Source organism: Actinomadura spongiicola, from assembly GCF_003432485.1.
Lineage (GTDB): Bacteria > Actinomycetota > Actinomycetes > Streptosporangiales > Streptosporangiaceae > Spirillospora > Spirillospora spongiicola.
On the sequence record NZ_QVNQ01000003.1, the window covers coordinates 1 to 55,125 of the forward strand.

Annotated in this window: 55 protein-coding genes, 1 tRNA gene and 1 pseudogene (1 of these 57 only partly in view); 29 read left to right on the plus strand and 28 right to left on the minus strand. The window is 70.7% G+C overall.

The annotated features are described in order from the left end of the window. Window positions 1–95: pseudogene (locus D0T12_RS37515) on the plus strand (IS982 family transposase); the annotation flags it as partial. A gap of 28 nt (window positions 96–123) precedes the next feature. On the opposite strand, the gene D0T12_RS08710 reads toward D0T12_RS37515, so the two are convergent. The 5 genes from D0T12_RS08710 to D0T12_RS35850 all read right to left on the minus strand — a co-directional run bounded on the left by D0T12_RS08710 (window position 124) and on the right by D0T12_RS35850 (window position 5,269). Continuing rightward, complete coding sequence (locus D0T12_RS08710) at window positions 124–915, minus strand: aminoglycoside adenylyltransferase domain-containing protein (protein WP_117399011.1); 792 nt, start codon at window positions 913–915, stop codon at window positions 124–126. Window positions 916–926: 11 nt separating this feature from the next. Continuing rightward, a complete protein-coding gene (locus tag D0T12_RS08715) occupies window positions 927–1,838 on the minus strand; it encodes an LLM class flavin-dependent oxidoreductase (RefSeq protein ID WP_117399012.1) in 912 nt (303 codons plus the stop codon). Window positions 1,839–1,922: 84 nt separating this feature from the next. Further along, the gene (locus tag D0T12_RS08720; protein WP_199487382.1) at window positions 1,923–2,399 is read right to left on the minus strand and encodes a MarR family winged helix-turn-helix transcriptional regulator; all 477 of its coding nucleotides are present in this window, start codon (window positions 2,397–2,399) and stop codon (window positions 1,923–1,925) included. 78 nt (window positions 2,400–2,477) lie between these two features. Continuing rightward, window positions 2,478–2,723, minus strand: a complete 246-nt coding sequence (locus D0T12_RS08725; protein ID WP_117399014.1) for a hypothetical protein — start codon at window positions 2,721–2,723, stop codon at window positions 2,478–2,480. Beyond that, window positions 2,723–5,269 (minus strand): MFS transporter, encoded by a 2,547-nt coding sequence (locus tag D0T12_RS35850; protein ID WP_199487383.1) that lies wholly within the window; start codon window positions 5,267–5,269, stop codon window positions 2,723–2,725. The genes D0T12_RS08725 and D0T12_RS35850 overlap by 1 nt, the downstream gene beginning before the upstream one ends. A gap of 136 nt (window positions 5,270–5,405) precedes the next feature. Between D0T12_RS35850 and D0T12_RS08735 the strand changes: the two genes are divergently transcribed. Next, window positions 5,406–5,864 carry a MerR family transcriptional regulator gene (locus tag D0T12_RS08735; RefSeq protein ID WP_233525923.1) on the plus strand — a complete coding sequence of 153 codons (459 nt, stop codon included), beginning with the start codon at window positions 5,406–5,408 and terminating at the stop codon, window positions 5,862–5,864. A gap of 38 nt (window positions 5,865–5,902) precedes the next feature. Here the strand turns inward: D0T12_RS08735 and D0T12_RS08740 are convergent, their stop codons facing one another. Then, window positions 5,903–6,400 carry a MarR family winged helix-turn-helix transcriptional regulator gene (locus tag D0T12_RS08740; RefSeq protein WP_117399015.1) on the minus strand — a complete coding sequence of 166 codons (498 nt, stop codon included), beginning with the start codon at window positions 6,398–6,400 and terminating at the stop codon, window positions 5,903–5,905. Window positions 6,401–6,509: 109 nt separating this feature from the next. Between D0T12_RS08740 and D0T12_RS08745 the strand changes: the two genes are divergently transcribed. Beyond that, window positions 6,510–6,950, plus strand: a complete 441-nt coding sequence (locus D0T12_RS08745; protein ID WP_117399702.1) for a MarR family winged helix-turn-helix transcriptional regulator — start codon at window positions 6,510–6,512, stop codon at window positions 6,948–6,950. A gap of 119 nt (window positions 6,951–7,069) precedes the next feature. Here D0T12_RS08745 and D0T12_RS08750 read toward each other — a convergent pair whose 3' ends face one another. The 3 genes from D0T12_RS08750 to D0T12_RS08760 form a co-directional block, all read right to left on the minus strand. After that, window positions 7,070–7,726 carry a GNAT family N-acetyltransferase gene (locus tag D0T12_RS08750; RefSeq protein ID WP_117399016.1) on the minus strand — a complete coding sequence of 219 codons (657 nt, stop codon included), beginning with the start codon at window positions 7,724–7,726 and terminating at the stop codon, window positions 7,070–7,072. Between the two features lie 74 nt (window positions 7,727–7,800). After that, the gene (locus D0T12_RS08755) at window positions 7,801–8,640 is read right to left on the minus strand and encodes an SAM-dependent methyltransferase (RefSeq protein ID WP_233525924.1); all 840 of its coding nucleotides are present in this window, start codon (window positions 8,638–8,640) and stop codon (window positions 7,801–7,803) included. A gap of 38 nt (window positions 8,641–8,678) precedes the next feature. After that, window positions 8,679–9,875, minus strand: a complete 1,197-nt coding sequence (locus tag D0T12_RS08760) for a metal-dependent hydrolase family protein (protein ID WP_117399017.1) — start codon at window positions 9,873–9,875, stop codon at window positions 8,679–8,681. A gap of 55 nt (window positions 9,876–9,930) precedes the next feature. Here D0T12_RS08760 and D0T12_RS08765 point away from each other — a divergent pair, with 55 nt between their 5' ends. The 4 genes from D0T12_RS08765 to D0T12_RS08780 all read left to right on the plus strand — a co-directional run bounded on the left by D0T12_RS08765 (window position 9,931) and on the right by D0T12_RS08780 (window position 16,587). Next, window positions 9,931–10,521, plus strand: coding sequence for a TetR/AcrR family transcriptional regulator (locus D0T12_RS08765; protein ID WP_117399018.1), 591 nt, complete (start codon window positions 9,931–9,933; stop codon window positions 10,519–10,521). A gap of 194 nt (window positions 10,522–10,715) precedes the next feature. Then, window positions 10,716–11,528 (plus strand): SAM-dependent methyltransferase, encoded by an 813-nt coding sequence (locus tag D0T12_RS08770; RefSeq protein WP_117399019.1) that lies wholly within the window; start codon window positions 10,716–10,718, stop codon window positions 11,526–11,528. A 10-nt stretch (window positions 11,529–11,538) separates the two neighbouring features. Beyond that, window positions 11,539–14,793, plus strand: a complete 3,255-nt coding sequence (locus tag D0T12_RS08775; RefSeq protein WP_117399020.1) for an NACHT domain-containing protein — start codon at window positions 11,539–11,541, stop codon at window positions 14,791–14,793. Window positions 14,794–15,036: 243 nt separating this feature from the next. Further along, window positions 15,037–16,587 (plus strand): DHA2 family efflux MFS transporter permease subunit, encoded by a 1,551-nt coding sequence (locus D0T12_RS08780; protein WP_233525925.1) that lies wholly within the window; start codon window positions 15,037–15,039, stop codon window positions 16,585–16,587. Between the two features lie 132 nt (window positions 16,588–16,719). Here the strand turns inward: D0T12_RS08780 and D0T12_RS08785 are convergent, their stop codons facing one another. Together D0T12_RS08785 and D0T12_RS08790 are read right to left on the minus strand one after the other, a co-directional pair. Continuing rightward, window positions 16,720–18,270, minus strand: a complete 1,551-nt coding sequence (locus D0T12_RS08785; RefSeq protein ID WP_117399021.1) for an AMP-binding protein — start codon at window positions 18,268–18,270, stop codon at window positions 16,720–16,722. A 55-nt stretch (window positions 18,271–18,325) separates the two neighbouring features. Continuing rightward, on the minus strand, window positions 18,326–18,556 hold the full coding sequence (locus D0T12_RS08790) for a DUF397 domain-containing protein (protein WP_117399022.1): 231 nt from the start codon (window positions 18,554–18,556) through the stop codon (window positions 18,326–18,328). 198 nt (window positions 18,557–18,754) lie between these two features. Here D0T12_RS08790 and D0T12_RS08795 point away from each other — a divergent pair, with 198 nt between their 5' ends. Then, entirely contained in the window at window positions 18,755–19,462 is a 708-nt protein-coding gene (locus D0T12_RS08795; protein WP_117399023.1) for an ATP-binding protein, read from the plus strand. On the opposite strand, the gene D0T12_RS08800 is transcribed toward D0T12_RS08795, so the two are convergent. Both D0T12_RS08800 and D0T12_RS08805 read right to left on the minus strand, forming a co-directional pair. Beyond that, window positions 19,386–20,801, minus strand: coding sequence for an alpha,alpha-trehalose-phosphate synthase (UDP-forming) (locus D0T12_RS08800; protein ID WP_456318661.1), 1,416 nt, complete (start codon window positions 20,799–20,801; stop codon window positions 19,386–19,388). The two genes, D0T12_RS08795 and D0T12_RS08800, sit on opposite strands and share 77 nt — an antisense overlap. 425 nt (window positions 20,802–21,226) lie before the next feature. After that, window positions 21,227–21,682 carry a DoxX family protein gene (locus D0T12_RS08805; protein ID WP_117399025.1) on the minus strand — a complete coding sequence of 152 codons (456 nt, stop codon included), beginning with the start codon at window positions 21,680–21,682 and terminating at the stop codon, window positions 21,227–21,229. 137 nt (window positions 21,683–21,819) lie between these two features. On the opposite strand from D0T12_RS08805, the gene D0T12_RS08810 reads away from it, so the two are divergent. After that, the gene (locus D0T12_RS08810; protein WP_117399026.1) at window positions 21,820–22,281 is read left to right on the plus strand and encodes a MarR family winged helix-turn-helix transcriptional regulator; all 462 of its coding nucleotides are present in this window, start codon (window positions 21,820–21,822) and stop codon (window positions 22,279–22,281) included. 37 nt (window positions 22,282–22,318) lie between these two features. Beyond that, on the plus strand, window positions 22,319–23,437 hold the full coding sequence (locus tag D0T12_RS08815) for an FAD-binding protein (RefSeq protein ID WP_147339452.1): 1,119 nt from the start codon (window positions 22,319–22,321) through the stop codon (window positions 23,435–23,437). Between the two features lie 10 nt (window positions 23,438–23,447). Here D0T12_RS08815 and D0T12_RS08820 read toward each other — a convergent pair whose 3' ends face one another. From D0T12_RS08820 to D0T12_RS08830, 3 genes are read right to left on the minus strand one after another with little or no spacing between them, the layout of a single operon-like run. Next, window positions 23,448–24,095, minus strand: a complete 648-nt coding sequence (locus D0T12_RS08820) for a response regulator (protein WP_117399028.1) — start codon at window positions 24,093–24,095, stop codon at window positions 23,448–23,450. Continuing rightward, the gene (locus D0T12_RS08825) at window positions 24,086–25,258 is read right to left on the minus strand and encodes a sensor histidine kinase (RefSeq protein ID WP_233525926.1); all 1,173 of its coding nucleotides are present in this window, start codon (window positions 25,256–25,258) and stop codon (window positions 24,086–24,088) included. Before D0T12_RS08825 ends, D0T12_RS08820 begins: the two co-directional genes overlap by 10 nt. Further along, window positions 25,242–26,030 carry a DedA family protein gene (locus D0T12_RS08830; RefSeq protein ID WP_117399029.1) on the minus strand — a complete coding sequence of 263 codons (789 nt, stop codon included), beginning with the start codon at window positions 26,028–26,030 and terminating at the stop codon, window positions 25,242–25,244. Before D0T12_RS08830 ends, D0T12_RS08825 begins: the two co-directional genes overlap by 17 nt. A gap of 420 nt (window positions 26,031–26,450) precedes the next feature. Here D0T12_RS08830 and D0T12_RS35855 point away from each other — a divergent pair, with 420 nt between their 5' ends. Both D0T12_RS35855 and D0T12_RS08840 read left to right on the plus strand, forming a co-directional pair. Continuing rightward, a complete protein-coding gene (locus tag D0T12_RS35855) occupies window positions 26,451–26,948 on the plus strand; it encodes a hypothetical protein (RefSeq protein WP_199487384.1) in 498 nt (165 codons plus the stop codon). A 137-nt stretch (window positions 26,949–27,085) separates the two neighbouring features. Then, on the plus strand, window positions 27,086–27,304 hold the full coding sequence (locus tag D0T12_RS08840) for a DUF5999 family protein (RefSeq protein ID WP_117399706.1): 219 nt from the start codon (window positions 27,086–27,088) through the stop codon (window positions 27,302–27,304). Between the two features lie 34 nt (window positions 27,305–27,338). On the opposite strand, the gene D0T12_RS08845 is transcribed toward D0T12_RS08840, so the two are convergent. Then, window positions 27,339–27,983, minus strand: a complete 645-nt coding sequence (locus tag D0T12_RS08845) for a YdcF family protein (protein ID WP_158581455.1) — start codon at window positions 27,981–27,983, stop codon at window positions 27,339–27,341. Window positions 27,984–28,121: 138 nt separating this feature from the next. On the opposite strand from D0T12_RS08845, the gene D0T12_RS08850 reads away from it, so the two are divergent. After that, window positions 28,122–28,412, plus strand: a complete 291-nt coding sequence (locus tag D0T12_RS08850) for a hypothetical protein (protein WP_117399031.1) — start codon at window positions 28,122–28,124, stop codon at window positions 28,410–28,412. 38 nt (window positions 28,413–28,450) lie between these two features. Here D0T12_RS08850 and D0T12_RS08855 read toward each other — a convergent pair whose 3' ends face one another. Continuing rightward, entirely contained in the window at window positions 28,451–29,230 is a 780-nt protein-coding gene (locus D0T12_RS08855; RefSeq protein WP_117399032.1) for an ArsR/SmtB family transcription factor, read from the minus strand. Between the two features lie 96 nt (window positions 29,231–29,326). Then, on the minus strand, window positions 29,327–29,755 hold the full coding sequence (locus D0T12_RS08860; RefSeq protein WP_117399033.1) for a PepSY domain-containing protein: 429 nt from the start codon (window positions 29,753–29,755) through the stop codon (window positions 29,327–29,329). Between the two features lie 108 nt (window positions 29,756–29,863). Here D0T12_RS08860 and D0T12_RS08865 point away from each other — a divergent pair, with 108 nt between their 5' ends. Together D0T12_RS08865 and D0T12_RS08870 are read left to right on the plus strand one after the other, a co-directional pair. Further along, entirely contained in the window at window positions 29,864–30,556 is a 693-nt protein-coding gene (locus D0T12_RS08865; RefSeq protein WP_117399034.1) for a response regulator transcription factor, read from the plus strand. Beyond that, on the plus strand, window positions 30,546–31,961 hold the full coding sequence (locus D0T12_RS08870) for a sensor histidine kinase (protein ID WP_233525927.1): 1,416 nt from the start codon (window positions 30,546–30,548) through the stop codon (window positions 31,959–31,961). Before D0T12_RS08865 ends, D0T12_RS08870 begins: the two co-directional genes overlap by 11 nt. A gap of 16 nt (window positions 31,962–31,977) precedes the next feature. Here D0T12_RS08870 and D0T12_RS08875 read toward each other — a convergent pair whose 3' ends face one another. From D0T12_RS08875 to D0T12_RS08885, 4 genes are all read right to left on the minus strand, one after another. Further along, window positions 31,978–33,144, minus strand: coding sequence for an acyl-CoA dehydrogenase family protein (locus D0T12_RS08875; protein ID WP_117399035.1), 1,167 nt, complete (start codon window positions 33,142–33,144; stop codon window positions 31,978–31,980). 192 nt (window positions 33,145–33,336) lie between these two features. Further along, window positions 33,337–33,408, minus strand: a tRNA-Gly gene (locus D0T12_RS08880). A 174-nt stretch (window positions 33,409–33,582) separates the two neighbouring features. Beyond that, complete coding sequence (locus D0T12_RS35285; RefSeq protein WP_158581456.1) at window positions 33,583–33,732, minus strand: LPFR motif small protein; 150 nt, start codon at window positions 33,730–33,732, stop codon at window positions 33,583–33,585. 54 nt (window positions 33,733–33,786) lie between these two features. After that, window positions 33,787–34,584: a putative protein N(5)-glutamine methyltransferase gene (locus tag D0T12_RS08885; protein WP_117399036.1), complete on the minus strand. Its 798-nt coding sequence runs from the start codon at window positions 34,582–34,584 to the stop codon at window positions 33,787–33,789. A 90-nt stretch (window positions 34,585–34,674) separates the two neighbouring features. Here D0T12_RS08885 and D0T12_RS35290 point away from each other — a divergent pair, with 90 nt between their 5' ends. From D0T12_RS35290 to qcrB, 3 genes are all read left to right on the plus strand, one after another. Beyond that, complete coding sequence (locus D0T12_RS35290; protein ID WP_158581457.1) at window positions 34,675–35,268, plus strand: hypothetical protein; 594 nt, start codon at window positions 34,675–34,677, stop codon at window positions 35,266–35,268. After that, window positions 35,265–36,353 carry a PrsW family intramembrane metalloprotease gene (locus D0T12_RS08890; RefSeq protein ID WP_158581458.1) on the plus strand — a complete coding sequence of 363 codons (1,089 nt, stop codon included), beginning with the start codon at window positions 35,265–35,267 and terminating at the stop codon, window positions 36,351–36,353. Before D0T12_RS35290 ends, D0T12_RS08890 begins: the two co-directional genes overlap by 4 nt. Before the next feature lie 81 nt (window positions 36,354–36,434). After that, on the plus strand, window positions 36,435–38,060 hold the full coding sequence (gene qcrB / locus D0T12_RS08895; protein WP_117399038.1) for a cytochrome bc1 complex cytochrome b subunit: 1,626 nt from the start codon (window positions 36,435–36,437) through the stop codon (window positions 38,058–38,060). On the opposite strand, the gene ctaD is transcribed toward qcrB, so the two are convergent. Next, complete coding sequence (gene ctaD, locus D0T12_RS08900; protein WP_117399039.1) at window positions 37,984–39,696, minus strand: aa3-type cytochrome oxidase subunit I; 1,713 nt, start codon at window positions 39,694–39,696, stop codon at window positions 37,984–37,986. The genes qcrB and ctaD overlap by 77 nt on opposite strands. A 158-nt stretch (window positions 39,697–39,854) precedes the next feature. Between ctaD and D0T12_RS08905 the strand changes: the two genes are divergently transcribed. From D0T12_RS08905 to D0T12_RS08915, 3 genes are all read left to right on the plus strand, one after another. Further along, window positions 39,855–40,307 (plus strand): YbhB/YbcL family Raf kinase inhibitor-like protein, encoded by a 453-nt coding sequence (locus D0T12_RS08905; protein ID WP_117399040.1) that lies wholly within the window; start codon window positions 39,855–39,857, stop codon window positions 40,305–40,307. Between the two features lie 96 nt (window positions 40,308–40,403). Continuing rightward, complete coding sequence (locus D0T12_RS08910) at window positions 40,404–41,594, plus strand: zinc-dependent alcohol dehydrogenase (RefSeq protein ID WP_117399708.1); 1,191 nt, start codon at window positions 40,404–40,406, stop codon at window positions 41,592–41,594. A 111-nt stretch (window positions 41,595–41,705) separates the two neighbouring features. Beyond that, window positions 41,706–42,092 carry a nuclear transport factor 2 family protein gene (locus D0T12_RS08915; RefSeq protein ID WP_117399041.1) on the plus strand — a complete coding sequence of 129 codons (387 nt, stop codon included), beginning with the start codon at window positions 41,706–41,708 and terminating at the stop codon, window positions 42,090–42,092. A gap of 49 nt (window positions 42,093–42,141) precedes the next feature. Here the strand turns inward: D0T12_RS08915 and D0T12_RS08920 are convergent, their stop codons facing one another. Beyond that, on the minus strand, window positions 42,142–44,241 hold the full coding sequence (locus D0T12_RS08920; protein WP_117399042.1) for a catalase: 2,100 nt from the start codon (window positions 44,239–44,241) through the stop codon (window positions 42,142–42,144). A gap of 378 nt (window positions 44,242–44,619) precedes the next feature. Between D0T12_RS08920 and D0T12_RS08925 the strand changes: the two genes are divergently transcribed. Next, window positions 44,620–44,976: a histone-like nucleoid-structuring protein Lsr2 gene (locus D0T12_RS08925; protein WP_117399043.1), complete on the plus strand. Its 357-nt coding sequence runs from the start codon at window positions 44,620–44,622 to the stop codon at window positions 44,974–44,976. 16 nt (window positions 44,977–44,992) lie between these two features. Beyond that, entirely contained in the window at window positions 44,993–45,322 is a 330-nt protein-coding gene (locus D0T12_RS08930) for a histone-like nucleoid-structuring protein Lsr2 (protein WP_117399044.1), read from the plus strand. A 288-nt stretch (window positions 45,323–45,610) separates the two neighbouring features. On the opposite strand, the gene D0T12_RS08935 is transcribed toward D0T12_RS08930, so the two are convergent. Further along, window positions 45,611–46,570 carry an MBL fold metallo-hydrolase gene (locus D0T12_RS08935; RefSeq protein WP_117399045.1) on the minus strand — a complete coding sequence of 320 codons (960 nt, stop codon included), beginning with the start codon at window positions 46,568–46,570 and terminating at the stop codon, window positions 45,611–45,613. 165 nt (window positions 46,571–46,735) lie between these two features. On the opposite strand from D0T12_RS08935, the gene D0T12_RS08940 reads away from it, so the two are divergent. The 6 genes from D0T12_RS08940 (at window position 46,736) to sigJ (ending at window position 52,362) form a co-directional block, all read left to right on the plus strand. Continuing rightward, window positions 46,736–48,073, plus strand: a complete 1,338-nt coding sequence (locus tag D0T12_RS08940) for a hemolysin family protein (RefSeq protein WP_117399046.1) — start codon at window positions 46,736–46,738, stop codon at window positions 48,071–48,073. Further along, complete coding sequence (locus D0T12_RS08945) at window positions 48,070–49,083, plus strand: hemolysin family protein (RefSeq protein ID WP_117399047.1); 1,014 nt, start codon at window positions 48,070–48,072, stop codon at window positions 49,081–49,083. Before D0T12_RS08940 ends, D0T12_RS08945 begins: the two co-directional genes overlap by 4 nt. A 60-nt stretch (window positions 49,084–49,143) precedes the next feature. Further along, a complete protein-coding gene (locus tag D0T12_RS08950) occupies window positions 49,144–49,377 on the plus strand; it encodes a helix-turn-helix domain-containing protein (RefSeq protein WP_117399048.1) in 234 nt (77 codons plus the stop codon). Between the two features lie 4 nt (window positions 49,378–49,381). Further along, window positions 49,382–49,927, plus strand: a complete 546-nt coding sequence (locus tag D0T12_RS08955) for a Clp protease N-terminal domain-containing protein (protein ID WP_117399049.1) — start codon at window positions 49,382–49,384, stop codon at window positions 49,925–49,927. Between the two features lie 26 nt (window positions 49,928–49,953). Continuing rightward, window positions 49,954–51,333, plus strand: coding sequence for an FAD-binding oxidoreductase (locus D0T12_RS08960; protein ID WP_199487385.1), 1,380 nt, complete (start codon window positions 49,954–49,956; stop codon window positions 51,331–51,333). Window positions 51,334–51,420: 87 nt separating this feature from the next. Next, window positions 51,421–52,362, plus strand: a complete 942-nt coding sequence (gene sigJ, locus D0T12_RS08965; protein ID WP_117399051.1) for an RNA polymerase sigma factor SigJ — start codon at window positions 51,421–51,423, stop codon at window positions 52,360–52,362. A gap of 9 nt (window positions 52,363–52,371) precedes the next feature. Here sigJ and D0T12_RS08970 read toward each other — a convergent pair whose 3' ends face one another. Both D0T12_RS08970 and D0T12_RS08975 read right to left on the minus strand, forming a co-directional pair. Then, window positions 52,372–53,172, minus strand: coding sequence for a carbon-nitrogen hydrolase family protein (locus tag D0T12_RS08970; RefSeq protein WP_117399052.1), 801 nt, complete (start codon window positions 53,170–53,172; stop codon window positions 52,372–52,374). A 21-nt stretch (window positions 53,173–53,193) separates the two neighbouring features. Further along, window positions 53,194–55,125: the 3' portion of a DEAD/DEAH box helicase gene (locus D0T12_RS08975; RefSeq protein WP_117399053.1), read on the minus strand. Its footprint extends 576 nt past the window's final position; the window shows 1,932 of its 2,508 coding nt (coding positions 577–2,508); its start codon lies off the right edge, out of view — the gene reads right to left on this strand; the stop codon is at window positions 53,194–53,196.

Below are 55,125 nucleotides of genomic sequence, written 5' to 3' on the forward strand. Positions count from 1 at the left end.
TGTGCCAGCGCATCTGCGCGCTCAACGCCGCAATCTGGCACAACTGGCTGATCGACGCCCCGGTCAAACGGTCACTGATCCCCTACGACCACTGACAAGAACCCAACAACTCCCATCAACGATCTAGCCGACGTCGTCGATCACTTCGAGCATGAACTCCCCGGCCGATCGCGGGGAGACGGCGGGAACGGGGTCCCCGCGCCGGTGGGCGAGGGCGTCGCGGACGAGGGCGTGCCAGCGCGGCGCGAAGACGTCCAGGGCGTACTCGCCCGCCGCCTCCTTACTGATGATCTCCCCCGTCGCGACGGTACGGTGCAGGCGGGGCGGTCCGAGCAGGCTCGCGAGAACCACGCGTTCCGGCGGCTGGAGCCGCTTGCGCGGCGGGCGCGGCGACAGGGTGCGGTCGGCGAAGCTCCGCCAGTGGCCCCGCAGTTGCTCCCGCGTCCAGGCGCGCAGCCGTTCCGGCTCGGGATCCAGCGGGAGTTCTCCGGGCGCCGGGCCGCGGAGCGTGACGGCCCCTTCCCGGAGCAGTTTCCATGTCACCGGGTTCACGTCGAAGGCGCGGCCCCAGTGGAAGGACGGGCCGCTGTGCGAGGCCAGCGGGCGGATCGCCGTGACCGGCTCGCCGAGGTCGTCGGCGGCGACGAAGACGCCGTTCATCGTCCCGGGGACGGCGGGCCGGGCCCGCAGCACCGCCCGGCCGAGGGCCTCGGCGTTGCCCACGACGTGCAGCGCCCGTAGGCGGCGCACGTCGCCGTCCGTGAGGCGGCCGGCCACCACGGCGACGAAGTCGATGTCGCTGCGTCCCGGCCGCCATGACCCCAGCGCGGCGGAGCCGACCAGGTGGAAGCCGCTGATCCTGCCGGGCAGCAGCCGGTCGGCGACCCCGAGGTATCGCCGTGCGGTGCGTTCCATCGTCCCGTTGTTCAGCGGGCCTCCTTCGCGATCGCTTCGCGGACGGCGGGGGCGATCTCCGCGCCCCAGCGGCCGAGGGTGACATCGTCCGGGGCGCCGTCGGCGGAGAACAGGGTGAAGCCGGAGGCGCCGTGGTTCAGGACGGCCCAGGTGAGTTCGTCGACCCACTGGTCGACGGAGCCGCCGATCCAGCGTCCGGCGCGGTCACGCGTGGTGGCGAGGGGCCGGTCGGTGACACGGCCCGGCAGGTTGAAGATCGTGCGGATCTCTCGGGGGTCGCGTCCCGCGGCCGTCGCGGCCTCGTCGATGATCGGCCGGGACGTCACGTACCGGTCGCTGAGCCAGTCGGCGGCGTGGCCGGGGATCCAGCCGTCCGCGACCCGCCCGGTCACGGCCAGCGACCGCGGCCCGACCGATCCGGTCCACACGGGCGGCGCGGCGACGGGTGCGGGCTCGATCTCGTCCACCCGGTAGTGGCGGCCGTGGTGGGTGACCGGCGGGCCGCCGCCCGACAGCTTCCTGACCAGCACGATCGCCTCCTCCAACGCGTTCACGGCCTCGCCCGGCGTGAGGCGCGGCACGCCCATGTCGGTGATGCGGTCCCAGAGTCCGCCCGCGCCCATGCCGAGCACGATACGACCCTCGGACAGGGCCGACAGGGATGTGACCGTCCGGGCCAGCATGGGAGCCGGTCGGGTCGGCAGGTTGGTGACGTTGGCGATGCCCGCGATGGTCCGCGTCCGTCCGAGGACGAACCCGATGGCGGCGTAGGCGTCGAGGTGCCCACCGAGGTAGGGATGGTCCGAGAGCGAGAAGTGATCGAGACCGTCACGGTCCGCCCGCCGCGCGAGACGCAGCAGCTCGGGCGTCTCGTCGACGCCGCCGTGGGCACCGAACCCGAAGACGACTTCGTGTGTCCGCATAGGTCGCACTCCCAAGGATTGAAGTTCGTGACACGAACCATATTAGTTCGTGTCACGAACTTCAATTCCTGGCTCACGTGGGGGTCAGTGTTCGGAGAACGCCCCCTCGCCCGGTTCCATGAAGACGACGGGGACCTCGTTGTCGACCACGATGCGGCCGAGCGCGCCCGAGAGCGCGTCGCGTTCCGCGCGGCTGAGCCCCGCGGCCAGCCTCTCGACCCGCCGACAGGTCTCGGCATAGAAGTCGTCGATGAGCGCGCGGCCCTCCGGAGTCAACGCGACCCGCACCGCCCGCTGGTCATGCGGGTCGGGCTCGCGGCGGACCAGGCCGTTGCGCTCGGTGCGGTCCACCAGGCCGGTGAGGCTCGACTTGGCCAGGCCCAACATCGCCCCGAGCTCGCTCATCCCCCGAGGCCGCGCCATCAGCACGCACAGGAGCACGCCCTGCTGCGACGTGAGCCCGTGTTCCCGGGCCGATTCGGCGTAGACGGCGTTCACCAGGAACGCGCCCTGCACCAGCGCGCCGACGACGCCCAACCGCGTTTCATCCTGCTCACCCACACGTCCAGGCTACAGCGACGACCACCAAAAGTTCGCACAACGAACTAACGCCGCGCCCGGACCGTCGACGGTCGGTCGTCAGTCTGTTCTCCGGGCGCGGAGAGCGCGGAGGATGCGGAGCGGGAAGAGGCCGACGAGCGGGGCGCGCCGTCCGAGGTCCTCGCGATCCTTCCGGTCGAAGGCGCGGGCGTAGCGTTGGGCGTCGGACGGGGTCGGGTAGTCCTTCGCGCCTCCGGCCCCGCACTCCCGCGCGCACCGCCAGCGCATCGTGGTGCCTTCCGCCGAGAAGCGCATGTCATGTCCGAGGAGGCGGCAACGCAGCATCACTGTTCCGTGTCGGTAGGTCTGGACGGCGGCGCGTACCTGTTGCGCGCCTGGGGCTGGGCCACCCCTTCGTGGACGGCCTCGCGGAGCGCGGCCCGGAACCGTCCGGGGCCCCAGTAGCGTGCGCCGACCAGTTCGGCGAGCCGGCGGCGGCTGGTCGGGCCGTGTTCGTCGAGGACCCGCGCGATGGCGCTGACCTCGCGGTCCAGGGCGACGTCGACCTCGGACGACCAGCGACTCGCCGTCCCGAGCATCCCCGGGGAGTAGAACGTCTGACCGGGGCCCGGCAGCACGCGGCGCCACCCGGTGGGTCTCAGGCGCTCGCGGCGCAGGACGCGTTCACGGATGCGTTCGTCGCGTTCCCGGTCCACCTGCCGTGTCCGCGCGGGCTCGCCCGCCTCCTCCGCGAGCGACGCGGCGGCGGAACGGTGCTGCGCGGCCTCCATCCGGTCGGCCGCGGTCTCCGCGCGCAGCCGGTGGGCGGCGGCCTCCCGGTCGTGCCGGCCGGCCTCGTCCTCGTCGCGGGCGGCCCGCGCCGCGTACGCCAACGCCAGTTCGGCGTGCATCTTCTCCCATTCGTCGAAGGTCTCGGCCTGGCGGCGGGCGACCTCCGCCTCCGCGCCCTCGGACTCCGCCGCCCTCGCCCTGGCCTCCGCGGCCATCACGCTCTGTTCCCGGGCCCGCGCCCGTTCCGCCGCCGCCGACGCGAGGGCCGCGTGCGTGTCCGCGTCCTGCTCGTTCGTGGCGGTGAGGGCCGCCGTCCGCTCCCGCAACGCGCGGGCGCGCTCGTCCGCCGCGGCGGCGCTTTCCAGGGCGTTGCGGCGTTCGTCGTCGGATGCGGCGCGTTCGGCGGCGGCCCGCTCGTCATGGGCGGTCGCCTCCTCCATCAACCGCTCGGCGTCCCACTCGGCGGCCTGCGCGAGAACCTCCTCCACCCGCAGCCGTTCGGCCGCGTCGCGGTCGCCCTCGTCCGCCCGCGGTCTCAGTTCGTGGACGGCGGCGCGGTGCTCGGCCGCGTGCGCGCGCCGCTCCTCGGCGTGGCGCCGCGCCTCCAACGCGTCCCGGCGTCCCGCACCGACCGCGGCCGGCTCCTCCTCCTCGGCCTCCGCCGCGGTGAGCGGCTTGGCGATGTTCTCCAGCGACTCCTTCTCGGCCCGGACGCCGAAGAACAACTCGGCGATGCCGCCGAGCGCCATGATCGCGGCGCCGACGAAGAACCCGATCGCGACGAGGTTCGCCTCCCCGCTGTCGATCAGCCGGCCGAACAGGAGCGGGCCGGTGATGCCGCCGACGGCCGTGCCGATCGCGTAGAAGAACGCGATGGCCAGCGCCCGCGTCTCCATCGGGAAGATCTCGCTGACCGTCAGGTAGGCCGAGCTCGCGCCCGCCGAGGCGAAGAAGAACGTGACGCCGATCAGCACCATGAACGTCCACCGCGTCAGGCCGTCGCCCATCAGCAGGACGCCGAGCAGGACGGTGAAGGCCGACGCGGCCAGGTACGTGCCGGCGATCATCGGCTTGCGGCCCACCGTGTCGAACAGCCGTCCGAGCAGGAGGGGGCCGAGAAAGTTGCCGAGCGCGAACATGGCGAAGAAGTACGGCACCGTTCCGGACGCCACCGCGAAGTACTCGCTCAGGATGGTGCCGAGGTCGAACGTCACGGCGTTGTACAGGAACGCCTGGCCCACGAACAACGCGAGCCCGAGGACCGCTCTCGTCGTGTAGTGCTTGAACGCGACGCTGCCGATCTCCCGGAACGAGATCGTCTTGCGCTGCCGGACGGTGATGCTCTCGCCCGGCTCCTCCAGTGACTGGTGGGTCTCCTCGCGGATCTCGCGTTCGATCCCGTCGACGATCCGTTCGGCCTCCTCGTCCCGCCCGTGGATGAACAGCCATCGTGGACTTTCCGGGACGTGCCGCCGCACGAACATGATCACGAGGCCGAGCACCCCGCCCGCGCCGAACGCCAGCCGCCATCCGAAGTCGGCCGGGAAGATCCCCTCGTTCAGGAGCACCACGGCGGCGAGGGCGCCGAGCGCGGCCCCCACCCAGTAGCTGCCGTTGATGATGATGTCGACCCGGCCACGGGCGCGGGCCGGGATCAGCTCGTCGATCGCGGAGTTGATCGCCGCGTACTCGCCGCCGATGCCCATACCGGTGACGAACCGGCAGATGAAGAAGTACCACGGCGCGAACGCGAACGCGGTCGCCACCGTCGCCACCACATAGACGGCCAACGTGAGGATGAACAGTTTCTTACGGCCGAACCGGTCGGTGAGCTGGCCGAACAGCAGGGCGCCGGTACACGCTCCCGCGACGTAGATCGCCGCCGCGTACCCGATGTCGGCGGGCGACAGGTTGATGCCGCTGCCGTCCTCGGTGAGCCGCGCGGCGACCGACCCGACGATCGTCACCTCAAGGCCGTCGAGGATCCAGACCGTTCCGAGCCCGATGACGACCATCCAATGAAACCGCGACCACGGCAACCGGTCCATGCGCGCGGGAATCCGCGTCGTCACCGTCCCCAGGCGCAGGCCGTCGCTCATGACAGGCAGTCCCCCATGGTCACCAGTGGATCACCGTGCTTCGCTATTACCCCTGGCCCGCGAATCACACATGCCGCTGTCCTCGCGGGATTACCGTCGAAGTGTCGGCCGTTGGACAGAAGCCGGGCGAGGCGCGATGACCGAGCCCGAGGACGCGGATCTGATGGGATGCGGGCTGGCTCCGATGAACGGTGGATACGAGGGGTTGCGGTCCGGTCAGGTCGCCGAGGCCGCAGGGGTCAACCCGCAGACCTTGCGGTACTACGAGCGGCGCGGCCTCCTCACCGAACCGGAACGCACGCTGGGCGGCCATCGGCTCTATCCGGCCGACACGGTCACCGTGGTGAGAGCGATCAAGACCGCGCAGGGGCTCGGGTTCACCTTGGACGAGATCGCCGACCTCCTGGCAGCCGCCCGGCCCGGCCACGGGAACGCCGGACTCCGGGACCGGGCGCGGGAGAAACTGGTGGAGGTCGAGCAGCGCATCACCGACCTTCAGACCATCCGCTCCACCCTGCACGAGGCGATCGGCACCGGATGCGACGACCTGCTGGCGTGCGCGCGACAACCGTCCTGCCCGCTGCCGTTCATCTAAGTCGCCCGCTCCGAACCCCCGCGAGCATCCCGGCCGAGTCAGGGGGCCGGGCGCGCCTGGTGCGTGTGGTGGTCCAGGAGGCGGGTGAGCAGGCGCACGAATTGGTCGCGTTCGGCGGGAAGCAGTGGCGCGAGCAGTTCGTCGTGCAGGTCGTCCAGGATCTTGTCGAGGCGGCGCAGTAGTCGACGGCCCTGCGCGGTGATCGTGATGACGTTGCGGCGGCGGTCGCCTGGGTCGGGTGCCCGCTCGACGAGACCGCGCCCCGCCAGTTCGTTGAGGACGCCGACCATGTCGCTGCGGTAGATGCCGGTGCGTCGGCTCAGCGTCGCCTGGCTGCCTGGGCCGTACTCCTCCAACGAGGCGAGCACGGCGTAGTGCCACCGGTGGGCGTCGACCCGGGCCAGCCCCTCGGTCACCAGCCGGTCCGACTTCGCGGACATGTGCGACAGCAGGCGGCTGGCTCTTCGACGCAGTCTGTCCGGCGTCTTCAGCTCGCCGTCCTCGGGCATGTCCACGGCCCCGGGTGTGCTGGTCATGACGCCGATCCTATCCCGTTGCGTTAGTCGAACTAACGATGTACATTCGTTCACGATACTAACGTTATAAGCACTAACGTTAGTGAAGAAAACGAACTCGGAGGACATCGTGACGATCACAGCCCAGACCTTCGGTACCGCGCTCATCGGCCAGACCGAGAAGGCGCTCAACGCGATCCTGGAACGGCGGCTCGCCGGAACCGGCATCACCGAACCCCAGTGGGTGACCCTCACGCTGACCGTGGTCAATGGCGGGACCGCCGACCGAGCCGAACTCGTCCGCCGGGTCAGCGGTGCCACACAGTTCAGCCGGGCCTCGGTGGCCGAACGCATCGCCGAACTGACCGCGGCGGGGCTTCTGCGCGAGGCAGATGACGGCCGCGTCCAGGTCACCGACGAAGGGCAGGAACGCTGGACACAGGTCCGCGCCGCCCTCGACCCGATCACTCGGGAACTGTGGGGCGACCAGCCGACCGAGGATCTCGCCATCGCGGGCCGCGTCCTCAGCATCGTCCTGGACCGGGCCCACACGATCCTGGCCGACCGGTAACCTCTAAAAGCCGACTCGTGCCGGGGCGACGAGGACATCGTTCCGGCTGTCACGTGGCGACACGGTGGAAACCGGGTGGACGTGTGCTGCGCTCCCCCGTCATCGGCCGGGGAGTGACGTCAGTTCTCGGGGACGCCGAGCAGCGGCAGGCACGGCGCGAGTCCGTGCACGGTGACGGGCGTGGCGCGGTGGCGCTCCCAGTCCGCGCGGCCGAGACGGAGGCGGCTGTCGGTGACCCGGCCACCGCGAACGACGCGACGGTGGAGGCCGTCGGACCGGTAGCCGAGTTTGCGGGAGACCGCCTGGGACGCGAGGTTCTCCTCGAACGCGGCGGAGGTCGCGTCTTCGGCTCCCAGGCCGGTGAACGCCAGGTGCAGCACCGCGGCCCGCATCTCGGTTCCGATGCCCCGGCCCTGGTGGCGTCGTCCGAGCCATGAGCCGGTGCCGACCTCCCGGGTGATCGCCAGGTCACGCGCGTTGACGCTCTGCACCCCGACCGGGACACCGTCGTGGAACACCGTGAGGTTGAGCGTCCAGTCTCGGGGGTCCCAGGTGCCCAGCTGGAACCAGTGGTGCTGGACGACGCTCCGCGCGACGTCGGCGGAAGGCTGGTCGGTCCACGGGACCGCGAACGGCATCGTCCCGGGATCGTGGATGCCCTCGGCCGCCAGTTCCGCCAGGGCGGCCAGTTCGTCCGGCGACGGCAACCGCAGTTCGAGCCTCGGGGTGTTCAGCCTCAATCCGAGGAGCGGGAAGTGGTCGACAAGTCGGCCCATGCCCCGCAGTATCATCGGGCGGCCGTCGGCCTTCCAACCGATTTTCTCGTCACGCTCGGGCCGGGGAGTTCGGGTCAGGGCTTGCGGGCCACAGCGCCGTAGCCGTCTACGTGAGCGGGTTCGCCGCCCTGGGTTCGGTCCGGGCGCCATTGTGAGATGGACACCAATCCCGGGTCGACCTTCTCCAGGCCGTCGAAAAGCGCGTCCAGTTGTTCGACGCTGCGGAGAATGTAGGGAAGCGTCCCCGACTCGGCGTATTTGTCCGTGCTATTTCTGGCCAGCTCTGAGGTGTCGGTGCAGTCCCAGAGGACCAGGTGGCTACCCGAGGGGACGCCGACCATGGTGTCGGACACGATCCGCTTGGCGGTCTGATACTCCTGGCAGAATCCCATGACGCCCATGAACATCACCGCGATCGGCTCGTCGAAATTCAGGACGTTCGCCGCCTCCGCGAGAATCCGTTGGGGGTCGTGATAGTCGGCGTCGAGAAAGGCGGTGGTGCCTTCCTGGGTGGTTCCGCGCATCAGGACGCGCGCTTGCGCGAGCACCATGGGGTCGTTGTCGACGTAGAGTACGCGGGCGTCGGGGCCGACCCGCTGCGCGACCTCATGGGTATTGGACTCGGCGGGAAGTCCCGCACCGATATCGAGGAAATTGCGGATTCCGGCCTCTGCGGCCAGATAGGTCACGACGCGGTTCAGGAACCCGCGGGACTTCCGCGCGAGCGGGATCAAGTCCGGGTTGAGTGCGGCGATGGCGTCACCGACCTCACGGTCGATCTCGTAGTTGTCCTTGCCGCCCAGCCAGTAGTTCCATGTTCGTGCCGGTGACGGAATGTCCGTGCGCAGCCCTGTCGGGACGTTCTCCGCGGGCTTCCCGGATGCGTCGGGAGTGGCGCCGGAGGGGGGCATCATCAGCTCCTTGGAATGGTCTCGACCGTTGCGGAGGGATCCTAGGTTTTTGCCGGCGAGTGTGTGGCGCGCCCCCGGGAGACGACGACGCGGACATTGCGGACGGCGGTGATGTCGGTGGTCGGGTCGCCGTCGACGAGGAGCAGGTCGGCGTCGAGGCCGGGGCGGAGGCGGCCCGTCCGGTCCGCCAGGCCGCAGGCCTGGGCGGCGAGGCCGGTCGCCGACGCGAGGGCGGTCGTCGGGGGGACACCGGAGGTGACGAGGTCGATGACCGCCTGGGGAAGGTTGCCGTGCGGTTTGATCGGGTTGATGCCGGAGTCGACGCCGCTGACCAGCGTCACGCCGCCCCGGTACAGGTCCGCGACCTGGGCGTGCCTGGCCTCGACGGAGATACCGATCCGCTTGATCAGCGCCGCCAGGGCCGGGGGCGGCTCGGTGAGACGGCTCTGGTCGTGGCCGAGGGTCGGGCAGACCATGATCCCCGCCGCGGCGATCGCCTCCGCGAGTTCCGGCGGCGTGTGGATGCCGTCCTCGGTGATGCAGCTGCAGTGTTCGATGCCGTCCACGCCCGCGGCGACGCAGTTCTCCACTCCGGTGAGGGCGTGCGCGTGCGCCGTGACGGGCAACCCGAGCCGGTGCGCCTCCTCGACGACGGCCCTGAGTTCCGCGATCTCGAACTGGCAGGCGCGGATGTCGGTGGCGGGCGTCATCACCCCGCCGGTCGCCATGATCTTGATGAGGTCGGCACCGCGGTCGGCGCGTTCCCGGACGGCCCGGCGCAGTTCCTCGATTCCGCGCGCCTCCCCGCCCATGGAGGCGCAGTGGCCGCCCACGCTCGTGATCGGCGGACCGGACGCGACCACGGTCGGGCCGTCCGGCCGTTCGTGATGCCGGTCCACGACCCGCCACCGGTGGTCGCCGACGTCACGGACCGCCGTGACCCCGGCGGCGAGTTGCGCGGCGAGCGCCGCGTCGACGGCCGCGTCGAGCTCGTCCTCGGAGAGGCCGGGCAGCCGGTCGAGCGCGTCGGGTTCGCTGTTGCCGCACAGGTGGCTGTGGGCGTCGATGAGGCCGGGAAGCAGCGTGGTCCCCGGAATGTGGATCACTTCGCAGCCGTCCGGGGCGGGTGCTCCGGCCGATTCGACTCCGACGATGGCGCCGTCCTCGACCAAGACGAGGGCGCCGCCCGGGAGCGGCCCGTGGCCGTCGAACGCGATGTCAGCGCGATAGGCCTGCATGAAGCGAGGTTACAACGTTTGTAGTTTTGGGCACTACGCTTGTAGTTTTGCGGGTGTGTCGAAACGACGTGAACAGCTGCTCGACGCGGCGATCGCCGTGCTCGGCGAGCGAGGGACGCGGGAACTCACCCATCGCGCCGTCGACGCCGCCGCCGGGCTGCCGGTCGGTTCCGCCTCCAACCATTTCCGCACCCGGGACGCGCTGCTCAGCGCCGTCGTCGAGCGGTTCGCGGCCCGGGAGCGGGCTCACTGGGACGACGTCGCCGCGCGCATCGCGCCGAGTACGCCACGGGAATTGGCGCACGCTTTGACCGTTCTCGCGCGGGAGGCGACCGGTCCGCATCGGACCGCGACCATGGCGCGGTACGCCATCCTCGTCGAGGCGGGCCTGCACCCGTCGCTGCGGGCGCGGCTGACCGAAACCGGCGCCCGCGTCAACGCCTGGTTCACCAACTGGCTGCGGGTCGCCGGATCGACCGACCCCGAACGCGACGCGCCGATCATCATGAACCACTGGACGGGTGTCGTCCTGCACCAGCTCGCCGACCCGGATCCGGCGTTCGACCCGTTCGGGCAGTTCTCGGCGCTCGTCGTGAGCGCCGTCGGTCCGCGTGCGCGGCAGCCGTCGTCGCTGGCCGGATCCTGACACTGAAACCGACGCCGCCGCTCCGCTCGGCCCGCGAGACGGCCGGATTCCGGCTGGCCGTCCCGCTGTCGGTGTGCGTGGACGGCCGCGTCGCGCTCCTCTGATCGTCTCATCCCGAAGCGATTGGCCACACGACTAGCCTCCGATTGGTGAATGATTGACGCATTCGTCCACTGGAGAAGGGGAATCCGCCCATGCCGAACGAGCCGCGACCGGTCCCCGACATCGACACGAGCGTGCCGCACTCGGCCCGAGTCTGGGATTACTGGCTGGGCGGCAAGGACAACTACCCCGTGGACCGCGAGGCCGGTGACGCGGTACTGCGACTCCTCCCCGGCATCGCCGCGTCCGCCAAACACGACCGCGCCTTTCTGGGGCGCGCGGTGCGTTTCCTCGTCTCGAACGGGATACGGCAGTTCCTCGACCTCGGAACCGGACTCCCCACCGTCGACAACACCCACGAGGTCGCGCAGCGGGTGGCGCCGTCGTCCCGCATCGTCTACGTCGACAACGACCCGCTGGTGCTCGCGCACGCGCGGGCCCTGCTGACCAGCACCGCCGAAGGCGCGTGCGACTACATCGAAGCGGACATTCGCGATACGGGACCGGTCCTGACCGGCGCCGCGCGGACTCTCGACTTCCAGCAGCCGGTCGGGCTGATGTTGCTGGGCGTGTTGAACCACATCCTGGACGACGAGGAGGCGCAGAGCATCGTCACGGAACTGCTGGAAGCGCTGGCCCCCGGCAGCTACCTCGTCATCTCCCACACGTGCGACGCCACCACCGATGAACTGGACGGCGAAGCCATGCGGCAGGCCGTACGGGAGGTGATGGAACGCGGCGGCACACCCATCTGCGCCCGGTCCCCCGAACAGATCGAGCGGCTCCTGTCCGGAACGCGACTGCTGGAGCCCGGGGTCGTGTCGTGCTCTCGGTGGCGTCCCGATCCTTCACCGTGGCAGGAGCCAGAGGTTCCGCATTTCTGTGGCGTCGGCGCCCTCGACTGAGAGGGGAGCCGTGTCGGTCGAGGTCGCGGCTCTACGAGTCGGCGGATCGGTGGCGCAGTTGGCCGTGGGGCGGTGGCTCGCCGGACACACCACCAGGGACGCCGCCGGGAAGGACCTCATCGAGCTGATCAAGACCGGCTTGCCGGACGAGATCAGACGGCGGCGCGTCCAGCGGCAACTCGACGTCATGGCCGAGTCGGTCGCCGAACGGATCCTCACCTTCGCCGGGCACGAGTTCCGGGGACTCGACGACGGCGACAGAGAGGCCGCGCTTCACGAGGTCACCCGGACACTTGAGGGCGCCGACCTCTCGGACGAGGCGCTGTTCGCCGTCGACGTCGACCCGGTGAAGCTGGCGCGGGGGCTCCGGTCGCGGATGCCGGGCCGCCGGGCCGAGTTCGAGTTGGGTGAGGCGGGAGCGCGGCTCTACGAGGTGACGCTGGACGAGTGCTGCGACTGCCTCGCCCGCATCATCGTCCACCTGCCGCAGTTCGGGGCGCGGGCGTCGGTCGAGACGCTGGGACGGCTGAGCGGCCTGTCCGACCAGGTCGCCGCCGTGCTGGCGCGTCTGCCGGCGCGGACGCTCGACGCGCCGGAGGGAGAGTCGGAGGACGACGAGTTCACCCGCCGCTACCTGGCTTCGATCAGCGAGTCGCTCGACACGCTCGAACTGTTCGGCGTCCGGTTCGAGCGATTCACCCGTCCGCAGACGACGTTGAGCGTGGCGTACATCAGCCTGAACGTCTCCGAAGAGGTCAGGCGCGGCAGTCGTCCCAAGGCCGTCCAGGCAGTACCCATCAACGAGTGGCGGGACGAGAGGGCGCCGAGCACCGTGCGGGTGGAGGCGGCGCTCGCCGACAAGCGCCTGATGTTGCTGCGCGGCGAAGCGGGCGGCGGCAAGAGCACACTCCTGCGGTGGCTCGCGATCACGGCGGCGCGCGGCTCGTTCAGTGGGTCATTGGACGACTGGAACGGCTGTGTTCCCTTCCTCATCAAGCTGCGCAGCCACGCGGGCGGCTCCTTGCCGCGTCCCGAGGAGTTCATCGACGACGTCGCGGGCAACCTCGCCGGGATCATGCCGCGTGGCTGGGCGCACCGGCGCCTGGCGTCCGGGCGGGCGCTGTTGCTCGTGGACGGCGTGGACGAGGTCACGACCGCCCAACGGCAGGCGGTGAGATCCTGGCTCAAGGATCTCGTCGCCCAGTTCCGTGACATCCGGATCGTCGTCACCTCGCGCCCGGCGGCCGCCGGATATGACTGGCTGAGGGCCGAAGGGTTCGGCACGGCCTTCCTCGAACAGCTCGGCCCGGCGGACGTGCGGAAACTCGTGCGGCACTGGCACAACGCCGTCCGTGACTGCCCTGATCTGCCCTGCCCTCCGGAGCGTCTCCCGTCCTACGAGGCACGACTGCTGGCACGGCTTGAGGCGGCTCCGGCCCTGCGGACCCTGGCGTCGAGTCCGCTGCTCGCCGCGATGCTGTGCGCGCTCAACCTCGACCGCGAGGCGCTGCCGCGCAACCGCATGGGCCTCTACGGCGCGGCGCTCGACATGCTCCTGGAGACGCGCGACGTCAAGCGCGGCATCCCGAGCACCCTCGAACGCGACCAGAAGATCCGCATCTTGCAGGACATCGCCTGGCACCTCTCGACGAGCGCCCGCGTCGAGCTGCCGAAGGCGATGGTGGAACGGCTCGTCGCCGACCGGCTGGCCGCGATGCCGCAGGTCCGTGTACCACCGGGCACGGTTCTGGACGAACTGCTCCAGCGCAGTGGCGTCCTCCGCGAGCCGGTACCGGGACGCATCGACTTCGTGCACCGCACCGTCCAGGAGTACCTCACCGCCAAACAGGCCGCCGACCTCGGCGACATGGACCTGCTCGTCCGGTACGCGCACCGCGATACATGGCGCGAGACCGTCATCATGGCCGCCGGTCACGCCAACGAACCACTGAGGCGCGAACTCCTCACGGGCATTCTGGATCGTGCCCGCGCCGAGAAGCGGCGCGCCCGCATCCTGAAACTGGTGGCCGTCGCCTGCCTGGAGACGCTCCCGGCCGTACCGGACGACCTTCGCGCCGACCTCGACCAGTGCCTGGACGAACTCCTCCCGCCCCGCGACGACGCCTCGGCCCGCTCCCTCGCCACAGCGGGCGAACCCGTGCTCGCCCGACTACCCGAAACCCTGAACGGGCTCAGCTGGGCCGCCGCCTCGGCGACGATCCAGACGGCCTGCCTGATCAACGGCCCGGGTGCCCTGGAGGTGCTGGCGCGCTATGCGTCGGATTCCAATCCCCGGAGGCGGCAGCGTCTGGCCAAAGCATGGAGCTACTTCGATCTCAACGACTTCGCCGAACGCGTCATCGCACGTTACCCTCCGGGCGCAGAGCTCCGCATAGATCGCACCCCGCGGCAGTTGAGATCACTCGGCAAGATCTCACCGCTCTCCTACCTCATCGTCGAACTAGGGACCATCGATGACTTCGAGTGTCTCTCCACTCACGCAGAGACACTCCTAGGTCTCGGGCTTCTCGCGCGGACGTTTCCGGCTCTGACACTTCTGCCGCCCCTTCCAGCGCTGCGAGACCTCCACCTCGAATTGCACGGTCTGAGCGATCTCGATCTCCTCGATGGCCTGCCACGGTTGGACCGGGTCTACATCGCCGACTGTGGACGGATCACCGACTACTCCCCCCTGGCACGCCAGACCGAACTGACCACACTATGGCTGACCGTTCCGAGCGGACTGGGCACAATTGCCTCGCTCCCTCCCCTGGGAGCGGTCGAGAGCCTCGGGCTCACAGACGCGCACATCGCCGAGGGCTTGGAGGAGATCAGGTCGGCGGCCCCCAAGCTGCACAACCTGTACGTAAGTGCCGGCGAATGGGTGGGGAGCCTGCGCCCTCTCAGCGGCCTTCCACTGATCGAGCTCTATGTCGCGTACTGCCCGAACGTCACCGACTTCGACGTCCTCGCCACCCTGCCGACCCTTGACACACTGAACCTGTCGGGGACCGGCGTCGACGACCTCGCACCACTGCGGTCCCTCACCAAGCTGAGAAGGCTGTACCTCCAGTCCTGCACTCACATCACGGATCTCCGGCCTCTCGCGTCCCTACCGAACCTCAAGGCGCTCCACCTCCGTGGCGCGACACCAGGGTTGGACCTCTCACCGCTGGCGGACAACCGCGGACTCGACATCTACATCGATCCGGGCCAGGGGGTCCGTGGGGCGGAGAGGTTCGGGCGGCGGCTGAAGTTCGCCTAGCCGGGCCTTCCGACTGTCTGGTCGGTCACACTCCGTTGACCTCGACCGTGGTCGAGGTCTGAACCTGGAGGTCAGTGACCTGGGGAGATTTGTCGGACCCAGCCGGAATACTCCCAGAACCCTCGGAGTTAAACCGTTCGCGAAAGTGTCAGTCGCTGCACTATTTTGCGGCGGTAACCCCCTGAACCTGCTCATCGGCCCCCCGCGTGCCCGCGTGCCCGGGCCCTGACGATTGGATGAGAGTTGACCGCTTCCGCGTCTGCCAAGACAGCGGACGGCCCCGTCAAGGAACCCGACGCCGCGGGAGGACTCGATCGCGGCGTGCTCGTCATGGCCGGGGTCGTCGTCCTCGGCGCCGTCATGGCGATCCTGGACGTGACCGTCGTCAACGTGGCCATCAACGACCTGGCCAGGGAGTTCAACACGTCGCTGGCGACGATCCAGTGGGTCGCGACCGGCTACACGCTCGCGCTGGCCACGGTGATCCCGCTCACGGGCTGGGCCTCGGCGAGGTTCGGCACCAAACGCCTCTACATGATCTCGATCGGGCTGTTCGTGGTCGGCTCGACGCTCGCCGGGCTCGCCTGGTCGGCGGAGTCCCTCATCGTGTTCCGGGTCCTGCAGGGCCTCGGCGGCGGCATGATCATGCCCGCCGCGATGACGATCCTGTCGCAGGCGGCGGGGCCGCAGCGGGTGGGCCAGGTGATGAGCATCGTCGGTGTCCCGATGCTGCTCGGGCCCATCCTCGGGCCGATCCTCGGCGGCTACCTCGTCGACGACGTCTCCTGGCGGTGGATCTTCTTCATCAACCTGCCGATCGGGATCGTCGCGCTGGTGCTGGCGGCTCGGGTCCTCAAGAAGGACGAGCCCAAGCCGGCCGAGCGGCTCGACTTCATCGGTCTGATCCTGCTGTCGCCCGGACTCGCGTCGCTGATCTACGGCGTGGCCAAGGGCGCGGAGGTGAAGGACTTCCTGAAGACGGAGCCGCTGGTCTTCACCGTCGTCGGCGCGGTGCTGGTCCTCGGGTTCGTGGTCCGGGCGTTGACCGCCCGGAACCCGCTGATCGACCTGCGGCTGCTGCGGCGGCGGCCGGTGGTGGCGGCGTCCCTCACGATGATGCTGTTCATGGTCGCGTTCATGGGCGCGATGCTGCTGCTGCCGCTCTACTTCCAGACGGTGCGCGGTGAGGGCGCCACGACCGCGGGACTGCTGCTGGCCCCGCAGGGGCTCGGCGCGATGGTGACGATGCCGATCGGCGGCAAGCTCACCGACCGGATCGGGCCCGGACGGGTCGTGCTGGTCGGCGTGACCGTGGTGGTGGCGGCGGTGGGGAGCTTCGCCGCGATCCTGGAGGCGGACTCCAGCTACTGGACGCTCGCCGGAGTCCTGTTCGTGATGGGCCTCGGCATGGGCATGACGATGATGCCGACGATGGCCGCGGCCATCCAGACGCTCGTGCACGACGAGGTTCCGCGCGCCAGCACGATGCTGAACATCATCCAGCAGGTGTCGGCCTCCATCGGCACCGCGATGATCTCGGTGCTGCTGGCGAACCGGATCACGTCCGAGCTGTCGGAGGCGGGCCTCGCGACCGGGGGCGGCGGCGAGATCGGCAGTACGGAGGAGGTGCCGCCGGCGGTCCTGGAGAGGATCGCGCCGCCGATGGCGGACGCGTTCCAGCACACCTACTGGTACGCGGTCGGGCTGCTCGCGCTGGCGTTCCTGCCCGCGCTGCTCCTGCCGCGCAGGAAGCCGGAGACGGGCCCGACCGACGCGCCGATGCCGATGCACTGACGGCTCTAATGCACTGACGGCACGAAGCACCGGGGCGCCGCTGAAGCGACGACAGACCCGGCCGGGTGTCCCCGGCCGGGTCTGTGCTCGTTCGGTCCCTTCTCGGGCCGTCAGGGGCCGTCTGGGAGGCTGTCAGGCCGTCGTGGGTCGCTCGTGGGACCAGTACTCGTCCTTCAGGAGCCGCTTGTAGAGCTTGCCGGTCGGGTGACGGGGAAGCTCGGCCCGGAAGTCGACCGTGCGCGGGCATTTGTAGCCCGCGAGTTCGCCCTGGCAGTACTCGATCAGCTCGGTCTCCAGTTCGGGGCCGGCGTCGTCCATGGTCATGGGCTGGACGACGGCCTTGACGGCCTCGCCCATCTCGGGGTCCGGAACGCCGAACACGGCGACGTCGGCGACCTTCGGATGGACGGCGAGGACGTTCTCGGCCTCCTGCGGGTAGACGTTCACCCCGCCACTGATGATCACGTAGTCGCGGCGGTCGGTGAGGTAGATGAAACCTTCCTCGTCCACGTACCCGATGTCGCCGACGGTCGTCCATCCATGGCCCCACGGGTCGCGGGACTCGGCGGTCTTCGCCTCGTCGCGGTGGTACTCGAAGATGGGCGCGCCGCCGAAGTACAGCGTCCCGGGGGTGCCGGGCGGCAGTTCCCGGCCCTTCTCGTCACAGACGTGGACCTCCCCTAAGAGCGGGCGGCCGACGGTTCCGCGGTGGGCGAGCCAGTCCTCGGAGTTGGTGTAGACGAAGCAGTTGGCCTCGGTGGCGGCGTAGTACTCGTGCAGCACCGGCCCCCACCACTCGATCATCTGCTCCTTCACGGGAACGGGACAGGGCGCCGCGGCGTGCACGGCGGCGCGCAGGCTCGACAGGTCGTAGCGGGCGCGGGTCTCCGCCGGGAGTTTGAGCATCCGGATGAACATGGTCGGCACCCACTGGCTGTGCGTGACGCGGTACTTCTCGATCGCGGCGAGTGCCTGTTCGGGGTCGAACCTCTCCATCACCACGACGGTCGCGCCGAAGCGGTGCATGGTGACGCAGTAGCGCAGCGGCGCGGCGTGGTAGAGCGGCGCCGGGGACAGGTACACCGAGTCGGCGTCGGGCTGGAACAGCAGCGACAGGAGTCCGTGGAGGATCTTCTGGCTGCCCATGGGCCCCTCGGGCAGGGGCAGCTTGACGCCCTTGGGGCGTCCCGTCGTCCCGGACGAGTAGAGCATGTCGTGGCCCTCGCGCTCGTCCTCGATCGGCGTCGCCGGGTGGCGGGCGACACGCTCCTCGTAGGAGTCGTAACCGGGGACCGTGCCGCCGAGCATGAGGCGCAGCGGCACGTCCGGCATCGGCACGCTCGACACCGGCCATTCGCCGGTCTCCATCGCCGCGCTCGTGATGAAGGCCTTCGCCCCGCAGTTGTCCACGATGTAGGCGAGCTCGTCGGGCCGGAGCCGTGTGCTGACGGCCGTGTAGTAGAGCCCGGACCGCTGTGCCGCCCACGCGATCGCCAGGAAGAGCGGGTGGTTCTCCAGCATGAACGCGATGTGGTCCCCCGGACGCAGCCCCTCCGCGCGGAGCAGCTGCGCGAGCCGGTTGGACTCCTCGTTCAGTTCCCGGTAGGTGAGGACCTTCCCGGAGCCCGCCATGACGACGGCGGGCTTGTCGGGCGTCTGTGCGGCGATCTGCCCAAGATGCATGCCCCCGCACGCTACCGGCCGGAAGACCGGCGTGAGGACCCGTCTGTACGGCGGGTCAGACGAGCATGTGGTCGAAGTCGCCGTCCTTGGCTCCCCCGACGAAGGCCTCCACCTCCTCGCGCGTGTAGACGAGCACGGCTCCCTCGGGATCACGGGAGTTGCGAACGGCGATCTCCCCGCTGGGGAGTTCGGCCATCTCGACGCAGTTGCCGGACGGATTGCTCCGCCGACTCTTCTGCCAGACGAGTTCGCCGCGCCAGACGTCCAGCATCTGTTGGCCGTCCATCGTTGTGCCCCCTCCAGGCGTCTCCAGCCCCCGCGAACGGAGGCCGCGATCTCGCCCCACCCCACACCATGGTACGAGATGCACGTGCATTCGTTCTTGCATTCGTTCATGCAGACGGTCTTGCATCTGCACGACTTGAGGAGCAAGATAGCGAACGCTCGCCGGTGACCACCCCGCACGCCTCTGAGGTTGCTGACCATGACCGTTGACCAGGCACACGACGTCGCTACTCCCGCCGCCATGGGGAGCGGCCGGTCGCGGCACGCTCCGGCCCTTCACCCCTGGCCCGACGCGCCCCCGGCGCGGCTCGGTCCCAACGTGCCGTCGAACGGCGCCGCGGGCGGCCCGGCCGCCGGGTCCGCGAGCGGCCCGGCCGTCGTGCCGGGCCTGGCCGGGCTGTGGCCCGCGCCGCACGCCGGCATGCCGCGCACGGCGCGGCGCGTGTTCCCCGCCGAGATCACCGCGCCGCGGTCGGCGCGCGAGTTCACCCACGCCACGCTGGACGGCTGGGGCCTCGCGAGCGCCGCCGGGGACGTCGTCATCGCGGTGTCCGAGCTGGTGACCAACGCGTTGCGGCACGGCATGGAGGGGCTCCCCCAGCCGTTGCCGCTGTGCCCCATCCAGCTCGTGCTGATCGGGCACCCGAGGCGCCTGGTCATCTCGGTCACCGACCCGGGCGGACGCGCGCCCGAGCCGGTGCCGAGCGACCCCGCCGGTTTCGTCGAGGGCGGCCGCGGCCTGCTGGTCGTCGGCGCGATCAGCGACGCGTGGGGGTGGGCGCGGCTCGCCACCGGCGGGAAGGCCGTCTGGGCGGCCTTCGACCTGCGGTTCACCCCTCCAGCGCCACCGGAAGCGGCTCAGACTCGTCCCGCCCCGGCCGGGCCGCAGGATTCTCCAGCTCACTGAGGAAGGCGTGGGCCCAGCGGTCCACATCGTTCTCGATCACGCGACGGCGCATCGTGCGCATCCGCCGGGCCTGCTCGGCGGGCTCGGCCTCCAGCGCGTCCATCAGCGTGCTCTTCAGACCGTCGATGTCGTACGGGTTGACCTGGAACGCGCCCCGCTTCAGCTCGGCGGCGGCGCCGGTGAACTCGCTGAGCACGAGCGTCCCCCGCAGGTCCTTGCGGCACGCCACGTACTCCTTCGCGACGAGGTTCATGCCGTCGCGCAGCGGAGTGACGACCATCACGTCCGCGGCCAGGTACAACGCGGTCAGCTCCGCGCGGTCATAGGAGCTGTGCAGATAATGGACGACCGGAAACCCGATCTCGCCGTACTCGCCGTTGATGCGGCCGACCTGCTGCTCGATCTCCTCCCGTAGCAGCTGGTACTGCTCGACGCGCTCCCGGCTCGGCGTCGCGATCTGCACGAACACGGCCTGGCCCGGCTTGAGGCGGCCGTCGTCGAACAGCTCACCGAACGCCTGAAGCCGCTGCGTGATGCCCTTGGTGTAGTCGAGCCTGTCCACGCCGAGCAGGACGGTCGCGTCGCCCAGGTCCGCCCGGATCTCCTGCACCCGCTCCTGGACGTCCGAACGTCCCACGAGGTCGTTGAGCTCGCCCACGTCCACGGAGATGGGGAACGCCCGCGCCCGGACGACCCGGTCGTCCCAGAAGACGTCCTGCTTGACGTAGCGGGCCTCCAGCAGCCTGCGGCAGAGCCGCACGAAGTTGGCCGCCGCGCCCGGGAGCTGGAAGCCGACCAGGTCGGCGCCGAGCAGGCCCTCCAGGATCTGCCGCCGCCACGGAAGCTGCCAGAACAGCTCCAGCGGCGGGAACGGGATGTGCAGGAAGAAGCCGATGCGCAGGTCGGGACGCAGCTCGCGCAGCATCCGTGGGACGAGTTGGAGCTGGTAGTCCTGCACCCAGACGAGCCCGTCCCGCGCCGCGACCTTCGCCGCCGCCTCCGCGAACCGCCGATTCACGCGGACGTAGGCGTCCCACATCGAGCGGTCGTAGACGGGCGGCGCGACGACGTCGTGGTAGAGCGGCCACAGCGTGGCGTTCGAGAAGCCCTCGTAGTAGAGCTCGACCTCCCGCGCGGACTGCGCGATGGGGTACAGCTCCATGCCGTCCTCCTCGAACGGCTCCAGTTCCTCGTCCGGCGCTCCGGTCCAGCCGATCCAGGTCCCCTTCCTGCGCCGCATCACCGGCGCGATGGCGCTGACCAGACCTCCCGGACTGCGTCGCCACCGCGGAACGCCGTCCGCTCCGACCGTCCGGTCGACCGGAAGTCGGTTGGCCACCACAACGAACTCACTACCGCGTGACACCTAAGACCCGCCTCTCCAGGAACTCTCAGTGATCACTCATGCCCAGAAACGGTCATAAGGAACATCTTGTCACTTCGACGTTAAGGAGAGATGTCCTGAAAAGGCGCCTGTCAGGGCGGCGGGCGTCCATCTGGAGGGATTGGAGCGGGCCATATTGCTGTCCAGGCTGGTGACAGTTGTTTACCTGACGGTCATGTGGCTCACGCGCCGGAGGTGAGTCCGACAGGGGAAGTGACCTTCATCACATTTCAGATTCAGGGAACGGCCGGGCGAGTCGGCGCTCCGCGTGGCCCTGGGCCGCGCTTTCTCCCCGAACGGCCGACGGCCCGTCCACGCTGTTCAGCGTGGACGGGCCGGGCGTGTTGGGTCGATCGGGACGACCGGGTTCGTCGAGCCGGTCAGGCGGCGACGGACTCACGGTCTGGAGCGTTCTCGCGACGCCCCCACAGAAGGGCGTCGAGCGAGAAGCGGCCCGCGCCCGTGGCGGCGAACAGCAGCGCGGCGGCGCCGAGCACCATCACGTACTCGAAGCCGCCCTCGTCGAGGAACAGGCCCTGTCCACGGTGGGCGTACCAGAACGCGCCCGCCATGTTCACGGCGATCAGGACGCCCGCGACCGGGACCAGGAGGCCCACGATGAGCGCGATGCCGCCGATCAGCTCGACGTAGGAGCAGAACACGGCGGCGACGTCCGGGAGCGGAATGCCGAGCTTGTCGAACCCGGCGGCCACTCCGGAGTGGCCGGTGTCGGCGACCTTCTGCCAGCCGTGCGCGACGAAGATGACACCGACCGCCAGCCGGCCGATGAGGAGTCCGGCGTCGGGGAGTGCGGGGGGACGGCGGAGCGGGAGCATGCCTCGGTCTCCTCTGGTTGAAGGTTCAAATATGAACGGTTTCGACGCTAGCAGATGGTGATTCAAATCCGGACCACTTAGAAAATTCAAGGAGCTTACAAACCAACTAGAATCACCAGGCCACGTAGAATCACCGCATGAACGACGCGGGGGACGCCCTCGAACCACGGGAGATGCGGGCCTGGATCGCCTTCCTGGCCGCCGGGCACCTGATCGACTACGAGATCGAACGGCAGCTCAAACGTGACGGCGGGCTGTCCCACCCCGAGTTCGAGGTGCTGGTCGGGCTGAGCATGGCCGAGGACAACCGGCTGCGCATGTCCGACCTGGCACGGCTGGTGATGGTGTCCAAGAGCCGCCTCACCTACCAGGTCACCCGGCTCGAACGCGCGGGGCTCGTGCGCCGGACAGGCAACGAGACGGACCGGCGGTCGGTGTGGGCGGAGCTGACCGACAAGGGCGCCGAGATCCTGGCCCGGGTCCGGCCCGGGCATCGCCGCGTCGTCCGCGAGACGCTGATCGAGGTGCTCGATCCGGAGGAGATCGAGCTGCTCGGCGACGCCCTCGGCCGTGTCGCCGAGCGGCTGCGACGGCGGTGACCCGCGGTGGGCGGCGACCGCGGGGAAGGCCGGGCGCATGCGTGACTTCGGCGGGATCGTGGAGCGTTCGCCCGTCCGCGTCGTCCGGCCGGGATCGGCCCGAGAGGTGGCCCGCGCCGTCCGCGAGGCCGCCGCTCAGGGCCTGGACGTCGTACCGCGCGGCCTCGGGCACTCCACCTACGGCCAGTCGCTCACCGCGGGTGTCTCGCTGGACCTGCGGGAGCTCACCGGCGTCGAGGTCCGCGCCCGGGACGCGGTCGTCGCCGCCGGGACGACCTGGCGCGAGCTGCTCGCGGCGACGCTGCCGCACGGCCTGACCCCGCCGGTCCTGACCGACCACCTCGACCTGACCGTCGGCGGGACGATCTCCGCGGGCGGCGTCGGCGGAACGTCCCACCTCCATGGGACGCAGGCTGACAAGGTGCGCGCGCTGGCCGTCGTCTCGAACGTCACCGGGGACGGCGAGCCGGTGCGCTGCTCCCGCGACGTCCGGCCCGAGCTGTTCGACGCCGTCCGCGCCGGGCTCGGACGGCACGGCGTCATCACCGAGGCGACGATCCCGCTCGTCCCCGCGCCGGAACGGGTGCTGTCGTGCACCATCCCGTGCCGGGACGTCGAGGACGTGCTCCGCGTCCAACGCGACGTCCGGGCCGACCACATCTCCGCGCAGGTGAAAACGTCGCTGCACGGGTGGGTGTACGAGGTCAAGGCCGTCCTCTACGGCGACGGCCCCGATCTGGCGGTGGCGCCCCCGCCCGGGGCCGTCGACGTCGAGGAACTGCCCTACCTCGACTTCTGCGACCGGATGCGCCCCGACGTCGCGGAGCTGATCGTGTTGGGCGAGTGGGCGCGCCCGCATCCCTGGGGGATGGTGTTCCTGCCCGCCGCCCGCGCCGCGTCCGTGATCGAGGCGACGCTGGCGGAGCTGACACCGTCGGGGCTCGGGCTCAGCGGCGTCGTCCTGGTCAAGGCGCTGCGGGTCGGCCACGTGCCGATGCTGGACGTGCCGGACGACCCCGTCCTGTTCAGCGTCCTGCGCACCGCGTCGCCGGGCTGCGCGTCGGTCGCGGAGATGCTCGCCGCCAACCGGGTCCTCCTCGACCGGGCCCGCGCCGCGGGCGGCACCCGCTACGCCGTCGACTCCGTACCCGCCTGAGCGGTCGAGTTCAGGTTCCCAGGTAGCGGAGGACGGCGAGGACGCGGCGGCTGTAACCGGTCGTGCGCGACAGGTCGAGCTTGTCGAAGATCGCGTTGACGTGCTTCTCCACCGCGCTCTGCGAGATGTGCAGGATCTTGCCGATCGAGGCGTTGGTATGGCCCTGCGCCATGTGGTCGAGGACGTCCCGTTCCCTCGGGGTCAGGCGGGACAGCGGGTCGGCACGCGGCCCGTGCGCGGCGAGGAGCCGGCGCACCACCTCGGGGTCGAACGCGGCGCCGCCCGCGCCGACCCGGTCGAGGGCGTCGAGGAACTCGTCGACCTGTGCCACGCGGTCTTTGAGCAGGTAGCCGACACCGGTGGTGTCCGAGGTGATCAGCTCGGTGGCGTAGCGCCTCTCCACGTACTGCGACAGGACGAGGACGCCGACGTCCGGCCAGCGCTCCCGGATCCGCAGCGCGGCGCGCAACCCCTCGTCGGTGTGGGTGGGCGGCATCCGGACGTCCACGACCACGACGTCCGGCGGACCGGCCGCCACCGCCGCGATCAGCGCGTCCCCGTCGCCGACCGCCGCCTCCACCACGTGCCCCTCCTCGGCGAGCAGCCGGACCAGGCCCTCGCGGAGCAGCGTCGAGTCCTCGGCCAGCATCACCCGCACGGCAGCTCCGCGGTGATCACCGTCGGGCCGCCGGGCGGGCTGTCGACGTCGAACGTCCCGTCCAGGGCGGCGACCCTGCGGGCCAGCCCGGCGAGCCCGCCGCCGCCCGGGTCGGCTCCGCCGCCGCCGTCGTCCTCGATGCGCACGCCCACCAGTGTCGCCGATGCCGTGACCTCCACCCGCACGCGGAGGGCGCCGGAATGCTTGGCCGCGTTGGTGACGGCCTCGCAGACGACGAAGTACGCGGCGGTCTCCACCGCGTGCGGGACCCGTCCGGGCACGTCGTAGTCGATCGTCACCGGCAGCGCGGACCGTTCCGCCACCGTCTCCAGCGCCGCCCGCAGCCCCTCGCGGTCCAGCGCGGTCGGGTAGACGCGCCAGGTGACCTCTCGCAGGTCCTCCAGGGCTCGCTGTGACTCCTCGTGCGCCTGGCGCAGCAGTTCCGCCGACCTCTCGGCGTCCCCGGCGCGGCGGGCGCGGCCGATCAGCATGCCGAGCGCGACGAGGCGCTGCTGGACGCCGTCGTGCAGGTCCCGTTCGATGCGGCGGCGCTCGTCGTCCACCGCGTCCACGACCTCCGCGCGGGTGACCGACAGCTGCGCGATGCGACGCTCGTACGCCTCCAGGGGGCTCGGGCCCAGGCAGCGCCGCGCCACCGTCCTCTCCAGCGCCACGACCCCGACCAGGCCCTGCACCGCCAGGAACAGCAGGACGCTCCCGAGGAGCACCGTGTAGATGACGATCAAGGGGCTCGGGGGGATGCCGTCCATGTAGTCGCCCGTGATCCACCAGCTCACGGCCAGCGCGGTCCCGATCACCGCGCCGTAGACCACCATGATCAGGATCACGCCGCCGAGAAGCCCTACCGGCACGCGCAGGACGAGGTACGCCAGCGCCTTCAACGGCCCGTACCGGACGGCCCGGTCCTCGCCGTGGAACCTCCGGAGCCGCCGCCGTTCCAGCTCGGTCGCGGCCCGCGCGGCGTCCGCGACGACCGTCGGGACGGTGCGTTGCCCGCGCGAGAACGCCAGCGAGTAGGCCATCAGGAGCGCCGCCACCGCGAGCAGGGCCATCTCCACGACGGCCGTGACCGCGCCGAGCGTCAGCCCGACCGCGGCGCGGACGAGGCGACGCGGGCCCCACGCGTCAGTGGAGGCGGTCACGCCGGAATTCTGCCGTCTCCGCGAGACGACCGTCCGCCCGCCGCCCCTGTTGCGCCCACTGCTGCCCGTGCCACTCCCGCTGGTCCCCCTGCCGCTCGTCCCGTTGCCGCTCGTCGCCTTGCCGCTTCTCACGGCGGGCCTTCACGATACGTACGGCGACGAACACCGCGGCGGCGAGGGCGGCGATCGCGAGGACTCCCTTGGAGTACATGCCCACGTACTCCTCGACCGTCCGCCAACTGTCGCCGAGCTTGTAACCGGCGAGCACGAACGCCGCGTTCCACAGCAGACTGCCCAGCGCCGTGTAAAGCAGGAACGTCGTCAGCCGCATCCGCTCCACCCCGGCCGGGACGGAGATCAGGCTGCGGAAGATCGGGATCATGCGGCCGAAGAACACCGCCTTGGCGCCGTGCCGCGCGAACCACGCCTCCGTCCGGTCCAGGTCGGACAGCTTGATCAGGGGGAGCCTGGCCACGAGCGCGCGGATCCGGTCGCGTCCGATCAGCGCGCCGATCCCGTAGAGGGCGAGCGCTCCGACGACGCTGCCGACCGTCGTCCACACGAGGGCCGCGACGAGACTCATCCGTCCCTGCGCCGCCGTGAACCCGGCCAGGGGGAGGATCACCTCGCTCGGCAGCGGCGGGAAGAGGTTCTCCAGCGCGATCGCCAGTCCCGCGCCTGGAGCGCCCAGCTTGTCCATCAGGTCGGTCGCCCACCCCGCGATGCCGCCGACGGGCTCGCTCCCGGACGCCGTGAGTGCTTTTTCGATCATGTTGATGACGCTAGAAACCCGTCCTCCCCACCACCATGGAGTACACCGCCTACCCGTCCGGCCGCATCCCACACCTCCGACCCTGCGGAGAACCGCACCCCGGGAGGTCGTCGCCCGGAGCGGCACCCGGTGGACGAAGACCGCGCCCGAACGCAAGGGCTTGCGGCGGATTCAGCGGAGAGTGAAACCCGTGGGCGCTCCAGGCGTCGTCGCGGGGTGCTCCGGACGTCGGTTCCCGCAGGCTGACCCCGTTCTGGACCGTGCCACGCCGTGGTTTCGGACACCCCGACCGTCATGATCCCTGTAAGGAATCATTTTGATCGACTTTTCAGTAAAGAACCTTTCTTGTAGCGTTCGCAGGGTTTTCCGAAGTGAATTCATGATCGGGATCTCCCGCCGCACGATCACAAGGACGCCGCGATGCCCCTGGCGACAGGCCTGGCCGCGGCCGCGCTCCTCGGCCTGCTGACGCTCCTGGCCACGGCGCGGCACGGCAGGCGCCCCCACCGCTCGGACACCGAGCATCCCGAGTCCCTGACGGCCGTCCTCGGCCCGGGCGAGGAGGAGTACCTCGCGTGGCTGGCCGACCACCACTGGCCGGGCGACGAGTACCTCGATCTCGAGAGCGAGTGGCTCGGCGAGACGGAGACCGCGGAGCCGGGCGGGCCCTACGAGTCACCGCTGTGCCCGCGCTGTGACCTGCGGTGCGAGGACGTCTGGCCGTGTCCCACCTGCGGACGGGTCCTGCACTCGTCCTGCGGTCACGGGATGCGGCGCCGGAGGGTGGAGCGCCCGTACCGCACGCACGGCACGAACCCGGAGGCGGTCATCGCCGAGTGGATCTGCACGGGCTGCGCCTCCGTCGTCGGCCTGGACGTGGACCACGGCGACGAACCCGGCGAGGGCCTCCTGCGGTGAGTCACGCCGGGCTGCCCGACTTGTCCGGCTTTACACGCATTGAACAGTAAAGAATCGCCCATCCACTTGCATATTTCGGTCGGCCCACGGCAGGCTGAATCTATGTCCTTAATCACGAGGACACCGTGGAGGACCCCGTGACCGCTCAACACCCGACCTGCTGCCCGCACCAGCCGACCTGCCCGACTCCGGACGACCTCGACCGCGAGGCCGCGCGCACCGTCGCCCGTCACCCGGAGCAGGGGTGGAGCCTGCTCTGCAACGGCGTCGTCGTCTTCGAGGACACGGGAGAACTGCTGCCCGACGGGCGGGTCATCGCCCCGCACCGTCCCATCACCGCCGCCCAGGCCCGGTGAGCAGGCCCGGTGAGCGGGCCTCGGCCCCGGCCGGTCACCTGATCACGTGCCGGTCGTAGCCGAGCCGCACCAGCTGCTCGTACGCCGCCCACGCCACGTCCGGTACTGGCATCGGCACCTGAAAGCCGCGCTCCGCGTAGACGACCATACGCTGCAGGTCCCCCACCATCAGTTCGATGAACTGGCGCTCGTCCTCGTCGAACGCGTCGAAGCCCACCTCGGGCGCGGACGCCGCCCACTCCACTTCCGGCCACTGGCACCGCGCCGTGGCGAGCGCCCGGCGCGTCATGTAGGGCTTCGCGACCAGGATCCCGCGGTCGACCACGACGCCCCTCTCCGCCAACAGTCGCCTCGAAGCGGTGATGTTCTCCCCCGTGTTGGTCGCCGTCTCCTCCAGGAGGAGCGCGGCGTCCGGTACCCCGTGCTCGCGCGCCACCCGTCCGAACACGCTCGCCTCGGTGCGCGTCCAGTCCGAGGTGACCTTCCCGCGCCCGCCCGACATGACCACCAGCGGCGCCCGGCCCTCATGCCACAGCCGCGCGGCGTGCACCGCGACCCGCGTGTCGTGACTTCCCAGCGCGAGGATCACGTCGGCCCTGGTCAGGGGATCGGACTGGACGAGGTGATCCCAGACGACCCGGGCCAGTTCACGCGCATGAGCGTCCACGGAAGGTTGCACGAAGTCAATTGTCCTTCACATGTCCTCCGCGCGGTCAGCATGTCGGACTCCCATCCCGACGGCCGTCCAGGTAGCGTTCAACTGTTTCGCTCCTTACATAGGAATCGTGCGGACTCGACCGCGGAAGGACGGTGTGGTGTGACCACGGTCCTGGTCCTCGTGTCACTGGCGGCCCTGTTCGGCTTCTGCCTGCCGAGACTGCTTCGCCCCATGTCGCACGTCCCGTCCCGCGCCCCGAGCCCCGACCCGCCGCCGGACGATCCGCTCGCCGTCCATCCGGAGTCGATGACGGCCGAGCTCGACCCCGCCGACGAGGAGTACCTCGCCTTTCTCGCCGACAACCTCTGGCCGGACGACGAGTACCTCGAACCGGAGCACTCCACCGACGGCGAGGAGGAGTCGGGCGGCAGCAGCGGGCTGCGCCGCTGACCCGGACGGCCCCGGCCAGGGTCGACCGGCGCGGCGGGTCAACCGACGGGCAGTTGCTCGCCGGTCTCCAGGAGGGTCTTGAGGCCGGACACGACCTGCGGCCAGCCGTGACGCGACATGCCGAGGACGACGTCGCCCCCCTCGTGGACGACCGTGAGCTTGACCGTCTCCCCGGCCGGTTCGATCTCGAACGTCACCTTGGACCGCGGCTCGGTCAGCAGTTCGGCGCGCTTCTCCTCGTCCACGCCGACGGCCTTCGCCCACTCCGGAGTGAACGTGTGCCAGGTGTAGGAGAGGCGGCGGGGCCGGTCCGCTTCGAGGACGACCTGCTCCGGGTCGGCCATCGTCGCGTTCTCCTCGTGCCAGACGATCGGGGAGCCGGGCGCCCAGTCGGTCTCGAAGGCGATGCCCCAGTAGCGGCGGGTGAAGGCCGGATCGGTCAGCGCCTGCCACAGCCGTTCCGGCGTGGTCTTGATGTACGTCGTGTAAACGAACTCGCTTGCGGCCATCTCCTCATGCTCCAATGCGGTCTTGAGGTCGGCGAGCGCACTCGCCCGGTCCCGGTCGTACCGGCTCATCCAGCGGTCGGCGATCGCGTTGATCGGGGCGGCGTTGAGGTAGTGGAACTTCTCCCGTCCACGGCGCCTCGTCGTCACCAGGTCCGCGGCCTCCAGCACCGCCAGGTGCTTGCTGACGGACTGCCGGGCCATGTCCAGCCCGGCGCACAGTTCCCGCAGGGTCTGCCCGTTGCGGGCGTTCAGGCTGTCCAGCAGGCGTCGGCGGCTCGGATCGGCGAGCGCCTTGAAGACCGTGTCCATGTACCGTCCCAAAAATGCAGCCATCCAGCTGCCTAAAAAGATAGGTAGCCGGATGGCTGCATGTCAAGGGCGTCGCTTCGCGCGGCCCGGGTGCCCTCAGTCGTCGTCGCGGACGTCCCGGTCGTCGTGATCGTCGTTCTTGGGGGCCTCCTGGACCTTGGCGGTCGCGGCGTCCACGACAAGCTCGCGCTCGGCCCCGTTCCGGTCGGTGACGTCGACCTCCCAAAGGGTCCTGCCGTTCTCGTCGTCCAGTTCGACCGCCGTCACCGTGCCCCCCGGGACCGACTTCAAGGCCGCCTGCGCCGCGTCCACCACCGTGACCGACGTCTTCGGAGCGTTAGAGGAAGGTGTGCCGGGAGGGGTGGTGGGTGGAGTGGAAGGCGCCGTGGGCGCGGTCGTGCGGGGGCTGCCGTCGGGGTCGGCGGCGAACGCGCTGGCCGCTCCCCCGCCCGCCAGGACGCCCGCGGCGACCACCGCCACCAGCAGGCCGCGTCCCGAGACCGGGCGCCGTGCGTCGAACCTCATGACATCCTCCAGTTCGTCGTGTTCTGGTCTCGACGATGCCGGGGTTTCCTGTGCTCTTCCTGAAACGACCTGAAGCCGCCTTCAGGAACGGTTTGGCACGCTGTGGGCATGCGCCTGCTGCTCGTAGAGGACGAGAAACGCCTGGCCGCGTCCCTCGCTCGGGGTCTGGCGGCCGAGGGGTTCGTGGTCGAGACCGTCCATGACGGCGCCGTGGGACTCGACCGGGCGCTCAGCGGCGAGTTCGACCTGATCGTCCTCGACATCATGCTTCCCGGGATGAACGGCTACCGGGTGTGCGCGGCGCTGCGGGCCGCGGGCGAGGAGATCCCGATCCTGATGCTGACCGCCAAGGACGGCGAGTACGACGAGGCGGAGGGCCTCGACACGGGCGCCGACGACTATCTCACCAAGCCGTTCTCGTACATGGTGCTGGTCGCCCGGATCCGCGCGTTGCTGCGCCGCCGGACGCGGGGCGCGGCGCCGACCATCGTGCTGGGCGACCTCACCGTGGACCCGGCGGCGCGCAGCGTGTTCCGGGGCGAGGTGGAGGTGGAGCTGACCGCCAAGGAGTTCGCCGTGCTGGAGCACCTGGCGGCGAACGCGGGCCGGGTGGTGTCGAAGACGCAGATCATGGAGGCGGTCTGGGACTTCGCCTATGACGGCGATCCCAACATCGTCGAGGTGTACGTGAGCGCCCTGCGCCGCAAGCTCGACGTCCCGTTCGGGCGCCGGTCCATCGTCACGGTGCGCGGGGCGGGATACCGGCTGGCCAGGGACGGGGGCGTGCCGCGTGATCCGTGACAGGGTGCGGCGCCCGTCGTCGGTCCGGGCGCGGACGACCCTCGGCGCGACCGCCGTGGTCGCGGTCGCGCTGGTGGCGGCCGGGACGGCGGTGGTGCTGCTGCTGCGCGCCAACCTCGGCGGCCAGACCGATCTGGAGGCGGAGGTGGCGGCGCGGGAGGTCGCGTCGCAGCTCGCGGCGGGCGTCCCGTACCGCGCGCTCGACCTGCCGGACGGCGACGATCATCCGGTGCGGGTGGTGGACGGGAGCGGGCGCGTGCGCGCGGTCAACGAGGACCTGGAGTCCGTCGAGGGGACGCCGTCTCCGGGCGACGACCGTGATGTCGGCGACTCCGGGGACGCGGACGACGGTCCCGGGCGGGGCGAGGTGTCGGACGACGGCCCGCGCCTCTTCACCGGCACGGCGACCGTGGACGGACGCACCGCGCAGTACCGGTTCGCGGCGGTCGAGGTGACGACGCCCGAGGACGAGACCGTCACCGTGTACGCGGGCGCTGACCTGGCCGCGGCGCGGGACGCGGTCGGTACCGTCTCCCGTGCGCTGCTCGTGGGCCTGCCGCTGCTGCTGGCCGTGGTCGCGGGCGTGACGTGGCTGGTCACCCGGCGGGCGCTGCGTCCGGTGGAGGCCGTCCGGGCGGAGCTGGCCGAGATCACCGCGGCGGGCGATCTGGCCCGGCGGGTGCCGGTGCCCGACTCGGGGGACGAGATCGCCCGGCTTGCGGTCACGACGAACGAGACGCTCGCCGCGCTGGAGGGCTCGGTGGCGCGGCAGCGCGCGTTCGTGGCGGACGCCTCGCACGAGCTGCGCAGCCCGATCGCGTCGCTGCGCACGCAGTTGGAGGTCGCGGCGGCGCATCCCGGGCCTCTGGACGTGGACGGTCTGACCGAGGACGTCGTGCGCCTTCAGGACCTCGCCGCCGACCTGCTGCTCCTCGCGCGCATCGACGCCGGGGACCGTCCACCGGAGCGGCGCGTCGCGTTGGGCCGCCTCGTCCGGGAGGTTCTCGACCGGCGCGCGGCGGGCGACCGGATCCCCGTCCGGGCGTCCATCGAGGACGACCCGACCGTCATGGGCGTGCCGGGGCGGCTCGCGCGGATCGTCGGCAACCTCCTCGACAACGCCGAACGGCACGCCGGCTCGGCCGTGCGGCTCTCGCTGCACGGGGAGTCGGGGGCGGCGGTCCTGCGGGTCGCCGACGACGGGCCGGGGGTGCCGCCCGCCGACCGGGAACGGATCTTCGAGCGGTTCGTCCGGCTGGACGACGCGCGCAGCCGGGACGAGGGTGGCGCGGGACTCGGCCTGCCCCTCGCCCGGGAGCTGGCGCGGGCGCACGGCGGTGTCCTCACGGTCGGCGAGGCCCCCGAGGGCGGCGCGCTGTTCGAGCTGCGCCTGCCGACCGCGTGACGTCACCCCGTGTCGATCACTTGAGGAGTTGGCGGGCCATGACCATGCGCTGGATCTGGTTCGTGCCCTCGTAGATCTGGGTGATCTTGGCGTCGCGCATCATCCGCTCCACCGGGAACTCCCGGGTGTACCCGTATCCGCCGAGCAGCTGGACGGCGTCGGTGGTCACGTCCATCGCCACGTCCGAGGCCAGGGTCTTGCACGCCGACGACACGAAGGTCAGGTCGGGGATCCGCTCCCCCTCCATCGCCCGCTCGGACTTGATCGCCGCGTGGTAGGTGAGCTGCCGGGCGCCTTCGAGCCGCATCGCCATGTCGGCCAGCATGAACTGCACGCCCTGGAAGTCGGCGATGGGCTTGCCGAACTGGCGGCGTTCCCTGACGTAGCCGAGCGCGAAGTCGAGCGCGCCCTGCGCGATGCCCAGGGCCTGGGCGGCGATGGTGATGCGCGTGTGGTCGAGGGTGGCCAGCGCCGTCTTGAAGCCGGTGCCCTCCGCGCCGATGATCCGGTCGCCGGGGATGCGGACGTCCTGCAGGATCACCTGCCGGGTCGGAGAGCCCTTGATGCCGAGTTTGCGCTCCTTCGGCCCGAACGACACGCCCGGGTCGCTCTTCTCCACCACGAACGCCGAGATGCCCCGGGCTCCGGCGGACGGGTCGGTGACCGCCATCACGGTGTAGAACTCCGATTCCCCCGCGTTGGTGATCCACATCTTGGTGCCGTCGAGCACCCAGGCGTCACCGTCGCGCACGGCCCGGGTCTTCATGCCCGCGGCGTCGGAGCCCGCGTCGGCCTCCGACAGCGCGTAGGAGAACGTGGCCTCGCCGCGTGCGACCGGCCCCAGGTATCGGCGTTTCAGCTCCTCCGAGCCCGAGAGCAGCAGCGGGACGGTGCCGAGCTTGTTCACCGCCGGGATCAGCGACGCGGAGGCGCACGCGCGGGCGACCTCCTCGATCACGATCACCGTGGCCAGCGCGTCCGCGCCCGCGCCGCCGTACGGTTCGGGCACGTGGACCGCGTGCAGGTCGGCCGCGACCAGCGCGTCCAGGGCCTCGCGGGGGAACCGTGACTCCTCGTCCACGTCCGCCGCGAAAGGAGCGATCTTGTCGTCGGCCAGCTCGCGCACCGTGCGCCGCAGCAGCTCGTGCTCCTCGGACGGGGCGTAGGCGGGATAGTCGCTCATCGTTCCTCCGCGCGGCCGCCTCGACGGCCATTACTTTGACGGCCAATATTTGAACGCCAAAATAAGCGAGACGACAAGACCGAGTCAAGTCCGGGGCATGGCGATGGGTGCCCCGCGGCGGGCGGTGGCGTCCGCCCGCCTGGGCACGAGGCGGACCGGCCGGGCGTCGTTACTCCCGCCGGTCCAGTCCAGAGCCGCACTCGAGAGTCGAACTCGATTCTCCCGGGTGGAAGCCGGGTGCCTCACCAATTCGGCCTGTGCGGCATGAGAAGAGCCGTCAGAGAATCCCGACGGCCCTGGCGCGGCCATTCCGCGTTTCGGCCGTGCCGCTCGTCAGTCATAGAGTGCGGGATGGGGTGGGCACGCGCAATTGCTTTTCCCGGCCCGGACCGCACCGGGACCCTACCCAGCGTTCGGTCCCGGTGCGGCGTCGGCAGGTCAGACCGTCCTGCGGCGGGAACGCATCGAGCGGCGGCGCGACGGGGTGAACAGTCGCTGGAGCACCCGGAACGGCAGCGTCACGATGCTGATGACCACGCCCGCGATCGTGCTGACGATGGCGCTGAGCGCTGCTGTGATGCGGCGCATGATAATTCACTCCTTCGTGTCGTCCTAGAGCACCATCTACCCAAATAACGGCTTTTACACAGGCTTGGTCCCCGTAACAACAGTGGCGTGGAACTCATCGGACACGGCCACCGTCGCGGTGAGGCCGCCCCGCTCGACGGCGGCGACCGCGGCCGGGACCTGCCGGTCGCCGGTCTCGAACAGCAGTCGCCCGCCCGGCGCCAGCCACGCCGCCGCCTCGGCGGTCACGCGGCGCAGGACGTCGAGGCCGTCCGCGCCGCCGTCGAGCGCCACGCGCGGCTCGTGCAGCCGCGCCTCCGAGGGCAGGAGCGCGACCTCGGCGGCCGGGACGTAAGGCACGTTCGCGAGCAGGACGTCGACGGCGCCGCGCAACGCGTCCGGCAGCGGCCCGAACAGGTCGCCCTCGTGGACGTGCCCGCCGAGCGGGACGACGTTGCGGCGCGCGCACCGCACGGCCGCGGGATCGACGTCGGCGGCGTGCAGGGTGAACCCGTCCCCGCCGTGGACGGGCGGGCCGGAGACGAGCGCGGCTCCCAGCGCGCCTGACCCGCAGCACAGGTCGACCACGACGGGGCGCGGCGGGACGAGCGCGGCGGCCTGCCGGACGAGGAACTCGGTGCGGCGGCGGGGCACGAACACGCCGGGGTCCACGGCGACGCGGAGGCCGCAGAACTCGGCCCAGCCGATGACGTGCTCCAGGGGCAGCCCCGCGACGCGCCGCTCCACCATGGCCGACACGTCGTCCGCCGTGGCGGCCGCGGCGAGGATCAGCCGGGCCTCGTCCTCGGCGAACACGCAGCCCGCGGCGCGCAGCCGGGAGGCGATGACCGGAGGGGTCAGAGATGCTGTCATGGGTCGGCCCACCTTACCCGTGCCCGCCCGGCGCCGTTTAGGGCCGTTGTCAAGGGGCATTTCCGCAAGACGGGTCATCGGGGGGTCTGCGTGGCGCGCGTGAAATGGTGGGGTACGGGGCTCGTGGCGCTGACGCTGTCGGTGCTGTGCGCGGGGTTGCCCTTACTGAACGAGGTCCTCGGAGACGGCGCCAGGCCGCTCGCACCCGGGACGGTCGTGTCGATCGGCGCGGAACGCGACGGCGCCCGCCCGGTGACGATCACGGTCCGGCACGACGGTTGGTTCCTCGACGAGGAGGACTCCTTACTCAGCGGCTATGCCCAGTTGACCCGCGCGGACGTCGTGTTCAACCTGAGCGTGGTCGTCCCGCTGGCCCCGTTCGACGCCCGCGACATGTGGCAGGGGCTCGGCCGCCTCGTCGCGATGGGCGGGCACATGCGGCTCGGGGCGCGGCCCGAACCGATCGAGACGACGGGCGGCCTCACCGGGCTCACCGGAACGATCATCGGTCCGGACCGTGTGGGCACGGCGACCGTCTACGCCACCGACACGCTGGGTGCGACGGTGACGGCGGCCGGACCGCCGCCCTCCTTCCGAAGCGTGGCCGCGCAGGTCCAGGCGATGGCGCGAACCGTGACGATCGCGGCCCCCCTGACCTCCGGATCCTCGGACTCCGAGCCGTGACCCGCCGTCCGGCGTTCTGGCTGTGGGCGGCGACGTGCCTGATCGGGGCGTGGATCGCCGTGCGCACGATGGACGCCGCGGTCCGGGAGTTCCCTCTCGGCGTGATCACCGGGGTCGTGCTGCTGACACCGGCGACGGTCGTGGGCGTCTGGGCCCTGCGGCGGCTGCACCCGGTCCGGACCCGCCCGATCGGGTACACGCTGATCGCGGTGGCGTGGGGCGCGTTCGCCGCGTTCGGCCTGGCCCTGCCGACGAACGCGGCGTTCCAGGCGGTGCTCGGCAAGACCGCCGGGCCGGTCTTCAACAGCACCTGGGGCGCGGCCATCGCCGCCCCCGTGGACGAGGAGATCCTGAAACTGCTCGGGGTGGTGACGCTGGCGCTGATGGCGCCGTCCGCGGTCCGCGGCCCGCTGGACGGGTGGGGCTACGGCGCGCTCACCGGTCTCGGGTTCCAGATCGCCGAGAACTTCCTCTACGTCCTGAACACGATCATCCTGACGGGCGGGACGCAGGACGTGAACGCGGCGCTCTTCTCGTTCGCCGGCCGGGTCGTCGGCGGCGCCTGGTGGAGCCACTGGGCGATGACGGCGATCGGCGGCGCGGGCCTCGGCTGCCTGCTCGGCCGCACGTCCCGGACGAGCGTGACCGTGGCCGCCGGGGCGTTCGTCGTCGCGATGGCCCTGCACTCCTGGTGGGACGCGCCGGTCATGCCCGGGGTGCTGCTGCTGCCGTTCAAGGGCGCCCCGATCCTCCTGACGGCGATCATCGCGTACCGGCTCGCGAGGCGACGCTACCTGTCGCACTTCCGGCGGACGGCGCACGCCGAGACCGCCGCCGGGGTGCTGGTGCCGGGCGAGAGCCATGTCCTCGCGCACCGCAAGTGGCGCCGCAAGGAGCGCTGGGACGTGCCCGCCGGGGAGCCGCGGCGCCGGCTCGCGCGGCTCCGCGCCATCGAACTCGACCTGATCGAGGACGGTCTCGGCGGCCTGGAACGCGACCCCCGGAACGCCGACCGGCTCCGCGCCGACATCCGCGAGCTGCGCCGCGAACTCACCGCCTCCCCCACGCCCCCGCGCGTCGCCTGACGGCCCGACCTGCGCGTTTGCCGGGGGTGGTCAGGGGTACCGGGGCTGCGGGTTCCATGTGCTCGGCCGGGGGGATGGGCGATGGCGGGACGGAAGGGCGGCGCGAAGGCCGAGCGGCTCGAAAGGTTGGCGTGGGGCGTCAACGACCGTCTCGGCTCCACCGCCTTCCTCCAGGCGAACCTCCGCAAGGCCTTCCCCAAGCACTGGTCGTTCCTGCTCGGCGAGATCGCGCTGTACTCGTTCGTCATCCTGCTGATCACCGGCGTGTACCTGACGCTGTTCTTCAAGCCGAGCGGCGCCGTCCTGATCTACGACGGCTCGTACGCGCCGCTGAACGGCGTGCGGATGAGCGAGGCGTACGCGTCCACGCTGCACCTCACGTTCGACGTGCGGGGCGGGCTGCTGATGCGGCAGATCCACCACTGGGCGGCGATCGTCTTCCTCGCGGCGATCACGATCCATCTGCTGCGGATCTTCTTCACCGGCGCGTTCCGCAAGCCGCGGGAGATCAACTGGCTGATCGGCACCACGCTGTTCGCGCTGGCGCTCGCCGAGGGGTTCGCGGGTTACTCGCTGCCCGACGACCTGCTGTCCGGCACCGGTCTGCGGATCTTCGAGGGCATCCTGCTGTCCATGCCCGTCGTCGGGACGTATCTGGCGCTGTGGGCCTTCGGCGGCCAGTTCCCGTCGAGCGAGGACTTCATTCCCCGTCTGTTCACCGTCCACATCCTGCTCGTCCCGGGCCTGCTCCTCGCGCTCATCACCGCGCACCTGATGATCCTGTGGCACCAGACGCACACCCAGTGGCCGGGCAGGGGCAGGCGGGAACGGGCGGTGCACGGCGAGCCGACGTTCCCGCACTTCGCCGCGCAGAGCGCCTCCTACTTCCTGTTCACGTTCGGCGTCCTCGCCGGGCTGGCCGCGTTCGCGCAGGTCAACCCGGTCTGGCTCTACGGGCCCTACGAGCCGGACGAGGTGTCGTTCGGCTCCCAGCCCGACTGGTACGTCGGGTTCCTCGAAGGGTCCCTGCGCATCATGCCGAGGCTGGAGACGAACCTGTTCGGCCACACGATCATGTGGAACGTGCTGGTGCCCGCCGTCGTCCTGCCCGGGGTCTTCTTCACGCTCATCGCGCTGTACCCGTTCGTGGAACGCTGGGCGACGGGCGACGAACGCGTCCACCATCTGCTCGACCGGCCCCGGAACGCCGCGACGAGGACCGCGATCGGCGCCGCCGTCATCGCCTGGTACGGGAACCTGTGGGCGGCGGGCGGCAACGACGTCATCGCGTGGGCGTTCGACATCCCGCTGTTCTGGACGACGTGGTTCTTCCGCGCCGGGTTCTTCGTCGCGCCGCTCCTGGCGTTCACGATCACCCGGCGGGTCTGCCTCAGCCTGCAACGACGCGACCTCCGGCAGCGCGAGGAGGGCGTGGAGAGCGGCCTGATCTCGCTGAGCCCGGAGGGCGGGTTCCACGAGCGGCACGAGCGGCCGTCGGACGAGCGGGAGGCCCTGCTGCGGACCCGGCGGCCGGAGGAACTCGTCGCCCCCTATCCGCGCCACCTCATCCCGCTGCCGACGCCGGACCGCGCCCGCGCCCAGGTCCGGACCCGCGTCAACCGCTTCTACCTCAACTACCAGAGCGAGTCGCACGGTGGCGGCCAGGGCGACCTCCGCCGCGACTCTCGACGGCACGACGACCGGTGACGTCAGGCGGGTAGTGCAGGTCGAACGCGGGACGGATCGACCGGATCCGCGGCATGGACGTGAAGTTGTGGCGCGGCGGCGGGCACGAGGTCGCCCACTCCAGCGAGCCGCCCGCGCCCCACGGGTCGTCCACGCCGACGTCCTCGCCACGCCGCCAGGTGCGCAGCACGTTCCACAGGAACGCGAACGTGGACGCGCCGAGGACGAACGAGCCGACCGACGACACGAGGTTCAGCGTGGCGAACTCGTCGGGGTAGTCGGCGTAGCGGCGCGGCATCCCCGCCGAGCCGAGCCAGTGCTGGACGAGGAACGTCGTGTGGAACCCGACGAACAGCGACCAGAAGTGGATCTTGCCCCAGGTCTCGTCCAGCCTCCTGCCGGTCATCTTCGGCCACCAGAAGTAGAACCCGCCGAACATGGCGAACACGACGGTGCCGAACAGGACGTAGTGCAGGTGGCCGACGACGAAGAACGAGTCGGTGAGATGGAAGTCCATGGCCGGTGACCCGAGGATCACGCCGGTCAGCCCGCCGAACAGGAACGTCGTGAGGAACCCGAGCGCGAACAGCATCGGGGCCTCGAACGTCAGGTGCCCCTTCCACAGCGTCCCCACCCAGTTGAAGAACTTGATGCCGGTCGGCACGGCGATCATGAAGGTCGTGATCGAGAAGAACGGCAGCAGGACCCGGCCGGTGGCGAACATGTGGTGCGCCCAGACCGTCATGGACAGCCCGGCGATCGCGATGGTCGCCCCGACCATGCCGAGGTAGCCGAACAGGGGCTTGCGCGCGAACACCGGGATGATCTCGGTGACGATGCCGAAGAACGGCAGCGCCACGATGTAGACCTCGGGATGGCCGAAGAACCAGAACAGGTGCTGCCAGATCATCGCGCCGCCGTGCGCCGGGTCGTAGATGTGGGCGCCGAGCCTGCGGTCGGCCTCCAGCGCGAACAGCGCCGCGGTCAGCACCGGAAACGCGATGATCACCATCAGGCTGGTCAGGATCACGTTCCAGCAGAAGATCGGGAGCCGGAACATCACCATGCCCGGGGCGCGCATCGTGATGATCGTGGTGATCATGTTGACGGCGGTCAGCGTGGTGCCCACCCCCGCCACGATCAGTCCCATGATCCACAGGTCCTTGCCGGCGCCGGGCGAGAACGTCTCCAAGGTCAGCGGGGCGTAGGCGAACCATCCGAACGCCGCCGCCCCGTCCGGGGTGACGAACCCGGCCAGGACGAGCAGCGACCCGAACAGGAACAGGTAGTAGGTGAGCGTGTTCAGGCGCGGGAACGCCACGTCCGGCGCGCCGATCTGCAACGGGACGATCACGTTGGCGAACCCCGCGAACAGCGGGGTCGCGAACAGCAGCATCATGATCGTGCCGTGGATCGTGAACAGCTGGTTGTACTGGAGCTCGTCCATCACCTGGAGGCCCGGCTCCAGCAGTTCGGCCCGCATCAGCATCGCCATCAGCCCGGCGATGAGGAACATGGTGAACGAGGTCCCGAGGTACAGGTAGCCGACCACCTTGTGGTCGGTGGTCGCCAGGACGTCGCCGATCCTCGTCCCCTTGCGGTGCAGCGCGAGGGCGTCGGCGACGCTGGTGTCGTCCCTGCCCCGTACCGCCGACATCCGGCTTCTCCCTCGTCCCGCCTCTCCCGAGCCCACCGAGGCACTTGCCTGGCTGACCCGTTTCAAACGCCACGGCGGCGCGGCATCGATCGCCGGGCACGCGGCATCGATCGCCGGGCACGCGGCATCGATCGCCGGGCACCGGGCACCACGGCACCATGGAGGAGTTGACGCTGAGCAGTCCCGCCTTCGCCGACCACGCGCCGATACCGCCGATGTACTCGCACCGGTCGGGCGACCTCTCCCCCGCGCTGAGGTGGTCGGGCATTCCTGCCGCGTGTCTGGAACTCGTCCTCACCTGCGTGGACCCGGACGCGCCCGGCGGCGCGTTCGTCCACTGGATGCTGGGCGGCATCCCGCCGGAGCGCGACGGGCTCGCCGCGGGCGAGGAACGCCCCCGCATCGCCCGGGGCCGCAACGACTTCGGCGAGCTCGGCTACGGCGGGCCGCACCCGCCGGTCGGCGACCCGCCGCACCGTTACGTCTTCACGCTGTACGCGCTGCGCAGGCCGTCCGGCCTGACGTCCGGCTTCTCGGCGGACGACCTGCGCGCGTGCCTCAAGGACGACGTGCTCGCCTCCGCCGCCCTCGTCGGCACGTACTCCCGGTGAGGTGTCCGCCGGACCCCGGACGTGACGTTTCGGGTCGGCCGACCGGGTAGGGCGGCTCAGAACCGAAGTCCGCAGGGGTTCATGGAGGAGATCACGATGAAGGCGGTCACCTGGCACGGCAAGCGGGACGTCCGGGTCGAGAACGTGCCCGACCCGGAGATCAAGGAGCCGGACGACGCGATCATCAGGGTGACCTCGTCCGGCATCTGCGGATCGGACCTGCACCTGTACGAGGTGCTCGGAACGTTCCTGAGCGCGGGTGACATCCTCGGCCACGAACCCATGGGGATCGTCGAGGAGACCGGGCCGGACGTCACCCACGTCAAACCCGGCGACCGGGTGGTCATCCCATTCAACATCTCGTGCGGCCACTGCCACATGTGCGAGATGCAACTGTTCGCGCAGTGCGAGACGACGCAGGTGCGCGAGGAGGGCATGGGCGCCGCGCTGTTCGGCTACACCCGGCTGTACGGCCAGGTTCCGGGCGCGCAGGCCGAGTACCTGCGGGTGCCGCAGGCGCACTTCGGCCCGATCAAGGTGCCGGAGGGCCCGCCGGACGAGCGGTTCGTGTACCTGTCGGACGTGCTGCCGACCGCGCGGCAGGCCGTCGACTGGGCCGCGATCCCGGCGGGCGGATCGGTCACCGTCCTCGGCCTCGGGCCGATCGGGCAGATGGCCGCCCGCATCGCCCGGCACCTCGGCCACCGGGTGATCGCCGTGGACCTCGTGCCCGAGCGGCTGGAGATGGCGCGGCGGCACGGCGTCGAGGTGATCGACTCCGATGACGCCGACGACGTTCCGGACGCGGTCCGGCAGCTGACCGGGGGGCGCGGCACCGACTCGGTGATCGACGCGGTGGGGATGGAGGCGCACGGGTCGCCGGGCGCCAAGTTCGCGCAGACCCTCGCCGGGCTGCTGCCGGGCAACTCGGCCGCGCCGCTGATGTCGCGCGTCGGCGTGGACCGGCTCGCCGCGTTCGGCACCGCGGTCGAGATCGTCCGGCGCGGCGGGACGATCTCCGTCGTCGGCGTGTACGGAGGCATGACGGACCCGCTGCCGATGCTGCGGATGTTCGACAAGGGCATCGGGCTCCGCATGGGCCAGGCCCACGTCAAACGCTGGATCGACGAGCTGATGCCGCTCGTGACGGACGACTCCGACCCGCTCGGCGTGATGGACCTCGCGACGCACCGCTGGCCGCTGGAGAAGGCGCCGCACGCCTACGAGATCTTCCAGAAGAAGCGGGACGGCGCGATCAAGGTGCTGTTGCAGCCCGCCGCCGCCTGACCGCCGCCGCCTGACCGTGGTCGCGGTGATCGCGGGCGGGGCCGGCGGGCTCTAGGCTTTCCAGCGTCGCTTCCGGGCGAGCCGGGAAGCCGAGCATGGAGGTGGGCCCCGATGCACCCGTTCCGCGCGGCCGTCGAGAAGGGCGACGTCGCGGCCCTCCCGGCGCTGCTGGCCGAGAACGTCACGTTCCTCAGCCCGGTCGCGTACGCGCCCTGCGAGGGGCGGGAGGCGGTCGCGGCGATCCTGCGCGCGGTGACCCGGGTGTTCGCGGACTTCCGCTACGTCCGCGAGATCGGCGACGGCCGCGACCACGCGCTGATCTTCAAGGCCAGGGTCGGGGACCGCGAGGTCCACGGCTGCGACCTCCTGCACCATGACGACGACGGGTTCATCGACGAGTTCTGCGTCATGGTGCGGCCGCTGTCGGGTGTTCGCGCCCTCTCCGACGCGATGGCGGTCGAGCTGGAGGCCGTCCGGCGCGAGATGGGCCTTGCCTGAGGCGCTCCCCCGAGCTCCCCTGGCGGGCCCACGCCTCGGCGTGAGGCCGTCAGGCCGGGACGTGGGCCTTGCGGCGCGTCCAGTGCCGGTGCGCCTTCACCGCGTCGATCAGCCGGGCGGAGAAGTCGCCGCCCGGCCCCTCGCCGGTGACGACACCGGTGTCGCTGACCGTCCCGCCGTTCGAGGCGAACTCCACGCCGGTGATCCCGGCCCGCTCCAGCAGCCCGATGCCCGCGTCGAGCGCGCCGATCGCCTTGCAGTGCACGAACGCCTCGGCGACGAAGTGCACGGCGTCGCCGTCCCCCGCGAGCGCCCGCACGCTCTGCTCCCCGCCCGGCACGAGGACGGCGTCGTACAGGACGGACGCGACGGTCGGCATCGCCCGGGTCACCTCGACCTGCCCGCCGTTGGCCGCCTGCACGAACCCGGCGTGCGCGGCGAGGATCTCGCAGACCGCGCCCGCCTCCATGAGCGCGTCGCCGACCGCCGCGACGGCCGCCGAGTCGACGCCGTCCGCCGCCAGGATCGCGATCTTGCGGCCCCGGACGGAGTCGGTGGCCGAGTTCGCCTGGCTCAAGGCGGGTGACCCGCGCCCGTGGTTCGGGGTCGCGGGGGCCGCCGGCGCCTCCACCCCGACACCTGCGGCAACCTGGACGGCGAGGTCGTGGTCCACGTGGTTGAGGTGCCCGACGACGCCCTCCCTGATGTGCCGGTGCTCGCACTTGCCGAGTTCGAACCGGAACGCGCCGACGATGTGCTCCTTCTCCCAGTCGGCCATGCTGTTCCAGAACAGCGTGGCCTGCGAGTAGTGGTCGGCGAAGCTCTCGCTCCGCTTGCGGATCTTGTGGCCGTCCACCCGCTCCTGGTAGTGGGTGAAGGACCCCTCGCCGCCGACCGCCGGGCAGCCGCCCGACAGCGAGTTCTTGTGGTAACTCGCCCGGCCTTCGTGGAGGTCCATCTGGTGGTAGCCGTCGCGGTGGTGGTTGCGGACCTCGACCACCGGACGGTTGACGGGGATCTGCGGGAAGTTCGGCCCGCCGAGCCGGATCAGCTGCGTGTCCAGGTAGGAGAACAGCCGCGCCTGGAGCAACGGGTCGTTGGTGAAGTCGATGCCGGGGACGACGTTGCCTAGGTGGAACGCGACCTGCTCGGTCTCGGCGAAGAAGTTGGTGGGGTTGCGGTCCAGGGTCAGCGTGCCGACCGGCCGCGCCGGAACCTCCTCCTCCGGGATGATCTTCGTGGGGTCGAGCAGGTCGAAGTCGAACCGGTGCTCGTCCTCGACGGGGACGAGCTGCACGCAGAGGTCGTACTCGGGAAAGTCGCCGGCGTCGATGCGGTCCCACAGATCTCGGCGGTTGAAGTCCGGGTCCTTACCGGCGATCTTCTGGGTCTCGTCCCAGGCGAGCGAATGGGTGCCGAGCCGCGGCTTCCAGTGGAACTTCACGAACGTGGCACGCCCCTCCGCATTGACGAACCGGAAGGTGTGGACGCCGAACCCCTGCATCATCGCGTAGCTGCGCGGAAGCGCCCGGTCCGACATCAACCACATCATCATGTGCATGGTCTCGGGTTGGAGCTGCACGAAGTCCCAGAGCGTGTCGTGCGCGGACGACGCCTGCGGGATCTCGTTCGGCGGTTCGGGCTTGACCGCGTGCACGAAGTCGGGGAACTTGATGCCGTCCTGGATGAAGAAGACCGGCATATTGTTGCCGACGAGGTCGAAGTTGCCCTGCCGCGTGTAGAACTTCGTCGCGAAGCCGCGAACATCCCGTACAGTGTCGGCCGAGCCGCGCGATCCGGCGACGGTGGAGAACCGCACGAACACCGGTGTCGTCCGCGCCGTGTCGCACAGGAAGTCGGCGGTGGTGTACTCGGCGAGGGAGTCGTGCAGCCGGAAATGGCCGTAGGCGCCCGCGCCGCGTGCGTGCACCACCCGCTCCGGTATCCGCTCGTGGTCGAAATGGGTGATTTTCTCGCGGAGGTGGAAGTCGTCCATCAGGGACGGGCCGCGTTCACCCGCGGACAGCGAGTTGTCGGTGTCGTCGACACGGATTCCCTGATCGGTGGTGAGCCGCGTGTCGTCCGGGCGTACACGCCGACGCTCGAGTTGCTCCTGCTTGCGGTCCGCACGGTCGGCGGGGTTGACCATCTTTCGGCTCCCTCATGGCGAATTGGGCAGTGGTGTTGGCCGCTACCCTTCGAACCGGGGGACATGCGCGCTTTGACCGTAACTTGATTTCCGTCCGGCGCCGTCGGCGATCCCGGTCGGCGCCCGGCGCGTCCGCCCGGTGGGACACCGGCCGCGGCGCCCTGGAGGGGGTCGCGGGGGGCCGCGAGGGGGGCGTGACCGGGTGACCCGGGACGTGACCTGCGATATGACCGGTGGGTTGACCTGGGAGATGACGTGGGCGCGACCGAGGCGGGGGCGCCTTCCCGCTCACCCGCGCGTCCCGGTGCCGTGCGGGGCGCCGGAATCCGCTACGGTCAAGGTCGCCGCGCAGGCGAGGGGAAGGAACACGGAGTACACATGGCCGAGAAGGTCATTCGGGTGGACGACATCGACGGCTCCGAAGGAGCCGATGTCGCAAAGCGGGACTTCGAAGTCCTGGGCCGGACGTTCACGATCGACTTGAGCGACGACAACTTCAAGCGTCTGAACGAGATGCTGGACGCGCTCGCGCCCTTCATCGAGAACGCCGCCGAGGTGAAGCCCGCCCGGAAGGGCCGCAAGTCCGGCGCCGCGAAGATCAAGGGCTACACGAACGGTGATGTCCGCGCGTGGGCATTGCGCAGTAACATTGAAGTCTCTGAACGTGGCAAGATATCGGATGAGGTCTATGCTGCATTCATCAAGGCACATCCGGACGCGAAGCCGGACGCATAGTTAGGGGAGTCCCCGCATGGCACAGAAGGTCGAAGTCCTTCTCGTGGATGACATCGACGGTGGTGAGGCCGACGAGACCGTCAGCTTTTCCCTCGATGGCACGTCCTACGAGATCGACCTGAGCAAGAAGAACGCGAGCAAGCTGCGCAACGGTCTGGAGCCGTTCGTGGCCAGCGCCCGCAAGGCGCGCAAGCCCACCGGTCGCGGCGGTCGCGCCGCACGGACGGCGGGCAGCCGCGAGCGCTCCGCCGAGATTCGCGAGTGGGCGAAGAGCCGCGGCATCAAGGTCAATGAGCGGGGTCGTATCCCCGCCAATGTGATCGAGCAGTACGAGGCCGCGCACTAGCGGTCGCCGCGCCGCCGGAGGAGTTCCGGCACGGACGCCAGGGGCCGGGGGCGGATTTGTCCGCACCCCGGCCCTTACGCGCGCATCGGGCATATCGTCTTTCTGTACGGCATTGGCCGGGGTTACGGTTCCCGAAGAACCGCCCGCCGTCGCGACCGTGCGTCACGGCCGTCCGCACCCGGGAACGATGGGGAATGTCCGGAATGACGCGGACACGCAATATATAACAGCCGTGGGCGTCGTGCGGCGGGTCCCCGCGCCGCCCCGCTCCCCCGGCGGGAGCCTCGGCTAGCGCTGGAGTTCGGCCCAGACCGCGCGGTCGCGTTCGGCCGTCCAGATGAGCGGGCGCTCGACCCCGTCGAGCTCGTCCCAGAGACGGGAGACGTCGAACGGCAGGCAGTGCTCGAAGATCGGCCAGCGCCCGTAGGTGGGCGCGAGCACGGCGTGGACGGCGTCGAACGCGTCCTTGAGGGTGCCGCCGTCCGCCCGGACCCGGCGGGTCTCGCGGATCATCGCGTTCAGGAAGTCGCGGGTCTGGCCGACGGCGGCGTCCGCGGCGTCCCTGCCGTGCGCGACGACGCCGCGCCCGCCGACCAGCGTCCGCGCGTCGAACGAGGAGACGTGGTCGAGCGTCCCGGTCGCCCATTCGCGGTGGAACGCGTCGCCGGTGTACAGCGCGGCCTGCGTCTCCACGAGGTCCCCGGCGAACAGGATCCGGTGCCGGGGCAGCCACGCCACGAGATCGCCCTCGGTGTGCCCGCGCCCGCAGTACACCAGGTCGAGGTCGCCGCGGTCGCCGCCGAGGTCGATGGTGAGCGTGCGGGAGAACGTCACGGTCGGCCAGGTGAGGCCGGGAATGCCGTCCGGGTCCTTGAACAGCCGGGGCATCCGCCCGAACTCCGACTCCCAGTCCTGCTTTCCGCGCTCGGCGATCAGCGCGCGGGTCCGGTCGTGCGCGATGATCACCGGCGCGTGGAACGCGCTGGCCCCGAGGGTCCGGACGGCGTGGTAGTGCGACAGGACCAGGTACCGGATCGGCTTGTCGGTGTGCTCGCGCAGGACGGCGAGCCAGTCGCGGGCCGCCGCCGGAGTCGCGAGGGCCTCGAAGCAGACGAGGAAGTCCTCCCCCTCGACGGCCCCGACGTTCGGGTCGCCCTCCGCGGTGAGCGCGTAGACGCCGTCCGCCAGGACCTCCAGCGTCTGCGTCTTGTCGCCCAGATCTGCGGACGACGCGAACGGTCTGGGCATGGGCGTCCCCTCGAAGATCGTTGCCGCGGCTCTGCTCGTCCAGGGATCATTCCACGCCGTGCGGGTGATAACCGCCTGGAAGCGGTCAAACGCCCGGTGGGGCGAAACGCACCGGGCGGGTAAGAGGACCCGCGTGTGCCGCGCAGCGGCGGGAGGGAGGGCCGGGTGAACGCCGTGCTCGGGCTGCTGGCCGTCCTCGTGTTGACGGCCGCGACCGGCTACTTCGTGGCGCAGGAGTTCGCGTTCGTCACCGCGGACCGTCCCCTCCTCCAGCAGCGGGCCGCGGACGGCGACCGGGCGTCGGCGCGGGCGTTGCGGGTGATGGGACGGCTGTCGTTCATGCTGTCCGGCGCGCAGCTCGGCATCACGGTCACCGCGCTGGTCGTCGGGTTCATCGCCAAGCCCGCCCTGGCCGACCTCATCGACCCGGCGCTGCGTGCCGCGGGGGTGCCGGACGCGGCGTCCGGCGGGGTGGCGGTGGCGCTCGGGTTCGGTCTCGCCACCGTGGTGCAGATGATCCTCGGCGAGCTGTTCCCGAAGAACCTGGCGCTGGTCAGGGCGGAGCCGATGGCGCGGGTGCTCGCCGCGTCCACCCTCGTCTACCTGGTGGTGGCGGGCCCGCTGATCAGGCTGTTCGACGCGTCCGCGAACCGGCTCGTCCGGGCCGCCGGGATCGAGCCTGCGGAGGAGCTGCACCACGGGGCGACGTTGCAGGAGCTCGCGCACATCATCGACGAGTCCGGCGAGAAGCTCCAGGCGGGTCACGCGGACCTGCTGGAGCGGGCGCTGGTCTTCTCCGAACGCGACGCCGAGGAGGTCATGATCCCGCGTGTCGACGCGGTGACCGTGCCCGCGGCGGCGCCGGTGACCGAGCTGAGCGAGGTGATCTCCGCGACGGGTCACTCCCGCTATCCCGTCGTCGGCGACAGCGTCGACGACCTCGTCGGCGTCGTCGGCCTGGAGGAACTGGTCCGGCTCGCCCCGGACGAGGCGGACCGCACCGCCGTCCGCGACATCGCGCGGTCGCCGCTGCTGCTGCCGTCGTCGCTGCCGCTGCCCGACGTGCTGCAACGGCTGCGGACGGCCGGGGAGTCGATGGCCTGCGTGGTGGACGAGTACGGCGGTTTCGCGGGCCTGCTCACCTGGGAGGACGTCGCCGAGGAGCTGGTCGGGGAGATCGCCGATGAGAACGAGCCCGGCGAGGACCTCGCGATCCGCACCGGCGGGTGGTGGACGACCGACGCCGCGCTGCGCACCGACGAGGTCGCCCACGAGACCGGTATCGAGCTGCCCGAGGGCGATTACGAGACCGTCGCGGGCCTGCTGCTGAAGCGGCTCGGCCGGGTGGCGCGGCCCGGGGACGTCGTCGTTGTGGACCTGACGCCGACCCGCCTGGACCGGCCGGCCCGGAGCGCGATCATCGAGGTCCTGACCGTGCACCGGCACGTGCCGGAGTTGATCCGCGTGCGCGCGGTGCCCGACGAGGAGGGCGAGGACCGGTGAACCTGTCGCTCGGCGTGCCCGTCACCCTCGCGCTGCTGGCCGGGAACGGCTTCTTCGTCGCCACCGAGTTCGCGCTGGTGGCGGCGCGGCGGCCGCGCCTGGAACGGGCCGCCGCGCGGGGCGGGCGGGCCGCGTCCGCCGCGGTCGCCGGGATCGACGAACTGTCCCTGACCCTCGCGGGGGCGCAGCTCGGCATCACGATGTGCTCACTCGGCCTCGGCCTGGTCTCCGAGCCGGTGATCGCCGGCACGCTGGCGCCGCCGATCCACGCCGCGGGCCTGCCGGACGGCGCGGCGCACGCGGTCGCGTTCGTCCTCGCCCTGGCGCTGGTCACGTTCCTGCACATGGTCGTCGGCGAGATGGCGCCGAAGTCGTGGGCGATCACCGATCCGGAGCGTTCGGCGACGCTGCTCGGGTTGCCGTTCCGCGCGTTCGCCACCGTCGTCCGTCCGCTGCTGGCCGCCCTGAACGGCACGACGAACCTGCTGCTGCGGATGGTGGGCGTCGAGCCCGCCGACTCGCGGGAGGTGTCGCGGACCCCGGAGCAGCTGCGCAGCATCGCGCAGGACTCGCGGCGCCTCGGGCTGATCGAGGACACCGAGCTGTCGCTGCTCACCGCCGCGCTGGACGCGCCGCGCACCCCGCTGGCGGGTCTGGTCGTGCCGGTCTCCCGGATCGTGTCGGTCCCGGCCGAGGCGACGCCGCAGGAGGTCATCGACATCGCGGCCCGCACCGGCAGCCTCCGGATCATGCTGCGCGACGGGGGCCGCGAGCCTCGCATGGTGCACGTCCGCGACGCGTATCTGGCCCGGGCGCGCGGCCGGGCGACACCGGCCCGGGAGCTGGCGCACCCGGTGCCCACGGTGCCGGTCGGCACTCCGGTCGGAGAGGCCGTCGCCGTCCTCAAGGGCCGGCACAGCCATCTCGGCCTCGCGATGGCGCCGGACGGACGCGTCGCCGGGCTCATCAACCTCGACGATCTGCTGACGACCCTCCTCCCCGTCCGCTGAGCACCCGACGAGCTGTCAACGTTGGTTGACAGCTGCCGATTGTCAACCTACATTGACGCCATGAGCGATGGAGTGACGCTCGCCCAGGAGGCGAGCAGCCGCGATCCCGCGGTCGGCCTGCGGGCCGTGCGGGCGCTGCGTGAACTGTCCGAACGGCTGGAGGCCCTCCAGGTCGCCAGCGCCCGCGAACAGGGCTGGTCCTGGCAGGAGATCGCGGTCTGCCTCGGCGTCAGCAGGCAGGCCGTCCACAAGAAGCACGGCGGCAAGCGCCGCATTCTCAAGAAGGAGGACTAGCGCGATGTTCGAGCGTTTCACCGACGGCGCGCGAAGGATCGTCGTCGACGCCCAGGCGGAGGCGCGGGAGCTGTGGCACCACCACATCGGCACCGAGCATCTGCTGCTCTCCCTGCTGAACGACGACGGCCCGATCTCCCGGACGGCCGCCGAGCACGGGTTGGACAGGGCGGCCGTCCGGGCCCGGCTCGCCCGCACGAGCGAGGACCCGCTCGACCCGGAGGCGCTCAGCACGCTCGGCATCGATCTGGACGCCGTCCGGGCGGCGACCGAGCGGACCTTCGGGCCGGGTGCCCTGGATCATGCCGCGGGCGGGCGCCGGGGCCCGAGGGGCCATCTGCCGTTCACCCCGTCCGCCAAGAAGGCCCTGGAGCTGAGCCTGCGGCACGCGATTCGGCTCAAGCAGAAGGAGATCCACGAAGGGCACATCCTGCTCGGCGTCCTGCACGACGACGCGTTCCTGTCGGTGCGGATCGCGACCGAGGCCGGTGTGGACGTCGGCGCGATCCGCGGCCATGTCGACCGACTGCTGACCTCCAGGGCGGCCTGACCCACGGCGTGTGATTGTTTAGCACCATGCCGGAAATTGTGGACATGCTTCGGACCCTGGTCTCCCCCGACCGAATCGTCACCGACCCGGACGTGATCTCCTCCTACGCGCACGACGAGGCGGCGTGGGCGCCCTACGGGACGGCCGCGGTCCTCGTCCGCGCCGGATCCACCGACGACGTGCGGAACGTCGTGGCGGCCTGCGCCGAGCGGGGCGTGCCGATCGTGCCGCGCGGCGCGGGCACCGGGGTGGTCGGCGGCGCGAACGCGCTCGACGGGTGCGTGCTGCTGTCCCTGGAGGCGATGGACGACATCATCGAGATCAACACCGAGGAGCGGCTCGCCGTCGTCCAGCCGGGCGTCGTCAACGACACGCTCCGGCTGGCCTGCGCCGAACGCGGCCTCTGGTATCCGCCCGACCCGTCCAGCGCGCCCTGGTCGACGATCGGCGGGAACGTCGCCACCAACGCGGGCGGGCTGTGCTGCGTGAAGTACGGGGTGACCCGCGACTACGTCCTGGCCGTCGAGGCCGTGGTGGGCCGCGGCGAGGTGGTGCGGCTCGGCCGCCGCACCGCCAAGGGCGTCGCCGGATACGACCTGTGCGGGCTCATGGTCGGCTCCGAGGGAACGCTCGGCGTGATCACCGAGGTGACGGTGCGGCTGCGCGGCGCCCGCTCCCCCGAGCGCACCGTCGTCGGGTACTTCGACACCCTCCGGGACGCGGGCGCGGCGGTCAGCGGGGTCACCGCCGCCGGGATAGTGCCGAGCGCGCTGGAACTGATGGACCGGCACGTCCTGGAGGCCGTCGACGCGTGGCGGAACATGGGCCTGTCGGCGGACGCGAACGTCCTGCTCCTCGGCCGCACCGACCTGCCGGGCGAGGCCGGGGAGGCGGAGGCCGACGCGATGGTGCGGCTGTTCGAGGAGGCGGGCGCGACGTGGGCGGCCCGGTCGTCCGACGAGGCCGAGGCGGAATCGCTGTTCTCCGCCCGCAAGCTCAGCCACCCCGCGCTGGAACGCCTCGGCGACCTTCTGACGGAGGACGTGTGCGTCCCCCGCGGCCTCCTCCCGGAGATGCTGACGCGTGTCGAGGCCGCCGCCGCGCGGCACGACGTCCACATCGCGAACGTCGCGCACGCGGGCGACGGGAACCTGCACCCCGTCATCATCACCCCGAAGGGCGACGACGACGCCCGGGGCCGGGCCGAACGCGCCTTCGACCAGATCATCGCGGACGCCATCGCGCTCGGCGGCACCGTCGCCGGTGAACACGGCATCGGGCTCATCAAACGCCGCGGCCTGCGCGACGAACTCGACCCGGCCGTCATGGCCATGCACCACGCGGTCAAGAACGCGCTTGACCCGGCGGGCATCTTCAACCCGGGAAAGGTCGTCGGCACGCCGTGACGCCGCTTCGCGGGCGGACCGGCCTCACATTCCGGTGGGCTGCCTCGTCGAACCGGTGAGGACGGACACGACCAAGGGGGGACGAACATGAGCACCGGATCCGAGCCGGAGCCCGACGGGCCCGACCCGACCCTTGGCGCGATCATGAAGGAGCGGCGCCATCTGATCAACCTCGGGTATCGGCTGCTCGGCTCCGTGGTGGACGCCGAGGACGTCGTCCAAGAGACGTACGCCCGCTGGTACGCCCTGTCCCGTGAGAAGCAGGACGCGATCGAGTCACCGGCGGCGTGGCTGACGCGGGTAGCGGGCCGCATCTGCCTGGACCTGCTCGGGTCGGCACGGGCCAGGCGGGAGCGTTACGTGGGCGAGTGGGTTCCGGAGCCGCTCCCGGACCGCACCGACTGGATCACCGCGCGGCCGGGCGGCGCCGTCACCGACCCCGCCGACCGCGTCACGCTCGACGAGTCGATCGGCATGGCGTTCCTCGTCGTGCTGGAGTCGCTGACCCCGGCGCAGCGCGTCGCGTTCGTCCTGCACGACGTTTTCCGGTACCCGTTCGCCGAGGTCGCGGAGATCGTCGGCCGCAGCCCGGAGGCGTGCCGCCAGCTGGCCACGGCGGCGCGCCACCGCGTCCGCGTGTCGCGGGCGCGGGCGACGACCCCGCCGGATCGGCGGGCCGGGCTCGTCCGGGACTTCAAACGGGCGTGGGAGGCCGGCGACATCGCCGCCCTCGTCGGCCTCCTCGACCCGGACGCCACCACCGTCGCCGACGGCGGCGGCCTGGTCAGCGCCGCGCTCCATCCCATCGAGGGCGCCGAACCGGTCGCGCGCCTCTTCGCCGACCTCGTCACCCGCATGCCGCCCGGCTTCACGATCCTGGAACACACCGTCAACGGCCAGCCCGGGCTGACCGCCCGGCTGGACGGCGCCACCCTGGTGGTTCTGGCGTTCGACGTCGCGGACGACCGCATCACCAACATCTGGGCGGTGCGCAACCCCGAGAAGCTCCGCCCCTGGACGGCGGTGTGACCAGCGCGGTCACTCGGCGAGGGTGACGGCGAATCGGCGTAGGGTCAGCGCCGGGTTCACCTTCCGGACGGCCGCCACCCGCTCGGGCGACACCTCCGCCGCCGCGACTCCCGCGCCCTCCCCGAGCCCGGCCGTCACCACCCCCATCGGGTCCACGATCATGCTGTTGCCCGCGCCGGTCGGGGCGCACTGCCCGGCGGCCGCCACGTAGACGGTGTTCTCGATCGCGCGGGCCCGGACGAGCGTCCGCCAGTGATCCTCCTTCAACGGGCCCGGCACCCAGTCGGCGGGCAGCGCGAGCACGTCGGCGCCCGCGTCCACGATCCGCCGCGTCACCTCGGGGAACCGGACGTCATAGCAGGTCTGCATGCCGAACGTGACATCGTCGACCGTGAACGTCTCGGGGTCGGTGATGTCACCGGGTCGGACCAGCGCCGACTCCTTGTAGCCGAACGCGTCATAGAGGTGGATCTTGCGGTATTCGGCGACGATGTTCCCGCCGGGGCCGAACGCGAGGAGCGTGTTGGAGATGCGGCCCGGGTCGTCCAGCCGCTCGTTCACACCCGCGACGACATAAATACCGTGCCGAGTCGCCAGGTTGCCGAGGCCGGTGACGAACGGGCCGTCGAGGGACTCCGCCGAGTCGAGGAACCGCTCGTCCAGTTTCGGCGCGGTGAACATGGCGAACTCGGGGAACACGACGACGGCCGCGCCGCGCCCGACCGCCTCATCCGTCAGCTTGCCGATCGTCGCGAGGTTCTCGTCCTTGTCGACGCCCGGCGCGAACTGCGCCACCGCGACCTGCACCATGCCGCTCCCCTTTCCGTGTGTTCACAACCGGTCCACGCCGGTGACGCGGACGACCGCCTCGCCCGCCTGATCGGAACCCGCCAGGTCGACCTCGGCGCTGATGCCCCAGTCGTGGTGGCCCGCCGGGTCGTCGAAGACCTGCCGGACGCGCCACAGCGCGTCCTCGGGGACCTCCTCGATCTGGAGCAGCTTGGGGCCCCGCGCGTCGGCGCCGGTGAGCAGCTCGTCGTGCTCGGCGAAATAGGCGTCCATCGCGTCCGCCCAGGCGTCCACGCCGAAGTCGGGGTCGAGCGCGCCGAGTTCCTGGTATCGCTCCAGCGCCGCCAGCTCCACCCGCCGGAACATCGCGTTGCGGACCAGGACCCGGAACGCGCGGGCGTTCGCCGTCACCTTCGTGACCCGCTCCTCGATCGGCTGGTCCAGATTCTCCTCGGTGGGGTTGGCGAGCTGCTCCCACTCGTCCAGCAGGCTGGAGTCGACCTGCCGCACCAGCTCCCCCAGCCATTCGATCAGGTCGATCAGATCATCGGTCTTGATGGACTCCGGGACGGTCTGCTGGAGCGCCTTGTACGCCCCCGACAGGTACCGCAGGACGAGCCCCTCGCCCCTGGCCAGTTCGTAGAACGCGATGTACTCGGTGAACGTCATCGCCCGCTCGTACATGTCGCGCACGACCGACTTGGGACGCAGCGGATGGTCACCGACCCACGGATGCCCGGCCCGGTAGATCTCGTACGCGGCGTCGAGCTCGTCCTCCAGCGGCTTCGGATGCTCGACGTCCTGGAGCAGCTCCATCCGCTCCTCGTACTCGATGCCCTCCGCCTTCATCTCCTGGACGGCCTCGCCCCGCGCCTTGTTGACCTGCGCCGCGATGATCTGCCGTGGATCCTCCAGCGTCGCCTCGATGATCGACAGGACGTCCAGCGCGTACGACGGCGACGACGGGTCCAGGATGTCGAACGCGGCCAGCGCGAACGTCGACAGGGCCTGGTTGAGCGCGAAGTCCTCCTGGAGGTCGACGGTGATGCGCGCGTACCGCCCCATGTCGTCCGGTTCCGGCAGCACTTCCACGACACCGCCCGCCAGCAGCGACCGGTAGATCGCGATGGCCCGCGAGATGTGCCGCCGTCGCGCCGCCGGTTCCTCGTGGTTGTCGGTGAGAAGCCGTTTCATCGCCTGGAACGCGTTCCCCGGCCGGGCGATCACCGACAGCAGCATCGCGTGACTGACCTGGAACCGGGACCTGAGCATCTCCGGCTCGGCGTCCTGAAGCTTGGCGAAGACGTCCTCGTCCCAGCCGACGAACCCCTCGGGCGGCTTCTTGCGCTGCACCTTCCGCCGCTTCTTCGGATCGTCGCCCGCCTTCGCCAGGGCCTTCTCGTTCTCCACCACGTGCTCGGGCGCCTGCGCCACGACGAACCCGACGGTGTCGAACCCGGCCCGCCCGGCCCGCCCGGCGATCTGATGGAACTCCCTTGCGCGGAGCCGCCGCACCCGGTGCCCGTCGTACTTGCTCAGCGCCGTGAACACGACCGTCCGGATGGGCACGTTGACGCCGACGCCGAGCGTGTCCGTCCCGCAGATCACCTTCAGCAGCCCGGCCTGCGCGAGCCGCTCCACCAGCCGCCGGTACTTGGGAAGCATCCCCGCGTGGTGCACGCCGATCCCGTGCCGGACGAACCGCGACAGGTTCCGCCCGAACTTCGTCGTGAACCGGAAGTTGCCGATCAGCTCCGCGATACGGGCCTTCTCCGTCTTCGTGCACACGTTGATGCTCATCAACGACTGGGCGCGCTCGATCGCCGCCGCCTGCGTGAAGTGGACGAGGTAGATCGGGGCCTTCTGCTCGCCGAGAAGCTCCTCGATGGTCTCGTGCAGCGGCGTGACCCGGTAGTCGTAGATCAACGGGACGGGCCGTTCCGCCGACGTGACCAGGGCGGTCTGGCGTCCCGT

What these genes read in the sequence shown, in the direction of transcription:
- D0T12_RS08710 (WP_117399011.1), bottom strand. Translation starts at nt 915, where the DNA reads ATGGAACGCACCGCACGGCGATACCTCGGGGTCGCCGACCGGCTGCTG.
- D0T12_RS35850 (WP_199487383.1), bottom strand. Translation starts at nt 5,269, where the DNA reads ATGAGCGACGGCCTGCGCCTGGGGACGGTGACGACGCGGATTCCCGCG.
- D0T12_RS08885 (WP_117399036.1), bottom strand. Translation starts at nt 34,584, where the DNA reads ATGACAGCATCTCTGACCCCTCCGGTCATCGCCTCCCGGCTGCGCGCC.
- D0T12_RS08855 (WP_117399032.1), bottom strand. Translation starts at nt 29,230, where the DNA reads ATGGACACGGTCTTCAAGGCGCTCGCCGATCCGAGCCGCCGACGCCTG.
- D0T12_RS08905 (WP_117399040.1), top strand. Translation starts at nt 39,855, where the DNA reads ATGGAGGAGTTGACGCTGAGCAGTCCCGCCTTCGCCGACCACGCGCCG.
- D0T12_RS08865 (WP_117399034.1), top strand. Translation starts at nt 29,864, where the DNA reads ATGCGCCTGCTGCTCGTAGAGGACGAGAAACGCCTGGCCGCGTCCCTC.
- D0T12_RS08935 (WP_117399045.1), bottom strand. Translation starts at nt 46,570, where the DNA reads ATGCCCAGACCGTTCGCGTCGTCCGCAGATCTGGGCGACAAGACGCAG.
- D0T12_RS08790 (WP_117399022.1), bottom strand. Translation starts at nt 18,556, where the DNA reads ATGGACGGCCAACAGATGCTGGACGTCTGGCGCGGCGAACTCGTCTGG.
- D0T12_RS08725 (WP_117399014.1), bottom strand. Translation starts at nt 2,723, where the DNA reads ATGCTGCGTTGCCGCCTCCTCGGACATGACATGCGCTTCTCGGCGGAA.
- D0T12_RS08950 (WP_117399048.1), top strand. Translation starts at nt 49,144, where the DNA reads ATGAGCGATGGAGTGACGCTCGCCCAGGAGGCGAGCAGCCGCGATCCC.
- D0T12_RS08920 (WP_117399042.1), bottom strand. Translation starts at nt 44,241, where the DNA reads ATGGTCAACCCCGCCGACCGTGCGGACCGCAAGCAGGAGCAACTCGAG.
- sigJ (WP_117399051.1), top strand. Translation starts at nt 51,421, where the DNA reads ATGAGCACCGGATCCGAGCCGGAGCCCGACGGGCCCGACCCGACCCTT.
- D0T12_RS08875 (WP_117399035.1), bottom strand. Translation starts at nt 33,144, where the DNA reads ATGAGCGACTATCCCGCCTACGCCCCGTCCGAGGAGCACGAGCTGCTG.
- D0T12_RS08785 (WP_117399021.1), bottom strand. Translation starts at nt 18,270, where the DNA reads ATGCATCTTGGGCAGATCGCCGCACAGACGCCCGACAAGCCCGCCGTC.
- ctaD (WP_117399039.1), bottom strand. Translation starts at nt 39,696, where the DNA reads ATGTCGGCGGTACGGGGCAGGGACGACACCAGCGTCGCCGACGCCCTC.
- D0T12_RS08860 (WP_117399033.1), bottom strand. Translation starts at nt 29,755, where the DNA reads ATGAGGTTCGACGCACGGCGCCCGGTCTCGGGACGCGGCCTGCTGGTG.
- D0T12_RS08925 (WP_117399043.1), top strand. Translation starts at nt 44,620, where the DNA reads ATGGCCGAGAAGGTCATTCGGGTGGACGACATCGACGGCTCCGAAGGA.
- D0T12_RS08755 (WP_233525924.1), bottom strand. Translation starts at nt 8,640, where the DNA reads ATGATGCCCCCCTCCGGCGCCACTCCCGACGCATCCGGGAAGCCCGCG.
- D0T12_RS08970 (WP_117399052.1), bottom strand. Translation starts at nt 53,172, where the DNA reads ATGGTGCAGGTCGCGGTGGCGCAGTTCGCGCCGGGCGTCGACAAGGAC.
- qcrB (WP_117399038.1), top strand. Translation starts at nt 36,435, where the DNA reads ATGGCGGGACGGAAGGGCGGCGCGAAGGCCGAGCGGCTCGAAAGGTTG.
- D0T12_RS08740 (WP_117399015.1), bottom strand. Translation starts at nt 6,400, where the DNA reads ATGACCAGCACACCCGGGGCCGTGGACATGCCCGAGGACGGCGAGCTG.
- D0T12_RS08810 (WP_117399026.1), top strand. Translation starts at nt 21,820, where the DNA reads ATGAACGACGCGGGGGACGCCCTCGAACCACGGGAGATGCGGGCCTGG.
- D0T12_RS08795 (WP_117399023.1), top strand. Translation starts at nt 18,755, where the DNA reads ATGACCGTTGACCAGGCACACGACGTCGCTACTCCCGCCGCCATGGGG.
- D0T12_RS35285 (WP_158581456.1), bottom strand. Translation starts at nt 33,732, where the DNA reads ATGCGCCGCATCACAGCAGCGCTCAGCGCCATCGTCAGCACGATCGCG.
- D0T12_RS35855 (WP_199487384.1), top strand. Translation starts at nt 26,451, where the DNA reads ATGCCCCTGGCGACAGGCCTGGCCGCGGCCGCGCTCCTCGGCCTGCTG.
- D0T12_RS08955 (WP_117399049.1), top strand. Translation starts at nt 49,382, where the DNA reads ATGTTCGAGCGTTTCACCGACGGCGCGCGAAGGATCGTCGTCGACGCC.
- D0T12_RS08735 (WP_233525923.1), top strand. Translation starts at nt 5,406, where the DNA reads ATGACCGAGCCCGAGGACGCGGATCTGATGGGATGCGGGCTGGCTCCG.
- D0T12_RS08960 (WP_199487385.1), top strand. Translation starts at nt 49,954, where the DNA reads ATGCCGGAAATTGTGGACATGCTTCGGACCCTGGTCTCCCCCGACCGA.
- D0T12_RS08910 (WP_117399708.1), top strand. Translation starts at nt 40,404, where the DNA reads ATGAAGGCGGTCACCTGGCACGGCAAGCGGGACGTCCGGGTCGAGAAC.
- D0T12_RS08750 (WP_117399016.1), bottom strand. Translation starts at nt 7,726, where the DNA reads ATGGGCCGACTTGTCGACCACTTCCCGCTCCTCGGATTGAGGCTGAAC.
- D0T12_RS08830 (WP_117399029.1), bottom strand. Translation starts at nt 26,030, where the DNA reads ATGATCGAAAAAGCACTCACGGCGTCCGGGAGCGAGCCCGTCGGCGGC.
- D0T12_RS08915 (WP_117399041.1), top strand. Translation starts at nt 41,706, where the DNA reads ATGCACCCGTTCCGCGCGGCCGTCGAGAAGGGCGACGTCGCGGCCCTC.
- D0T12_RS08715 (WP_117399012.1), bottom strand. Translation starts at nt 1,838, where the DNA reads ATGCGGACACACGAAGTCGTCTTCGGGTTCGGTGCCCACGGCGGCGTC.
- D0T12_RS08805 (WP_117399025.1), bottom strand. Translation starts at nt 21,682, where the DNA reads ATGCTCCCGCTCCGCCGTCCCCCCGCACTCCCCGACGCCGGACTCCTC.
- D0T12_RS08930 (WP_117399044.1), top strand. Translation starts at nt 44,993, where the DNA reads ATGGCACAGAAGGTCGAAGTCCTTCTCGTGGATGACATCGACGGTGGT.
- D0T12_RS08760 (WP_117399017.1), bottom strand. Translation starts at nt 9,875, where the DNA reads ATGCAGGCCTATCGCGCTGACATCGCGTTCGACGGCCACGGGCCGCTC.
- D0T12_RS08770 (WP_117399019.1), top strand. Translation starts at nt 10,716, where the DNA reads ATGCCGAACGAGCCGCGACCGGTCCCCGACATCGACACGAGCGTGCCG.
- D0T12_RS08815 (WP_147339452.1), top strand. Translation starts at nt 22,319, where the DNA reads ATGCGTGACTTCGGCGGGATCGTGGAGCGTTCGCCCGTCCGCGTCGTC.